This window comes from Actinomadura meyerae (assembly GCF_900188445.1).
Classification (GTDB): Bacteria; Actinomycetota; Actinomycetes; order Streptosporangiales; family Streptosporangiaceae; genus Spirillospora; species Spirillospora meyerae.
This window is the reverse complement of record NZ_FZOR01000001.1, coordinates 395,308-452,978: the sequence shown is the minus strand read 5'-3', so window position 1 is coordinate 452,978 and position 57,671 is coordinate 395,308. Positions and strand designations below refer to the sequence as shown.

Here is a 57,671-nt window from a genome sequence, read left to right as displayed (position 1 = left end):
CCTCGACGTAGACGCCGAGGCCGATCCCGACCCGGCGGCCCCGGGCCGCGGCGGCGGCGCGCTCCCGCTCGAAGCCGTCCCAGCCGATCAGCTCGCGGGCCTTGCGGAGCAGCTCCGGGTAGTCGCCCGAGTCGTAGATCAGCGGGCGCCCGTCCTGGAACGTCAGGCCCTGGTCGTAGGGGAACTCATCGGGCTGGATGACGTTCGCCGCGCGCACGTCGGCGCGGTCGCGGCCGAGGTGGCGGGCGATGCGGTCCATCGTCCGCTCCATGCAGAACACGCCCTGCGGGCGGCCCGCGCCCCGGTACGGGGTGACGATCAGCGTGTTGGTGTAGAGGCTGACGACCTCCGCCCGGTACGCGCCGATCTTGTACGGGCCGAGGAGCTGGGTGGAGGTGACGATCGGGATGATGATCCCGTACGGGGTGTAGGCGCCGTGGTCGTGCCGGATCCGCACGTCCAGGCCGAGGACGCGGCCCTCGCCGTCGAACCCGACCCGCACGTCCTGGAGCTGGCCGCGCTCGTGCGCGGCGGAGACGAAGTGCTCGCGCCGGTCCTCGGTCCACTTGACCTCGCGGTCCAGCAGCCGCGCCGCCCACGGGACGAGGACCTCCTCCGGCCACGGGTGGACGATCTTCACGCCGAACCCGCCGCCGACGTCCGGCGCGACCACCTCGACCTTGCCGTTCGGCAGCCCGAGCCGCGCGGCGATCGCGGCGCGCACGCTGGTGGACGCCTGCGTGGAGGAGTACACCCGCAGCGAGCCGTCGTCGGCGTCCCACCGCGCGTAGACGCCGCGGCCCTCCAGCGGCATGGACGCGCTGCGCTCGATGGCGAGGCTGAACTCCAGCACGTGCGGGGCGGCGTCGATCGCGGCGCGGGCGTCCCCGTTCTCCTGGACGAGGACGGCCCCGACGTTGCCCGGCACGTCGTCGTGCACGAGGTGGGCGGCGCGGGTCGCGGCCTCGATGCCGACGACGGCGGGCAGCGGCTCGTAGTCGACGCGGATGCGCTCGGCGGCGTCCTCGGCCAGGTACCGGTCGCGGGCGACGACCATCGCGACGGGCTCGCCGACGTGCCGGACGACCTCGCGCGCGAGCGGGTACGCGGTGCGGCCGTGCGTCAGCGCGGGGTGCGGGATGAGCAGCGGCAGCGGCTCCCCGACCCGCCCCGGCAGGTCCTCCCAGGTGTAGACGGCGACGAGGCCGTCCACGTCGAGCGCGCCGGACACGTCGATGTCGGTGATGCGGGCGTGCGCGTGCGGCGACCGGACGAACGCCGCCGCGAGCGCGCCGCGCCCGAGGTCGTCGAGGTAGCGGCCCCGCCCGGTGGTGAGCCTGGCGTCCTCGCGCCGCTCGACCCGCTCACCGAACACGCGCGTGCCCATTCAGGACTCCCCTTCCTCGGCGGACGCGGCGAGCAGCTCGGCGGCGCGGTGCACCGACCTCACGATGTTCTGGTAGCCGGTGCAGCGGCACAGGTTCCCGGAGATCCCTTCGAGGACCTGCTCCTCGGTCGGGCGCGGCGTCTCCCGCAGCAGCGCCGTCACCGTGCAGAGGAACCCGGGCGTGCAGAAGCCGCACTGAAGTCCGTGGCATTCGCGGAAGGCGCGCTGCACCGGCGACGGCGTGCCGTCCTCGGCGGCGAGCCCCTCGACGGTGGTGACCTCGTGGCCCGCCGCGGTGACGGCGAACATCAGGCACGACCGCACCGGCTCGCCGTCCAGCAGGACGGTGCAGCAGCCGCAGACGCCGTGCTCGCAGCCGACGTGCGTGCCGGTGAGCCCGAGGTCGTGCCGCAGCAGGTCCGACAGCAGCCGCCTGGCCGGGACCGCGGCCGTGCGGTGCGTGCCGTTGACGGTCAGCGCGACCTCGAAGCACTCCTCCATCAGCTCCCCGCCCTCCGCCGCTCCTCCACCCGCAGTGATGCCCGGGACGCCGCCTCCCGCAACGCGCGCTCGGTGAGCACGCCGGTCAGGTGCCGCCGGTAGTCGGCGCCTGCGTGGATGTCGGGCTCCGGGTCGATCCGGTCGCGGACGTGCGCGGCGGCGGCCGACCAGTCGCCGTCCGGCCCGGCCGCGCCGGTCAGGTCGAACACCAGCGGTGTCGCCGCGACGCCGAGGTACCCGGCGCGGGCCGCGGCGACCCGCCCGTCCCCGCCGAGGGTGACGACGGCGGCGACCCCGGCGAGCGCGTAGTCGCCGTGCCGGCGCGCCGTCTCGGTGAACGCGGTGCCGGTGCGGGGCGGCGCCGCCGGGAAGAACGCGGCGACGGCCAGCTCCCCGGGCGCCAGCGCCGGCTCCAGCGGGCCGGCGAAGAACGCGGCGGCCGGGATGGTGCGGCGGCCCGCCGCCGACACCGCCTCGACCGTCCCGCCGAGGACGGCGAGCACGGCGGGCAGCTCGGCGGCCGGGTCGGCGTGCGCGAGGCTGCCGACGACCGTGCCCCGGTTGCGGATCACGGGGTGCGCGACGTGCCGGAGCGCCTGCCCGAGCAGCGGCTGCGCGGCCGCCGCCTCCGCCGACCGCTCCACCCGGGCGTGCCGGGCGAGCGCGCCGACCCGGACCCCGCCGTCCTCGACGCGCAGGGTGTCGAGCCCGGCGATCCGGTTGATGTCGACCAGGTCGGACGGCGCGGCGAGCCGCATGTTCAGCAGCGGGATGAGGCTCTGCCCGCCCGCGAGGACCTTGCCGCCCGGCGCGGCGGCCAGCGCGTCGAGCGCCTCGGCGAGCGTGCCGGGGGCGTGGTAGCCGAACGGGGGCGGCTTCACGTGTCGGCCGCCGGGCGGACCGGGCCGCCGATCTCCTTCTCCGCGGGCGCGATGACGCCGCCGCCCGAGTCGTCCGGCCGGCGCAGCACGTTGAGGACGTGGTAGCCGGCGAGGACGGCGATCGTGCCGAGCGCGATGCCCTGCAGCGGGAAGTCGTCGGTGATCTGCAGCGTCACGTTCCCGATCGCCAGGATGATCGCGGCGGCGACCGGGACGAGGTTGACCGGGTCGGCGAAGTCGACCCGGTTCTCGATCCAGATCTTCGCGCCGAGCAGCCCGATCATCCCGTACAGCACGACGGTGATGCCGCCGAGGACGCCGCCCGGCGTCGCGGCGACGAGCGCGCCGAACTTGGGGCACAGCCCGAACAGCACCGCCACCACCGCGGCGACGTAGTAGGCGGCGGTCGAGTAGATCCGGGTCGCGGCCATCACGCCGATGTTCTCGGCGTAGGTGGTGGTGGGCGAGCCGCCGACCGCGCTGGCGAGGGTGGTGCCGATGCCGTCGGCGGTGATGGCGCGGCCGAGGACGGGGTTCAGGTCGTCGCCGGTCATCGCCGACACCGCCTTGACGTGCCCGGTGTTCTCCGCGATCAGCGCGATGACCGCGGGCAGCGCCAGCAGGATCGCGGACGTCTTGAAGTCGGGGCCGTGCAGGTCGGGGAACCCGAACCAGTCGGCGGCCTTCACGCCGGAGAAGTCGACCCGGTCGTGCGGGAAGGCGGTCGCGACGCAGTACGGGCCCTCCGCGGCGCACGCCTTGCCCGATCCGTCCAGCAGGTTCTGGCCGGGAAGGACTGACGTCACCATGCCCGCGGTCTTGTCGAGAATCCACGAGAGGGCGTACCCGAACACCAGCGCCAGCAGGATCGTGATGCGCGCCCAGAACCCGCGCAGCAGCACCGCGGCCAGGACGGCGAAGCCCAGCGTCGCGAGCGCGACCCACTGGTCCTGCGGCCAGTAGACGGTGGCGACCACCGGGGCGAGGTTGAAGCCGATCAGCATGACCACGGCGCCCGTCACCACCGGCGGGAACACCCGGTGGATGACCTCGCCGCCGGCGAAGTGGATCAGCACGCCGATCAGCGCGAGCACCGCGCCGGCGACCAGGATGGCGCCGGTCACCGTCGCGCTGTCGCCGCCCGCCGCGCGGATCGCCGCGACCGCGCCGACGAACGACGCGCTCGTCCCGAGGTAGCTCGGCACGCGGCCGCCGACGATCAGCAGGAACAGCACCGTCGCGACCCCGGACATCATGATCGCGAGGTTCGGGTCCAGCCCCATCACCACGGGGAACACGAACGTCGCCCCGAACATCGCCACCACGTGCTGCGCGCCGATGCCGGCGGTGCGCGGCCACGACAGCCGCTCGTCCGGCCGGACGACCTCCCCGGGCGGCGGCGTGCGTCCGTCGCCGTGCAGCTTCCAGCCGATCACCATGCGGGGTTCCTCCTGCTCAGCCGAGCGCGTTCATGCGGGCAAGGTAGATCTACCCTGGCAGGCGGGCATCGGCGACTTGTGCCAAACCCCCGCCGCGCCGCTTGAGAGGACCGGCCGGTGTGCGCGCACATGCACTACGCTCAGATACCGCGCATGCGCAGAACGTGCAGAGCGAGGGTGAGGTTGAGCCGCAGATGCGCGTCCTCCGTGAACGCCCCGAGCATCCGCTCCAGCTTCCCGATGCGGTACCGCAGCGTGTTGTAGTGGAAGTGCAGCCGGCGCGCCGTCTCGGCGACGTTCAGGTTGGTCTCCAGCAGCACCTGCAGCGTCCTGCGCAGGTCCACCAGCTCCGGTTCGTCGTCGGTGGCGAGGTCGCCGAGCGTCTCGCGGACGAACGCGTGCAGCTCGCCCGGGTCCGACACGAGGCTGAGCAGCCGGTACACGCCGAGCTGGTCGAAGTGCGCCCGCGCGCCCGCGCCGTTCAGCTGGCGCCCGACCCGCACCGCCTTCACCGCCTGCTCGTACGCCTCCGGCAGCTCCGCCGGGGACGCCACCGTCCGGCTGATGCCGGTGGAGAACGTCCGCCGCACCGGCAGGTGCTCGGCGAAGATCGACGACGCCTCCTTGACCATCGCCTGCACCGGCCCGGCCGCCCATTCGGCGGGGTCGGCGCCGTCCGCGCCGACGACCGCGACGACCTCGTGCGCGAAGCTCGCGACCGCGGCGCCCCGGTCGTGCCGGCGGACGGCCGTCGTCCACGCGGCGGCGAGCCGCTCCTGCGCCGTGCGCTCCTCGGCGCCGCGGCCCCGGCCGTCCGGCTCGGCGGCCTTCGCGCGGCCCCGGCCCTCGGGCTCGGCGCCGCGCGGGCGGCCGTCCAGCTCGGCGACGACCACCACCACCGGGCGGTCGAGGTCCCAGCCGAACCCGCCGCAGTGCGCGACGACGCGGCCGTCGTCGCCGGCCCGCCCGGCGAGGATGTCGCGCAGGAAGTCGGCGCGGTACTTGCTCTCCACCGCCGCGACGGCCTGCTGCTTGGTCACCACCAGCGCGGCGACCGTCGCGGCGCGCTCCAGGATGCCGAGGTCGGTGCCGCGCAGCGTGCCGCCGGGGCTGAACGCGACGATCCGGCCGTGGTCGAAGCCGCCCGCCATCACCGGCACCACCAGGTGGTCGCCGGTGCCGTGGGCGCCGATGACGCCGCAGCCGCCGCGCCCGCAGGCGGCGTGCCGGCCGGCGTCGAACGCGCGCATCGCCTCGACGTGCTCGTCGGGCCCGGCGCCGGCGAGGACCCGCTGGTCGCCGTCCAGCACCACGACCGCCACGTCCAGCAGGGTCGCGACCTCGTCCACGACCTCCTGGAGGCCGCCGCCGCACAGCACGATCTGCACCAGCGCCCGGTGGACCTCCTCGGTGCGGGCGAGGACGGCCGCCTGCCGGTTCAGGATGTCGGTCAGGACCTGGTTGAGGATGTCGTCGAAGCCGACGTCGTTCGGGAGCAGGATCAGGGGGAAGCCGCGCCGGTCCGCCTGCGCGATCATCTCGGCGGGGAGGGAGTCGAGGTAGCGGCCCAGTTTGATGGCCAGGGCCGCGAGGCCGCGCTCGTCGAGGTCGGCGACCAGGTTGTCGAGCGACTGGGGGGTGTTGCGGAGGGGGTAGCCGGTGGTGAGGAGCAGCTCGTTCGGTTTGACCCACGACAGGATGTCGGGGACCTCCATCACGTTGAGCCGCTGGACGACGCGGTCGAGTCCGGCCCGGCCGGCGATGAGGCGGGCGCCGTTGAGGGTGCTGACGCCGAGGACCTCGCCCACCGACAGGCCGTAGGTCAGTGTTCCGGTACTCGCGAGCCGCAGGGCCGGTGGGCCCGGGTCCGCAGTGGTGTAGCTCATGCCAGGGGTCACCTCGCTTTTGGTGCGTTCATCGCCAGTGACGATGTGATCGCTACCGGTTCCTGATCAAAAATGACAACAAAGACGAACGATGACAACCATCCTTGGCAGCTTTCTCCATACGACCGGTGGGGGGGCCGTTCTACCGTCGTCGCGAGGCCGGGCCGCCCGCGAACCGGACGGCCGCCGACACCGGCCTCGGGAGGATCCGTGACCGCGCTCGTCCGCGACCCCGTCCCGCTCCCGGCCCGGGCCCGGCGGCGGCCGCCCGCCGCCGGGGCGGCGAGCCTCGCGCTGCGGCCGCTGCTGGACCCGCCGCGCCGCCCGGCCCGCGTCATCGCCGTGTTCCCGTCGGCGGTGTACCTGGAGGCGCGGGGCGGCCCCGAGCCGCGCGTGCTCGCCGTCGTCACCTCCGACGCCGGGCGGCCGCCGAACGCGGTGGTCGTCGTCGCGACGCGCCGCGAGCACCCGTTCCGGCCGGTCCGCGAGGGCGGGGACGCCCTCGTCGGCGAGGGCCGGGTGGAGGCGGACGGGCTGAGCGTGCGCGTCCGCCGCTGGTGGGATCCCTCGCCCGCGCTCGGGACGCCGCACCCGGCCGCGCTCGCCCGCGGCGTCCGCGCCCTGGAGGCCGAGCTCGCCGCCGCCGGCGTCCTCACCGAGGGCGGGCCTGCGCGCGGCGGCCTCGACGGGCATCCCGACCCCGGCGCGCTGGCGGCCGCGTGCGCGGCGGGCGACCTCGCGGGCGCGGTGGAGGCGGCCGAGCGGATCGTCGGCCTCGGGCCGGGGCTGACGCCGTCCGGCGACGATATCCTGTGCGGCCTGCTGGTGACTCTGCGGCTGGTCGGCGGCGCCGTCCGGCGCGGCGAGGCGGCCGTGCGGCTGGCCGACTGGCTCGGCGCCGCCGTGACCGCCGACGCCGGCACCCGCACCACCGCGCTGTCGGCGACGCTGCTGCACTGCGCCGCCTCGGGCGGTGCCGGCGCCGAGGTCGCGGCCGTGCTGCGCTTCGTCGCGGGCCATGAGCCGCCGGGCGGCGCGGGCCAGGGCGCCGTCCGCCGGCTGCTGTCGATCGGGCACACCTCCGGCACCGACCTCGCCCACGGCGTCCTCGCGGGCTGCCGCGCCGCGCTCGCCCTGGCCTCCCCCGGCGTCCTGGACCTCCCGAGGGTCCCTGCATGAGCGCAGCGGACCGGGGGGCGCGGGGGGAAGGTCCCGCGCAGGGCGCGCCCATGAACGACTGGGTCGAGGTGCGGCGGGGCGCCTACCACGATTCGGTCACGCTGATGCGGGTCAGCCGGAACCTGGCGGAGCGCCCGGAGGTCACCGCGGCGATGGTGGCGATGGGCACCGAGCCGAACCGCGAGATGATCGCGCGGATGGGGTTCGCCGTGCCGGACGGGACGGGCCCGGACGACCTGGTCGTCGCGATCCGCGCCGAGGGCGGCCCCGACGAGGCGCGGGAGGCGCTCGACGCGCTGCTGGCCGCGGCGTCCCGCCCGCCGGCCGGCGGCGGAGTGCTGGGCGCGCCCGAGCCGCCGCGCACGACCCGGTCGGCGGCGGCGCGGTCGGACGCGACGATCGCGCTGCTGTCGGTGCCGGGCCCGCACGTGTTCCCCGAGGCGATGGACGCGCTCGACGCGGGCCTCAATGTGATGGTCTTCAGTGACAACGTGCCGCTCGCCCAGGAGATCGCGCTGAAGGAGGCGGCGGCGCGGCGCGGCCTGATCGTGATGGGCCCCGACTGCGGGACGGCGGTGGTCGGCGGCGCGGGCCTGGGGTTCGCGAACGCGGTCCGGCCGGGGCCGGTGGGCGTCGTCGCCGCGTCCGGGACGGGCGCGCAGCAGCTGATGTGCCTGCTGGACGCGGCGGGCACCGGGGTGAGCCACGTGCTCGGCGTCGGCGGCCGCGACCTGTCGCCCGAGGTGAGCGGCCGGTCGGCGCTGGCGGCGCTCGCCGCGCTGGACGCCGACCCCGGCACCGAGCTGATCGTGCTGGTGTCCAAACCGCCCGCGCCGCAGGTCCTCGACCTGATCCGGGAGGCGGCCCGCCGGCTGGACACGCCGGTGGTGTTCGCGCTGCCGGTGCCCGGCGAGGACGACCTGACCCGGGCGGCGGAGAAGGTGCTGGCGGCCCTCGGCCGGGCCGTCCCGGAGTGGCCGCGCTGGACCGCGGCACCGCGCGGGGCCCCTGAGGCCGGCGGGGCGCGCGGGCGGGCGCTGCGCGGGCTGTTCGCGGGCGGCACCCTGCGGGACGAGGCCGCGATGATCGCCGCGGCGGCGCTCGGCCGCGACCTGGAGGCGCGCGGCCACCGGTTCACCGACTTCGGCGACGACGCCTACACCCGGGGCCGCGCGCACCCGATGATCGACCCGGCGCTGCGGCTGGAGGCGCTGGCGGCCGAGGCCGCCGACCCGGCGTGCGGCGCCCTGCTGCTGGACGTGGTGCTCGGGTACGGCGCCGAGCCCGACCCGGCGGCCGCGCTCGCCCCGGCGATCGCCACCGCCGTCCGCGACCGCCCCGGCCTCGCGGTCGTGGTGTCGCTGTGCGGGACGCCGGCCGACCCGCAGGGCCGCGACCGGCAGGCCGCGGCGCTGTGCGAGGCGGGCGCCGACGTGTTCGCCTCCAACGCGGCCGCGACACGGCACGCGCTGCGCGCCGTCGAGGGGGTACCGGCATGACCGAACAGCGGCTGGGCGGGCTGCTGGCCCGCGAGCCACGCGTCGTCACCGCAGGCGTGGAGGTGCTGGCGGAGGCGCTCGCCGAGCAGGCCGTCCCGGTGCGGCAGGTCGACTGGCGGCCGCCGCCCGCCGGGACGGAGGCGGCGCTCGCCGCCGTGCTCGGCGACCCGCGGCACGCCGACGCGAACGCCCGCGCCGTGCGGCGCATGGTGACGGCCCGCCCGCACCTGGTGGACGTCCGCCCGGCGCGCGAGGTCCTCGGCCTGGAGCCGGGCACGTTCCTGCACGCGGGCCCGCCGCTGGAGTGGGAGCGCGCGTCCGGCCCGATGCGCGGGGCGCTGATCGGCGCGATGCTCCTGGAGGGGCTCGCCGAGACGCCGCTCGGCGCGCGCCACGCGCTGGAGCGCGGCGCGGCCGTCCTCGAACCGTGCCACCACCACGCGACCGTCGGGCCGATGGCCGGGGTCGTCAGCCCGTCGATGTGGATGTTCGTGGTGGAGGACGCCGAGCACGGCGGCACCGCCTACTGCTCCCTCAACGAGGGCCTCGGGAAGGTGCTGCGGTACGGGGCGTACGGGCCGGAGGTGATCGAGCGGCTGGCGTGGATGGGCGAGGTGCTCGGCCCGGCGCTGCGGGCCGCCGTCCGGCGGCACGGCCCGCTCGACCTGGTGTCGGTCATCGCGCAGGCGCTGCAGATGGGCGACGAGCTGCACAACCGCAACCGCGCGGCGACGTCGCTGCTGCTGCGGGAGCTGGCGCCCGACCTCATCGACGCCGAGGAGGTCCCCCGCGGCCGGGCCGCCGAGGCGCTGCGGTTCGCGGCGGGCAACGACCACTTCTTCCTGAACGCCGGGATGGCGGCGGCGAAGGCGTGCGCGGACGCGGCCCGCGGCGTCCCCGGGTCGAGCCTGGTCGTGGCGATGGCCCGCAACGGCACCGACTTCGGCATCCAGCTGTCGGGCACCGGCGACCGCTGGTTCACCGGCCCCGCGGGCGTCCCCGACGGGCTGTACCTCGGCGACTACGGCCCGGACGACGCCAATCCCGACATCGGCGACTCGGCGATCACCGAGACGGCCGGGACGGGCGGGTTCGCGCTCGCCGCCGCGCCCGCGATCGTCCGGTTCGTGGGCGGCGAGGTCCCGGACGCGGTCGCCGCCACCCAGCGCATGTACGAGATCACGATGGCCGAGCACCCGGCGCTGCAGATCCCGCTGCTGTCGTTCCGCGGCACCCCCGCCGGGATCGACGCCGCCCGGGTCGTCCGCACCGGCATCCTGCCCGTCATCGACACCGGCATCGCGGGCCGCGAGGCCGGCACCGGGCAGGTCGGCGCCGGGCTCGTCGAGCCCCCGCCGAACGTGTTCGCCGACGCCCTGCACGCCCTCGCGGAGATCGCGTAGCGGGGGGCGCAGGGGGTAGCGTCCGGGGCATGAGCGAGTCGATCACCGGGGAGCAGTACGCCCTGAGCGCCGGGCCGTACCAGGCCGTCGTCACCGAGTCGGGCGCGAGCCTGCGGGAGCTGACCTGCGGCGGTCTCCCGCTGGTGCTGTCGCACGGCGCCGACGAGCCCGCCCCGGCCGCGTTCGGGCACCTGCTCGTCCCGTGGCCGAACCGGATCGACCGCGGCCGCTACCGCTACGGCGGCGCCGAGCACCAGCTCGACGTGTCCGAGCCCGAGCGCGACTGCGCGATCCACGGCCTGGTCCGGTGGGCGTCCTGGCGGGTCGCCGAGCACGAGCCGCACCGGGTGCGGCTGACCCACCGGCTGCTCGCCACGGGCGGCTACCCGTTCCGCCTCGACCTGGAGGCCGAGTACACCCTGGACGCCGAGGCCGGGCTGCGCGTGCGGATGTCCGCCCGCAACGCCGGGACGAAGACCGCGCCGTACGGGCACGGCGCCCACCCCTACCTGACGGTCGGCGAGCCCATCGACGCCTGCACCGTCCACCTGCTCGCCGACCGGTACCTGCCGGTGGACGACCGGATGATCCCCTCCGGGCCGTCCGAGGACGTCACCGGCACCCGGTACGACCTGCGGACCGGTCCGCTGCTCGGCGACCGCCCGATCGACAACGCGTTCACCGGGCTGAACCGCGACGGCGGCGGCCGCGTCTGGGTGGTGCTGTCGGGCGGCGGCCGGACGGTGCGGCTGTGGGCGGACGCGGCGCACCCGTGGATGGAGATCTACACCGCCGACAACGCCCCGACTCCGCGCGCCGGTCTCGGCGTGGAGCCGATGACGTGCCCGCCGAACGCGTTCGCGTCCGGGGAGGACCTGCTCCACCTGGAGCCGGGCGCGGAGTTCCACGGCACCTGGGGCATCGTCGTCGGCGGCTGACCCGGGCGGGGCCGCTCCGGACACCGCCGCTCCGGACACCGCCGCTCCGGACACCGCCGCTCCGGACGCCGCCGATTCCGCCGCGACCGGTTCCCCGGCGGGCGGCGGTTGGGGGATCATGGCGGGGTGAACTTCAGTGTGTCCTCGTTCGACGACCTGTCCGCGCGCATCGCCGCCGCCCGCGACGCGCACGGCGAGCGCTTCCCCGGCGGCGCGGAGGGCCGGCAGCCGGTGCACACCGTGTACGTGCCCGCCGACCGGTTCTCCCGCTCGACGCCCGCCGACTTCGGCGCGGAGGCCCTGCGGCTGCTGAACACGCACACGCCCGGCGCCGGGTCGTTCGGCGCCGCGTTCGGCCTCGACCCGGAGCTGGCCGGGCCTGTGCGGGAGCGGGTCGCCGCCAAGCTCGCCGCCGAGCCGGTCGAGGACCTGCGGATCGACTTCGAGGACGGCTACGGCGTGCGCGAGGACGCCGAGGAGGACGCGCACGTCGCGCAGGTCGTGGAGGCCGTCGCCGCCGCGTACCAGGTGAAGGGCCTCCCCCACTACTGGGGGCTGCGGGTGAAGTCGTTCGCCGACGGCGGCCACGAGCGGGCGATGCGGACGCTGGACGGGTTCCTCACCGCGCTGCGCGACCGGCTCGGCCGGCTGCCCGGCGGGTTCACGATCACCTTCCCGAAGGTGCTGAGCGTGGAGCACGTCCGGCTGTTCACCGAGTTCCTCGACCGGCTGGAGGGCGCGCTCGGGCTGCCGCAGGGCATCCTGCGGTTCGAGCTCCAGGTCGAGACGCCGCAGTCGCTCATCGACCACGCGGAGGGGCGGGTCGGGCTCGGCCCGCTCGTCGAGGCCGCGCAGGGCCGCGTCACCGCCGCGCACTTCGGCGTGTTCGACTACACCGCCGCGCTGGGGCTGCCGCCGCACGAGCAGCGGCTCGACCACCCGGCGTGCGACTTCGCCCGCCACCTGATGCAGGTGTCGCTCGCCGGGACCGGGGTGCGGCTGTCGGACGGCTCCACCAACGTCGTCCCCCGCAACGACGGGCCCGACGAGGTCAACGCGGCCTGGGCGGCGCACGCGGCGCACGTCCGGCACTCGCTGGCGCACGGCTTCTACCAGGGCTGGGACCTGCACCCCGCGCACCTGCCGAGCCGGTACGCGGCCGTGTACGCGTTCCACCTGACCGGCGCCGACGAGGTCATCGGGCGGGTCCGGGCGTGGCACGAGCAGGCGGCGGGCGGCGCGAGCGGCTTCCTGGACGAGCCCGCCACGATCAAGGCGCTGACGGCCCGGCTGCGCCGCGCGGTCGACTGCGGCGCGCTGGACGAGAGCGTCCTCCCGGCGCCCTGACCCTGGACGGCCGGCCGTGGTTACCGGGCGCGCCCCCAGAACGGGCCGACGGCGTTCATGAGGGTGCGGAGCTGCTCCTCCTCGTAGGCGAAATGGGCGTCGAGTTCGGCGGTGATCCGGTCGAGCTCCGCGCGGACCTCGCCCGGGTCGCGGGAGCCGGCGTCGTCCAGCACGGCCTGGAGCCTCCGCCGGTTCTCGGTGACGGTGACGTGCTCGCGCCGCAGGCGGGTGATCACCGGGGCGAGGCCGGGGAACTCGGTCTCCAGGCGGGGGAAGGCGCGCGCCTCCTCGTTGTCGTGGTGCTCGCCGAGGACGTCGCAGACGGAGACGCAGTGCTCGCGGAGCTGCCGCGCGAGGTCGGAGGCGCCTTCGGAGACGCCGCCGGGGACGCGGTCGGAGCCGGGGCCCGCGTAGAAGGCGTCGACGTCGGCGCGCAGGTCCGCCAGCCGGGCGCGCAGGTCGTCGTGGATCCTGACCAGCTCGTCGCCGATGGCGGCGCCCCGCCCGTCCAGGTGGCCGCGGTGGAGGGCGACGACCGGGATGACGCGGCTCGTCCGCCGCTGGTAGTCGGCGTAGGCGGGGACGCGCTCGCCCTGCCGCGCGTACAGCCGGTCGCGCTCGTCGCCCGCGACGGGGAGGGCGACGCCCTCGAAGGTCTCGGTGCCGACCTCGACGGTGACGCGCGGGTCGGCGCGGACGTTGTGGTACCACGCGGGGTCGTGCGGCAGCCCCGCGTTGGAGGCGAACACGATCAGCCGGTCTCCGTCCGCCATGTAGCCGAGCGGTGTGGTGTGCGGCGCGCCGGTCTTCCTGCCCGTGCTGGTGAGCAGGAGCAGGTCGGCCCCCTCGAAGGGCCCGCCGACCCGCCCCCCGCCGGCCCGGAACTCCTCGATGACCTGCCGGTTCCAGTCGCTCATGGACGCGGCACTCCTATTCTGGACGCGATCAGGGACGCATTTGCTTTGAGAACAAAGCTATTTTGAAAGCAGAGCCAATGTCAACCGAAGAGAGCGCCGGGCCGGACGTCGACGACGGCATCCGGACGATGCTGATGCTGATGCCGCGGCTGGTCTCCGCGGCCAAGAAGATCAAGGTGCCGGCCGAGCTGGCCGCCTTCGACCTCGCGCCCCGGCACCTGTCGCTGCTCGCCTACCTGCTGTTCGACGGCCCGCTCACGGTGAACGCGCTGGCCGCCCGGCTGGAGGTGGCGCCCGCGACGGTGAGCCTGATGGTCGGCGACCTCAGCCGGCAGGGCATCCTGCTGCGCCGCGAGGACCCCGCCGACCGGCGCCGCACCATCGTCAGCGTCGCCGACGAGCACCTGCCCGCGATCAACGGGTGGCTCGGCCGCGGCGCCGGCGCCTGGCGCACCGCCCTGGAGCCGCTCACGCCCGCGCAACGCCGGATGTTCATCGACACGCTGCTGGCCTACGAGCGCGCGGTCAGCGAGGCTCGCGGCGGGTGAACGCCTCCAGGTCGTCCGGCGTGTCGATGTCGTCGGGCGCCGCCACGTCGTCGCACGGGACCTCGGTGACCAGCTCCGGGTGGGCCCGCAGGTAGCCGCGCGCGCCCTGGTCGCCGACCGCCGCCTCCGCGACGCCCGCGAAGTGCTCCGCGCTCAGCAGCGCGGGGTTGCGCGGCGCTCCCCCGTAGGTCGCGACCGCGATGGCGGCGCCCGCCTCGTACGCGGCGACCAGCCGCCGGACCGCGGCCGCGGTGACGAGCGGCTGGTCGACGAGCGCGACCACCACGGCCGGGCAGGCGGGCGGCAGCGCGGCGAGCCCGGTGCGCAGCGAGGAGCCCATGCCGTCGCGCCAGCCCGGGTTCGGGACGACGACGGCGCCGATCACCTCGATCTGCGCCGCGCCCGCCACCACCAGGACCGGGGTGCAGCCCCCGTCCCGCAGCATGCGGACGCCGCGGTCGACCAGGCGCTCGCCGTCCAGTTCCAGGGTCGCCTTGGGCCGCCCGAGCCGGCTGCCCTCCCCGGCCGCGAGCAGCAGGCCCGCCGGGGACACCGCGCGGTGCAACGTCATCCCGCGAGGGTAGTGCCGTCAGGGCGCGTCGGCGTGGATCCGGCCGGTGGTGTCGGTGAGCGGGCGCCCCGAACCGCCCCAGCGGAGCTGGACCAGCTCCGCCGCGATCGACACCGCCGTCTCCTCCGGCGTCCGCGCGCCGAGGTCCAGGCCGATCGGCGAGCGGAGCCGGCCCAGCTCGGCCTCGGTCAGCCCGGCCTCGCGCAGCCGGGCGAGCCGGTCGTCGTGGGTGCGGCGCGACCCCATCGCGCCGATGTAGCCGGCGTCGGTGCGCAGCGCCACCTCCAGCAGCGGCACGTCGAACTTGGGGTCGTGGGTCAGCACGCAGATCGCGGTGCGCCCGTCGATGGTGCCGCGCTCCTCCTCCAGGAACTTGTGCGGCCACTTCACCACCACCTCGTCGGCCTCGGGGAACCGCTTCGGCGTCGCGAACACCGGCCGCGCGTCGCAGACCGTCACCCGGTAGCCGAGGAACGCGCCGACCCGGGCGACGGCCGCGGCGAAGTCGATCGCGCCGAACACCAGCAGCCGCGGCGGCGGCGCGAACGAGTGGACGAACACCGACAGGTCGTCCAGCCGCCGCTCGCCCTCCGGCCCGTAGTGCCGCTGCCCGGTGAGGCCCTGCGCGAGCATGCCGCGCGCGTCGTCGTCGACCGCCGCGTCGAGGCGGGCGGCGTGCGGCTCGCCGGGCGCGAGCGAGCCGGAGGCGCGGTCGGCCCACACGACGCGGCGGGCGCCGATGCGGCCCGGCCCGGCGACCACGGTGGCGACCGCGACCGGCTCGTGCCGCTCGATCGCCGCCGCGACCTTGGGGAACTCGGGGAAGGCGGCGGGGCCGACCGGCTCCACCAGCACGTCCAGGATGCCGCCGCAGGTCAGCCCGACGGCGAACGCGTCGTCGTCGCTCACCCCGTACCGCTGGACGACCGGCGTCCCGGTCTCCAGCACCGACTGCGCCAGCTCGTACACGGCGCCCTCCACGCAGCCGCCGGACACGCTCCCCGCCACCTCGCCGCCCGCCGACACCGCCATCGCGGCGCCCGGCGGGCGCGGCGCGCTGCGGAAGGTGTGCACGACGGTCGCGAGACCGAACGTCTCCCCCGAGGCGTACCAGCCGGTGATGTCGCCGAGCACGTCACGCATGAGCGCTCCCCTTTCCCGCGGTGCCCGCGACGATGCGGGCGAGTTCCTCCAGGGCCGCCAGGCTGTGCCCGGAGGTGAAGTCGTCGACGTGCGGCAGCGCCGCCGCCATCCCCGCCGTCAGCGGCTCGTACCCGGGCCGCGCCTTGTGCGGGTTCGCCCACACGACGCGGTGCGCGAGCCGGCTCAGCCGCGCCATCTGCTCGCCGAGCAGCGCCGCGTCGCCGCGCTCCCAGCCGTCGGAGGCGATCACCACGACCGCGCCGCGGGCCAGGCCGCGCTGCCCGAACCGGTCGAGGAACTCCCTCAGCTCCTCGCCGAGCCGGGTGCCGCCGCTCCAGTCCGGGATGGCGGCCGACGCCGCCGCCATCGCCGCGTCCGCGTCGCGGTGCCGCAGCTCGCGGGTGAGGCGGGTGAGCCGCGTCCCGGCGCTGAACACCTCCACGTCGCGGCCGCCGGACCGGGCGGCGGCGTGCGCGAACCGCAGCAGCGCGTCGGCGTAGGGGCTCATCGACCCGCTGACGTCCACGATCAGCACGACCCGGCGCGGGCGGGTGCGGTGCGCCCGGTGCCGCAGCAGGGACGTCTCGCCGCCGCGCCGCAGCGTCTCGCGGACCGTCCGGGCGGGATCGAGCCGCCCCGCCGGCGCCGGGGCGAACCGGCGCGACCTGCGCCGCTGCCCTCCGGCGTCCAGCAGCGCGATGAGCCGGGCGACCTCGGCGCGCTCGGCTGCGCTCAGCCGCGCCACGTCCCGGTCGCGGAGCACCTCGGTCGCGCTGGCCGTGGCCGCCGTCAGGTCTCCGTCCTCCCGCGCGCCGGGCGGCGCGGCCGCGTCGGGCACGGCCATCCGGCGCACGACCACCGGCGGCGGCGTGCGCCGCCCCGGCCGCGCGGTCGCGCCGGAGAAGTACGCGGCGAAGCACCGGTCGTAGCGGGAGAGGTCGTCGGGGTCGGCGCACAGCGTCAGCCGGCCCGCCCAGTACACGTCCTTCGGGTCGAGGACGTCGAGGTGGTCGAGCGCCGCCAGCATCGCCTGGACGCGCTCGGGGTCGGCCGCGCCGCCCGCCGCGCGCAGCGTCCGGGCGAACCCGACCAGCGTCTCGGTCACGTCCCGCCGCACGGCTCAGCCCCCGTTGAGCAGGGCCCCGAGCCCGCCGCCGAGGACGCGCTGCTGGTCCTCGCGGTACTTGAGCACGGCGCCCAGCGTCACCGCCGCCGACGCCGGGTCGAGCTCGCGGGCGCCGAGCGCCACCAGGGCCTCGGTCCAGTCGAGGGTCTCGGCGACGCCGGGCGGCTTCAGCAGCCCGGCCCCGCGCATCCGCTGCGCGGCGCGGGCGACCTGCCCGGCGAGCCGCTCGGCCGCGTCCGGCAGCCGCCGCCTGATGATCGCGACCTCGCGGTCGAACGAGGGGTGCTCCAGCCAGTGGTACAGGCAGCGCCGCTTGAGCGCGTCGTGCACCTCGCGGGTGCGGTTGGAGGTGACCACGACCACCGGCGGCCGCTCGGCCCGGATCGTGCCGAGCTCCGGGACGGTGATCGTGAAGTCGCTGAGGACCTCCAGCAGGAACGCCTCGAACTCGTCGTCGGCGCGGTCGAGCTCGTCCACCAGCAGGACGCTCGGCGCGGTCTCCAGCGCCCGCAGCAGCGGCCTGGCCAGCAGGAACCGCCGGTCGTACAGCTCGCCCTCCAGCCGCGCCACGTCGTGCACGCCGGCGGCCTCGGCGGCGCGCAGGTGCAGCAGCTGGCGCGGGAAGTCCCAGTCGTAGAGGGCCTGGGAGGCGTCCAGGCCCTCGTAGCACTGGAGCCGGATCAGCGGCGCGCCGAGGGCCCGCGCGAGCGTCTTGGCCAGCTCGGTCTTGCCGACGCCGGCCTCGCCCTCCAGGAACAGCGGCCGGCCCATCCGCAGCGCGAGGAAGCACGCCGTGGCGAGCCCCTCGTCGCACAGGTAGGCGTGCCGGTCGAGCAGGCCCGCGAGCTCCGCGGGCGATCCGACCCGGTCCATGGTCGTCGACGCCGTCTCCCCCACGGCATCGAGGCTACTCGGCGGGAGACGCAAGTCACATGGCCCGCGCTCTTGCGTTTCGGCGGCCTCGTCCGGTTCGCCACAATTCATATGATGCAGGTAGGGAAAGTTGACTTTACGGCTGGTGCCCGCGAGCATCGGACCATGCGATCCGGTAACGGCAAGGAACCCGACCTCACCGACGAGGCCGCCTACGAGAGCGTCCGCGCGCTGTCCCGGCGGGGCATGCTGCGCCTGTCCGCGGGCGCCGGCGCCGCGCTCGCCGTCCCCGCCGCCCTCCCCGCCGCCGCGACGGGCGCCCGCGCGGCCGACGAGGGCCCGGCGATCGTGAAGCCGCTGCCTCCCGAGCTGTTCATCCCGTACGGGACCAACGCCGAGATGCGGTGGGAGGCCATGCGCGGCCAGGGCCTGCTCACCCCCGCCGACCGCTTCTTCGTCCGCAACCACGTCGCCACCCCGCGCATCGACGCGCGCACCTGGCGGCTCAAGCTGTGGGGAACCGGGCTGCACGGCTCCCCCGGCGAGGAGCGTCCCGTCCGGTTCTCCTACGCCGACCTGCTGCGGCTCCCCTCCGAGACCATCACGGCCTTCATCGAATGCACCGGGAACGCCCGGGGGTTCTACACCTCCCAGCAGGGGCAGCAGGTCTCAGGGACGCCCTGGAAGCTCGGCGCCATCGGCGTCGCGCGGTGGCGCGGGGTCCGGCTCTCCACCGTGCTGCGCCTCGCAGGTATTACCCGCGAGGCCGTGGACATCCTGCCGCGCGGGCTGGACGCTGACTATGTGGACAAGGGCGAGAACCTCGGCCGCGTGCGGCGTCCCCTTCCCGTCGCCAAGGCGATGAAGGACGTCCTCCTCGCCTACGAGATGAACGGCGCCCCGCTCCCGCCCGACCACGGGTACCCCGTCCGGCTGGTCGTGCCGTCCTGGACGGGCATCGCCTCCATCAAGTGGCTCGGGGACATCCAGGTCGCCGCCGAGCCGCTGTACTCCCCGTGGAACACCCGCTTCTACCGGCTCTTCGGCCCCGGCTACCCGCCGGAGGGATCGCCGCCGGTGACCCGCGCGAACGTCAAGTCGGCCTTCGAGCTGCCCTGGGAGGCGTCCCTGCCCGCGGCGCCGCAGGTCCTGCGCGGCCGGTCCTGGTCGGGCACCGGCCGGATCCGGCACACCGAGATCAGCGTGGACGGCGGCGCCACCTGGCGGCGCGCCAGGCTGCTCGACCGCCCCGACCCGCGGGGCTGGACGCGCTGGGAGTTCCCCTGGAGGCCGCACAGCCGCGGACCTCACGAGCTGCTGGCGCGGGCCACCGACGAGACCGGCGCGTCCCAGCCCTTCAACGCCCCCTACAACACCCTCGGCTACCTGTTCGGCGCCGTCGTACGCCACCCCGTCGCCGTCTCCTGAACCCCCGACGCCGTCTCCTGAACCCCCGATCCCCCGACAGGCACGCACGAAAGGACGACCATGGCACTGTGGAAGCCGGACCCGACCTTCTACGCCTCCCCCCGCGACGCGGCCTCGGCCCCCGCCGAGAAGCTCGCCTACGTGGTCGCCTTCGACCGTGCCGCCGCGAAGCCCGACGCGCTCGCCGTCCTGGACGTCGACCCCGGCTCGCCGTCCTACGGGGACGTGGTGGGCTGGACGGAACTGCCCTACCTCGGTGACGAGCTGCACCACTTCGGGTGGAACGCGTGCAGCAGCGCGCTGTGCCCGGGGTCGCCGCATCCGCACGTGGAGCGCCGGTACCTCATCGTCCCCGGGCTGCGCTCGTCCCGGGTGTACGTGATCGACACCAAGGACGACCCCACGGCCCCCAAGATCGTCAAGGTGCTGGAGGCCGACGAGCTGGCCAAGCGCGCCGGGTACTCGCGGCCCCACACCGTCCACTGCGGGCCCGAGGGGCTCTACCTGACGGCGCTCGGCGGCGCCAACGGCGAGGACGGGCCGGGCGGCATCGCGCTGCTCGACCACACCTCGTTCGACGTCCTCGGCCGGTGGGAGGTCGACCGGGGCCCGCAGTACCTCGCCTACGACGCGTGGTGGCACATCGCGCACGACGTCCTCGTCACGTCCGAGTGGGGCACCCCCTCCATGGTGGAGGACGGCGTCGTCGGCGAACTGCTGCTCGGCCGCAAGTACGGGCACGCGCTGAACTTCTTCGACCTGCGCAAGCGCAAGCACGTCCAGACCGTCGACCTCGGCGACGAGCACCAGATGGTCCTGGAGCTGCGCCCCGCGCACGACCCGACCAAGCTGTACGGGTTCGCGGGCGTGGTCGTCAACGTCGAGGACCTGTCGGCGTCCGTCTGGGTCTGGCACCGCGACGGCGACGCCTGGACCGCCACCAAGGTCATCACCATCCCCGCCGAACCGGCCGACCCCGCCGGCCTCCCGCCGGTCATCCAGCCGTTCGGCGCGGTGCCGCCGCTCGTCACCGACATCGACCTGTCCGTGGACGACCAGTGGCTGTACGTGTCGTGCTGGGGCACCGGCGAGCTGAAGCGCTACGACGTCAGCGACCCGTTCAACCCCGTCGAGGCGGGCTCGGTCCGCATCGGCGGCATCGTCAACCGGACACCGCATCCCGCCGAGCCGGACCGCCCCCTCGCCGGCGGTCCGCAGATGGTCGAGATCAGCCGCGACGGCAAGCGCGTCTACGTCACCAACTCGCTCTACGGCTCGTGGGACGACCAGTTCTACCCCGACGGCGTCGGCGCCTGGATGGCCAAGCTCGACTCCACCCCGGACGGGTTCGCCTTCGACGAGCGCTTCTTCCCCAACGGCGACGCCTTCCGCGGCCGCCGCCCCCACCAGACCCGCCTCCAGGGCGGCGACGCCTCCTCGGACTCCTACTGCTACCCGTGAGCGACGGGTCGCTGGCCGCGCTGGTGGCGCTCGGCGCGTTCCACGGGATCAATCCGGCGATGGGCTGGCTGTTCGCGGTGGCCCGCGGCCTCCAGGAGCGCAGCAGGGCGCTGGTCCTCCAGGCGCTCCCGGCGATCGCCGCGGGCCACGCGGCGTCCGTCGGCGCCGTCGCGGTACTGATCGCGCTGACCCGGTCGGTCGTCGCGACCCAGGCGGTCGCGATCGGCGGGGGCGCGCTGCTGGCCGGCTTCGGGCTGTGGCGGCTGCTGTCGCGGCGCCACTTCCGCTGGGTCGGGATGCGGATCTCGCTGTGGCAGCTCGCCGGCTGGTCGTTCCTGATGTCGTCGGTGCACGGCGCAGGGCTGATGCTGCTGCCCGTGCTCACCTCGTCCGGGACGGCCCCGGCGGGCCACGACCACGGGCTGGCGTCCTCGTCCGGCAGCGCGGTGTCCACGGGGATCTTCGTGACGGCCGTGCACACGCTGTCGATGTTCGCCGTCGCGGGCGTCATCGCGGTGCTCGTCTACGAGATCGTCGGGCTGGCGGTGCTGCGGCGCGCCTGGTTCAACCTCGACCGCGTCTGGGCCGTCGCGCTGATCGGCGCCGGGGCCGTCACCCTCTTCACCGCCCTGTGACGCCCGGTCCACGGCCCCCTGGCGGCGCCGGCCGACCGAGGGCGAGCACGATCCGCAGGGTCTAGCGGCGCTTGCCGACGGCGGTCAGGTCGATCTCGATGTCGAACGGCACCGTCACCTTGAGCTGGTCGTGGTGGATGCCGGTCAGTGCGTAGGCGTCACTGGCGGGTTCGAGCTCGTAGACGTACACGATGGTCCGGCCCTCGTCCTCCTCGACCCGCCAGTAGTGCTTGATGCCGGCCTGCCGGTACCTGCGCGGCTTGGTCTCCCGATCACGGATCTCGGAATCAGGCGATACCGCCTCGACCGCCAGCAGCACATCCTCGGGTAGGTAGTAGGTCGACGGCTCGTCTCGCACGTACGCCTCAGCCGAGACGATGAGAACATCGGGCTCGGGCGCCTGGCGCCCACCGAGCTTGACGGTCATCTCCCGATCCGCGCACAGATCCTCGGGCGCCTGCCTGGCGAGCTCGTCCCGGAGCAGATCGATCACCCGGACGTGCCACTTGCGCTGCGGGCCCGCGAAGACCAGGCTCCCGTCGATCAGCTCGGTGTGCCGGGGCAGACCGCGCATGCGCAGGAAGTCGTCGGCGGTGAAACCGCCCGGCGGGGGGATCACCCAGTCTGGCACCGGTGCAGCGTCCATGTGACCACTTTCTGCGATCGCCTCGACACTCTGAGCGCTCATGCACTTACCTTGACACACGAGCCCCGCCGTGGTCCTGGCAACGGCCTAGAACAAGGCCTCGGGCCGGGGACGTCAGGCGGGGTCGGGGGCCTCGCCCCTGGCGTGCAGGAGCGTCTGGAGTTCGGCGAGCTGGCGGGCGGAGAGGGCCTTCTCGGCGCCGTTGATGCCCATCGCGCCGATGGAGGTGCCGTCCGCCAGGTCGAGGGTCGGCCACGGGTCGCCGGTGTTCATCGTGACGTCGAGGATCTCCGGCCACTCCAGGCGGCGGGTGTTGAACGCGTTGACGACCGTGACGCCCGACTCGTCGGCGGCGACGCGGCAGCGCGCGAGCATGTGCAGGATCCACGCGACGACCGCGCCGAACCCCACCATCAGGCCGCGGTCGAGCGCCTTGTACTGCTCCGGCACCACCACGGCGAGCACGATCAGGCCGAGCAGGACCACGCCCGCCGTGGTGTAGGCGACGACACGGGTGGTGCGGGGGCGCCACACGGTCGGCAGTGCCGGAGTCTCAGTCAACGATGCCGGACTCTCAGTCGACGATCTTCGCGATGGGGATCTCCAGGATGTCGTGCGCGCCCGCGGCCTTCAGCGCCGGGATCAGCGTGTTGACCCCCCGCTTGGCGACCACGGACTCCACGGCGTTCGACTCGCCGCCGGCGAGCGAGGTGACCGTGGGCGACGACATCGCGGGCATGATGTCGAGGACGTCCTGCAGGTCGGCCTGCGCGACGTTCAGCTTCAGCAGCACCTTGCCGCGCGCGCGGATCACGCCCTGCAGCAGCAGCGCGATGTCCTCCATCGCGGCGCGCTTCTCGGCGTTCTCGTACGCCTCGCGGTTGGCGACCAGCTCGGTGTAGCTCGTCAGCAGCGTGTCGAGGATGCGCAGGCCGTTCTTGCGGAGCGACGAGCCGGTCTCGGTGAGGTCGACGATCGCGTCCACGATGTCGGGCACCTTCGCCTCGGTCGCGCCGTAGGACGGGACGACCGTGGCCTTCACGCCGTGCTCCTCGAGGAACCGCCGGGTCATCGCCGGGAACTCGGTGGAGATCCGGACGCCCTCCGGCAGGTCCGAGACCGACTGCCAGGGCGCGCCGTCCGGCACAGCCATGATCACGCGGACCGGGTTGGCGGTCGCCTTGGAGTACTTGAGCTCGCCGAGGCTGACGACGTCGGCGTCGGTCTCGGTGATCCAGTCGCGGCCGGTGATGCCGAGGTCGAACAGCCCCTGCTCCAGGTAGGTCGGGATCTCCTGCGGGCGCAGGACCCGGACCCGGTCGATGCGGGGGTCGTCGATGGAGGCGCGGTAGTCGCGGTCCGACGTGCGCTGGACGGTGAGGTCGGCGGCGTCGAACAGCTGCATGGTCGCCTTCTCCAGCGACCCCTTCGGCAGGACGAGTGACAGCACGGGTCAGCCTTTCGGATGAGGATGCGTACGGGATACCGGGTGGTTCGGAGCGGAGACGCGCGAGCCTGTCAGGGGACGGGCCCCTGCACTCGCTACGAATGCTCCGGGCCGTGCCCGGCGTGACCGTGATGCCGCAGACCTCGCAGGGTCAGTGCCGTGTCGAGTGCGGCCACAGTCGCCTCCCATCCCTTGTCCTCGGAGCTGCCGGGCAGCCCGCTGCGTTCCAGTGCCTGCTCAATGGTGTCACATGTGAGGACCCCGTTGCCCACCGGAGTCGACTCGTCGAGCGCGACGCGGGTCACACCCGCGGTCACCGAGTCGCAGACGTAGTCGAAATGGGCGGTGGCGCCCCGGATGACCGCGCCGAGGCAGACGACCGCGTCGAAGTCGCGGGCCATCTGCTGCGCGATCACCGGCAGTTCGAGCGCGCCGGCGACGCGGGCGACGACGGGCTGGTCGATCCCGCACTCCTTGGCCGCCGCGAGGGCGCGCTCCAGGAGCTGGTCGGTGATCTGCCCGTGCCAGCGGGTGCAGACGACGCCGAGCGTGAGCCCGGCGGCGTCGACGGTCCTGTCCTCGGGGCGTCCTGCGCCGCTCATCAGAGTCCCTCGATCTGGTGTCCGAGACGGTCCCGCTTGACCGTCAGGTAGCGCCGGTTGTGCTCGGTCACGACGACGGGCATGGCCTCGCGTCCGCGCACCTCGACGCCGAAGCCGTCCAGCCCGGCGAGCTTGTCGGGGTTGTTGGTCAGCACCCGGACGGAGCGGACGCCGAGGTCACGCAGCATATGCGCCGCGTTGGAGTACTCGCGCGCGTCGGCCGGGAGCCCCAGTTCCAGGTTAGCGTCCACGGTGTCGGAGCCGTTGTCCTGCAACGCGTACGCCTGGAGCTTGGCGAGCAGGCCGATGCCGCGCCCCTCGTGCCCGCGCAGGTACAGGACGATGCCGCGCCCCTCCTGCGCGATGCGCTCCATGGCGGCGTCGAGCTGGGTGCCGCAGTCGCAGCGCTCGGAGTGCAGGACGTCGCCGGTGAGGCATTCGGAGTGGGCCCGGATCAGGACGTCCTCGCCGTCGCCGACCTCGCCGAGCACGAGCGCGATGTGCTCGCCGCCGTCCACGGCGCTGGAGAACCCGACGGCGCGCCACGACCCGAACCGGTTGGGCAGGCGGGTCTCCACGACGCGGGTGACCATCGCCTCGGTGCGGCGGCGGTACTCGGCGAGCTGTTCGATGGAGACGAGCTTGAGCCCGTGCTCCTTCGCGAAGATCTGGAGTTCGGGCAGGCGCGCCATGGTGCCGTCCTCGTTCACCACCTCGGCGAGGACGCCGGCGGGGGCGAGGCCGGCGAGCCGGGCGAGGTCGACGGCGGCCTCGGTGTGGCCGCGCCGCCGCAGGACGCCGCCCTCCCGGTAGCGCAGCGGGAAGATGTGGCCGGGCCGGACGAGGTCGCCGGGCTCGGACGCCGAGTCGCACAGGGTTCGGATGGTCTTGGCCCGGTCGGCGGCGGAGATGCCGGTGGTCACGCCGAGGCGGGCGTCCACGCTGACGGTGTAGGCGGTGCGCATCCGCTCGGTGTTCTGCGCCGTCATCAGCGGGATCTGGAGCCGGTCGAGGTCGGCGCCCTCCATCGGGACGCAGATGACGCCGCTGGTGTAGCGGATCGTGAACGTGAGCAGCTCGGGCGTCGCCTTGGCCGCGGCGAAGATGATGTCGCCCTCGTTCTCGCGGTCCTCGTCGTCGACGACCACGACGGGGCGTCCCGCCGCGATGTCGGCGACCGCCGCCTCGATGGAGTCGAAGATGCCGCTGCCGTCGCCGGTCATGTCGTTGCCGCTCATGCGGTCACCGCCTTCTGCCTGGGGATTTGCGTGCTCCGGGACTCCCGGAGCCAGTTCCTGAACCCGACCATCACCATCACGAAGAAGATCCCGTAGACCGCGCCGGAGACGTACAGCCCGGACTTGAGCGCCAGCGGCACCCCGACCAGGTCGACGAGCACCCACACGATCCAGAAGTCGACCAGCGCGCGGCTCTGCGCGAACGTCGCGACGGCGCTGCCGACGAAGATGTAGGCGTTGGCCCACGGCGACCAGGCGACCTTCAGCCAGTCGAGGTGGACGAACAGCTGGGCGACCACGGCCGTGCCGACGACGAGCGCGCCGAGCAGGACGGCGCGTTCCCGGGCGGTGGCCTGCCGGACGACGATGGCGTCGGTCTCGCGCCGCCCGCGCGTCCACATGATCCATCCGTAGAGGGCGAGGCCGCAGAACAGCACCTGCTTGAGGGCGTTGCCGGGGACGCTCGCGTGCAGGGACGCGGCGAGCAGCAGCAGCGCGCCGGTGAGCTGGACCGGCCACGTCCAGAGGGTCTTGCGCATGGCGAGCCAGACGACGGCGAGCGAGAGCACGTTCCCGGTGAGATCGGTCCAGAGGATGTGCTCGCCGAACACCTCGAAGCCCGCGCCGAGCCAGTTCACGACCGGTCGCCCAGCATGCGCTCGACGTACTTGGCGACGACGTCCACCTCGAGGTTCACGGGGTCGCCGGGCTTCTTGTGGCCGAGCGTGGTGAGGGCGAGGGTCGTCGGGATGAGCGCGACGCTGAACCGGTCGGCGCCGGCCTCCACGACGGTGAGGCTGATGCCGTCGACGGTGATGGAGCCCTTGTTCACCAGGTAGCGGCTCAGGTCGGCGGGCAGGGAGACCGTGACGACGTCCCACCGCTCCCCCGGTTCGCGGGAGAGGATCGCGCCGACACCGTCGACGTGGCCCTGCACCAGGTGGCCGCCGAGCCGGTCGGACAGCCGGACAGGGCGTTCCAGATTGACCTTGGACCCGGGTTCCAGCGCGCCGAGGCTGGACTTGTCGAGCGTCTCCTTGATGACGTCGGCGGAGAAGACCCCGTTCTGGACGTCCACCACGGTGAGGCAGACGCCGTTGACGGCGATCGACGCCCCGTGGACGGCGTCCTCGGTGACGAGCGGGCCGCGGATCGCGAGGGTGACCGAGTCCCCCCGGATCTCGATCGCGACGATCTCGCCGAGCTCCTCGACGATGCCGGTGAACATCTCCCGGGCCTCCTAGTTCAGGGCTCCGGGGACACTCGTACATCGTCGTACGCCCCAGGTCAGGGGCGTACCGCGCGCTGCCTCCCATCCGGACTTTAACCGTCGGTCCCGGAATTCCACCGGGTCAACCGGCCGATGGCTTCGGCCGGGTCGCGGACTGTCACCGCCGGTTCGGAATTTCACCGACCCCGGAGCACGCGTTCATGCTTTGCCAACCAGTGTGCCATGCCTTGCATTCCGCGGCCCATGTGACCATCACCACTGACCGCCTGGATTGAACGTTCAACGATCTTGAACCCGGGGTACACCCTGCGCCACAAGTGACGCATGACGGACTTTTCCCCCAGGAGGCAGTCATGGACGTCGTCGCCCTCATCGCCCGCATCGCCTTCACCGCGATCTTCATCGGCGCCGCCGCCGGCCACTTCACCGCGACCGACGCGATGGCCGGCTACGCGGCCGCCAAGAAGCTGCCGATGGCCAAGCTCGCCGTACAGGTCTCCGGCGCCTACATCCTGCTCGCCTCGGTCCTGCTCGTCCTCGGCATCTGGCCGGACCTCGCCGCCATCGCGCTGGTCCCGTTCCTGCTCATCACGGCCTTCGTCTTCCACGACTTCTGGACGCAGGAGTCCCCAGAGGCGCGCCAGATGGAGCAGCAGCAGTTCCTCAAGGACCTCTCCCTGGCCGGCGGCGCCCTGGCTTTGTTCGTCCTGTACGCCTCCGACGACCACCCCGGCCTGAACCTGGTAGGCCCCCTCTTCACCTAACCCGGTCGGCCGCGCCGCCGAGCGGCCCCGGCGGCGCGGCTCCGGTGACTCATCCGCGTCCGCGCGTTGAAGGCATTGCAGCGCGCGGCCCGGAGATGCCGCAGCCACGGCCTGCCTCACGGAATCGGGGAACTGCGGATCGTCCAAGCGCCCCTCTGGAAGAGCCGGGGACGAAGAGCCCGCTCGCCGAAGACCATCGGTTCGCCGCGCAGGTAGCGCCGGTACTGGACGATCAGGTCGGCGTCCGGAAGAAGCGGCCACCGACTCGTCCGGCCACTCTCCTTGTCGAGCACCAGCACAGTCTCCCCATCGGGCACCGGAACCTGCGGCGGCTCGGACAGCACCGCCGACACGCCCCTGGCGACGTAGAAGGCGCCGAGGTCGCTGAGCAGGACGAGCCGACGCGCGCCGCCCGTGGACGGGCGGTTGTAGTGCGCGTCCGCACACGCCCACGCAGCACCGCGGTCGAGCGGTGCGCCCTGGCAGGCCCCGTGCAAGACGAGCGCGGCGGCGACGCGACGCACGGTCGGGCAGGGCACCGCCGTCTCGCACGCCGGACACGCAGCCGTTCCCGTGGGACGGTGCGCGTCCAGGACGTCGGCGAGCACGACCACCGCACCGGCCAGGCTCCGGCTCGCTTCGGCGGCCGAGTCGTCCCGCGCGAGGACGGCGAGGGCCGCGTCCCGTGCTTCTCGGACGAGCGACTCCGCCCGCTCTTCGGGACGAGCCGTCATCGGGCACCGTCTCCGGGAACGACACCGTGCTCGTGGTGGCAGACGACCTCGTCGGCGACATCGTGCAGATCCGCGAACGGCCTGCACGCGTAGGCGTTCCGCGTCCCCGGCCGGACGCGCCACCGGAACACGCCCGGCGGCTCGGACCACACCGTCAGCCCCCGCAGCGCGACCACCGAACGGTCGGACCCGTGGTGGCAGCGTGTGCCGTCCAGTCCCCGAGCGATCAGCAGCCGGCGCAGCACCACGGCCGCCTCCCATGGGAGCGGGCGCGCCGGGGACGCGCACGTCCGGGCGGCCGGGACGCAGAACCAGGTCGCCTTGCCCGGTACCGGCAGCGGCCCCAGCCTGGACCGCGTCCGGTGCCAGCCCCAAGCCGACGAGAGCGCCTCGACGACCGCGATTCCCCGGCCGTTCTCCGCCCACGCGCCGTCCGCCTTGCCGGGACGCGTCCACTCGGGCTTCGGGTCGAACACCTTGAACACGAGCTGGCTCTCCGGCGTGACCCGGTGGTAGGCCCACAGTTCGAGGACGCGCCGCCCCGGCGCCGCCTCCGCGCGGCCCGAAGCGCCGCCGATGCCGTGCCGCAGGCCGTTCGTCACCAGCTCGGACGCCGCGAGCGTGACGTCCTCGACGAGTTCGCCCGACACCTTGGCCGCCGTCAGCGCCACCCGAAGGTGTGCACGGGCCACACCGGCGCAGGTCTCGTCGGCGGGCAGCGGCCAGGCCGAACACCCGCCGAGCACCAGATCGGGGAGATGGCCGTGAACCATGGGGGTCTCCTCTACGCGAGGGATCTATGTCCGAAGCAGCATGATCGTTTCCGTAATCGGCTGCGAACGCTGCGTTACGGACTAGATAATGAACTCATTCGCGCCTAGATCGCAAGGCTAAGCGAGATAGATAATCCAGATTCTTGCGATCATGAATCTAAATACCCACAAAATGGAAGGAATGGACATGGCAGACATTCGCGCTAGCGGGTACAGTCCGACGATCAAGAAACGTGCACTCAGCCGGAAATTGGTTGACCTGCGAAAGCAGTGCGGCATGACGACAGCCCAGGTATGCAGGCAGCTCAACTGGAGTCACACAAAGCTCAACTACATCGAAAAGGCCAAATGGGTCGAACCGAGCAGCGACGCCGTCGCCGACCTCTGCGAGCTGTACGGCGTCGAGGGCAGTGACCGCGAAGCTCTGATCAAGCTCACCCGGGAGGCTCGCCAGCGCGGCTGGTGGCGCAGGTACAACGACGTCTTCCGAGACGACTTCGTGGGGCTGGAGGCAGGCGCCTCAGAGATCTACGCGTTCCAAACCACACTCGTGCCGGGCCTGCTTCAAACGCCTGGATACGTCGAGATGATCAATCGCGATGCGGGCATGGTTGACGACGACGAACTGAAGCGCCACATCGATGCCCGGACGCAACGCCAGATGATCCTCACGAGACGGTCATCCCCCTGCCGCTTCCATGCGCTGATCGATGAGAACGCGTTGCTTCGGATCAGCAACCCCCAGGTACGGTCGGAGCAGATCCGCCATCTCATCAAGGTCTCAGGGAGACCTAACGTTGACGTACAGATCCTCAAGATCGCTGACGGAGTCTACCCAGGCACCAGCGAACCGTTCGTTTATCTGAAGTTCCCCGGAGCTGCTGACCGAGACATCGTCTACCTCGAAACCACGATCGACGACCGCATGATGGAGGAGGAAGATGAGCTAGAGCGCTACATGGCCAGGTTTGATCTGCTACGCGCCAGGGCTACGGATCCTGCCGCAACTAGCGCATACCTCACAAGATTGATTGAGTGACAACCATGGAGCTTTCTAGGACGAACTGGCGCAAGAGCAGCAAGTCCAGCGCTGGCGGTCAAGAGTGCGTCGAGGTCGCTGCGGCCTGGCGCAAGAGCAGCAAGTCTCAAGTAGGCGGCAACGAGTGCGTCGAGGTGGCCAGCACGCCCGATGCTGTACTGATCCGGGACAGCAAGGACGCGACCGGCCCCCGGCACGTGGTCACTTCGGACGTGTTCCGCGACCTGCTCGGCCGGATCAAGAGCGGCAGGCTGGACCTGTAGGGCGTGGCGCGTTGACCTGTGGAGTGTTGCCCTTATCCGCGACTCGTTGAGGGCAACACTCCGCAAGTCATCCCTGGAGGGACAAGGCCGGGGCCGGAGGACGCACGCGATCAGCGCGGGGGCGGGCTCCTCGCGGGGGTCATTGGCATGCTTGAAGTGCCTGGCCAGGTAGTAGCGGTACATCGCCCCCGTGGCCGGCGGGACCTCTCCCCACTGCGGCCGACGTACTGGCCGAGGAACCGCTTGCCGTTCACATCGACGTCCAGGCCGAGTTCGTCCTCGGCGATACGGGCGATGACATCATCGATGCTCTCCGGCTTGAACATGCGCAGGCCGGGGAGCGCCCACTTGTTCTGGTAAGGCGCGATAGGGCGTCGGACAAGCACGACGCCTCCGCCCTCGGGAAGCTCCACGACGAGGTCGAACGTGGGGATCACCGCGTATCGAGGATGCTCTCGAAGATCTCTCTCGGCGCGAACTTCACCTCTGGGCGCTTGCGCGACGTCATGGCAGATTCCTCTCATGGGGCTGCGCAGCCGTGCGCCAGACCTGGCAGCTTTCGGCGTGGAACTTCGGCACCACAACCTTCTCCAGCCGGGCGGCCACGACCGTCTGCGCGATCTGCTGGTACTGGACGGCACGCTGACCGCCTACGACCGACTGCCGGCCGACCGGCCGTACTACTCAGCCAGGTGCCGCCGCGACAGAATGAACGTGCGGGTCATCGCCGGCCCTACGGGACAATTCTTTGGACGTCGGTGCCGCCGCCCGGCCGCACCCACGACCTCACCGCTGCCCGCGTATGGGCTGCTGCGCACGTTGGAGCAGCTCTACCAGGATATTCACGAGTCATCATGCGTCATCGAATTCGTGAGCCCCAAGCCGGGCCAACTTCCTGACTATATCCGACCACGCGGCGCCCTCTACACGTTCGATAGCGACAGTTACAGCTCGCAGGAGCGGCGGAATGCATGGACTACCCACAAGTATCAGTGGATGCCCGAATATAATCCGCTCCCGAACCAGGCGGCGCGCGATATTCTTCGGCGTGCAGACAATAAACTGCAGAGATTCTTCGCCTACGCCATCCGAAGGACCTATGAGAGCCTGCAGAAGAAAGGAAAAATCCGTTTCATCCTCAGGCCAGAATTAATCAAGATCTACATCGGGACTAATGAGAGCCCTCACCTTGACCTTCATGGCATGTGGCGGGTAGTCCGGATGGGCCATGACACGCAAGGCCTCAAGTGCGTCCGCAACGACGATTTCACCATGTTACTTCACACTCTCTCTCCATTTTTCGCATACATCCCTTCACCTCTCTCAAACCGCCCCGCATTAAAGGCTACTCTCGAAGGCTGCCTCAGATCCCCGTACTCTACGAGAACAGACCTCCACCTCCATCACGGCAAAAGACATTCGACTCAATCATCAACGTAAGAGAGAAGAATCACCGCCACCCCCTCTCCAATGCCAACCATTGCACAGTCATAAGTGTGTCCAGTGAGCGGACTTGCAGTAAACTCACCACTAAAGTCCCCATATTCCCAAGACCATGCAGGAAAGTCTACATTGCTCCACCATCCCACGCTGGGACCCAGAATATCCACCATGTCCGAGGCAATCACCTTTGCCTCATCCTCGCCCAAGGGGCCGGCAGAGCCCAAATAGACGAAATCTGTAGCGAGTATCAGCGCCAAAAACGGCACCATCCGCGACGGCGGCACATCGACACGAGACAGCTCGCGTCGAATTTCCGTTATCGTGACAGGGCGAGTTGGAATCACATGCCGATACGGGCCGCGGTCAAAATCTGAAGCGAAGATGACGGGGTACAACAATGTCGCCGGATCGACTTCGCCTGAATCGTCCACGCCTATCCGCAAAAATTGACCAAGTTCTTCGTCCCGCGTAAGCGGCGCAATAAGTTCGCGCATCCGGGTTGCCCGTTCCATACTGAAGCACCCACCACCTCGGCAAACGCAAAAACCTGTTCATCCGGCACCACGCCGGGTCCGCGCCCTGGCGAGCAGGTCGCCGCCGCCCTCGAACGCTGGCACATCCTGCGACAGACCCGTTGCTCCCCGTCCCGCCCGTCCGCCATCGTCGCCCTTCACCACCAGGCCATATGAAGTTGGAAAAGGTTCAAGACCCATCGGAGGCCCGCCGAGCTTTACGGGTAGGCCTCCAACCTTTACTCACGATGCCGGGACAGAAAAAGATAGAGGCGTTGGTGGCGAGTGGTCCAGTGTTTGGTGGCAGTGACCTCTGCGTAGGTGCCGGCGCTGGTGCGGAGCCGCATGCCGGGTTCGAGGTCTGCGGCCTCGACCCAGGCGTTGATGTCGCCGGCAGGACGCGTCCGGGGCCGGAGGACGCATGCGGCCAGCGCGGGGCGGGCTCATGGCGGGTTCGTCGGCGTGGTTGAAGTACTTGGCCAGGTAGCAACGGTTCGGCATCGCAGGCGAGCACGGCCGCCGGCCGCTCAGGTCTCCCGCAGCCGTTTGACGAAGACGATCGCCTGCCGTTCGTAGCCCATCCGGTCCTCATAGAACGGCACCGACACAGTACTCGCCGCGAAGGCCTCCAACGTGAGCAACTCGGCCCCGCGCTCCCGCCCCCACGCCCCCACGCCCCCACAGCCTCCATCAGAGCCGTCCCCGCCCCGCCGCGCCAATGGCTGCGCTGCACCCCCAGCGCGTTCACTCCAGTTCTTGTAGAACGACAGCCGTATTCGCAAGGACATTAAGCTGCACTGGCCCACTAGCGCGGATCCAAATCAGTCGAACATCCTGTTGGCGCACTCGGTCGAAGTTAATGCCTTCCGGCCACGAACCGCCACCCGGACCAATCACGGAAGCGCGTAGCTCACAGAGCGGACCAGCTGAAACATAAGCATCCCTTCCGATCTCGAAATAGACAACACCTCTCAAAGAGATGCTCACATCCCGCTTCTCGGGACCCCATCGGAGCGAGATTTCAAGCGCATCCTCTTCATCCAGCACAGCCATCGAGAGAGCATCAATCGAATAGCCTTCACACTCCTCAATGGCTTGACATACCCGCTCCAAACGACTCATCTGCGTACCATCTCTGTCTTCGGGTCATGCTGTTGCGTGACGTTTCCCTCAGGGTCGAGTCGTGGATGGTAGGACTTGCCCTCGCCCGACGCCGGCCTCACCTTCGGCGCAAGTCTCATCACTTCACCATCCGGCCTGATGTACATCTCGCTCCCGTCGTCGTGGCGATACCTGATATACCCGCCCTTACTCTCACCATGAAAGACGAAACCAGCCCCCTCAATTTCAGTCCGAGCCTCTTCCAGCGTCTTCCCATTGAGATTCGGTACCGTGTTGCACGACGAATTGTGAACAAGAACTGGCGCAACTCCTGCCAGCACATAGTACGTGTGGAAGCCTCGAATGGCGAGGTTGTAGACACGCTGGCTGTGGCTGGTCCAGTGTTTGGTGGCAGTGACCTGGGCGTAGGTGCCAGCGCTGGTGCGGAGCCACATCCCAGGCTCGAGGTCGCCCGCCTCCTTCCATGCGCCGACTTCGCCGGCGACCCAGAAGGGGTGGTTCTCGGTCGCAACGACCACTCCGCGCCCCGTCTGCTCGGATCTAACCAGAATCGGGTTGCGGAGCTTGGAACCCTGGCCGCTCATCCAGCCGAGAGCGGCCCCGTCCGCCTCGATGGTGATCTGGACGAGCTTCTTATCGCCTTCCCCTGCGATGGTGGCGATCACGCGCTTAGCAGTGGTCTTTCCTGTCTTAGGGTCGGTAGCAAAGACTTTGTCTCCAACCTTGATATTTTGGATCTTCTTCCGGCTCCCGTCGGCCATCAGCACGTCGGTTCCCGGCATGAAGCTATTGCCTGCTTTGCAAGCAGCATTAGCCAAATTCTTCCGGATACCCGCCGCCGTCGGCTTTCCGCCGGCTCGAACTCGCGGGGACTTGCGTATGCCGTTCCCCAGCCCGCCCTCGAAGGCAAAGATCCCGCCCTGTGACCCCATCCATTCGAGGTGCAATCGGGCATGCCAGGCAGTGTAAATCCCACTGCAGTCCTTCATTTCACCACAAACAAGGTAGGCGATCCGCAATTCCCAGCTCGCCTGCATCTCAGGAGAGAAGGATGAATAGCCGTACTCCTCGAAGTACAGCTTCCAGAACTTGGCCCGGAAGCGGACAACATCAACCTTCTTCGGCACGACGATGATGTCCGTGGAGCCGACCGTGCGGGCGTTGCGGGAGTCTCTGCCGTAACTGTCACCGCTTCTGGCGACTCTACGACCACTGGGGTTGTAAACGTCGTAGCCGCCCTTGTCGTTGGGGCGGCGGTCCACGCCATCGCCGTTGAAGCACTCCATGCCGTCTCGAGTCCTGCGGCACATTTTGCCGTCCGGGTCGGCGTTGGTAACGGGGCTGTTGTTGGCGTAGGTGTAGCCGTTCATCTGCTGGGGGTCGGCCTGGTCCATGAGGGGGTCGACGGAGATGAAGCGGCCTGTATCGGGGTCGTATTCGCGGGCGCCGAGGTGGGTGAGACCGGTGGGGTCCTGGGTGCCGCCGACGAAGCCCTTGTCGCCCGGCCATGTCGCGTCCTCGTCCATGCCGCGGATGGAACCGAAGGGGGTGAAGCGACGGACGGTGGTCTGCTGGGTGGTGCTGTTGACGGCGATTTGGGCGGTGCCTTGGTGGTCGGCGGCCAGGTAGGTGATGGTGCCATCGGTGGTGCGCATCGCGATGGTCTGGCCAGCGAAGGTGTAGTAGCGGGTTGCGGTGGCGGTGGTGGCGCCGTTGAGTGCACGGAGTTCGGTGCCGTCCGGGAGGTACAACGTCGCGCCGGATGCGTCCTTGCGGATCAGGCGGTTGCCGTCGGCGTCGTAGGCGAAGGTGAGGTCGTTGCCGTTTTCGGTGACCTTGGTCAGTTCGCCTTCGGTGTTCCATTCCAGTGTCTGGCCGGTGTTGGTGGGGCCGGTGTCGATGGCGCGTTTGGTGGTGTTACCGACGGCGTCGTAGGTGTAGGTGTCGGTGCGTTGGCCGGTGGGGCCGGTCTGGGTGACCTGGGTGAGGCGGTTGCCTTGGCCTGCGGGTGCGTAGGTGTAGGTGCGGGTGGTGTCGGTGGTGCCGCCGATGCCGTGCCGGGTCTCGCCTGTGCGGTTTCCGGCCTTGTCGTAGGTGAAGGACTGCCAGTATGGGGCCGGGCCGCCGATCAGCGAGGCAGATGGTTGGGTGGCGCAGGCGTCAGTGGTGCTCTGCGTCCAGGCCTGGGTCAGGCGTTGCAGGTGGTCATAGGTGAAGCACTGGTTGTCGACGCCGTCGCGGGAGACGTCGGTGATCGAGGTGATGGTGCCGGCGTCGGTGTAGTGGTAGGTGGCGTAGCGGTCGTCGCCTTGGACGCCTTCGTGCAGGGTGCGGGCGGTGGCCGGGCGCTGGGTGCCGTACTGGTAGGTGAAGGTCTGCCAGGTGTGTTTGCCGTCGGGCCCGAGTTCGAGCAGGTTGGGCTTGTTGGTGGGGGTGTAGAGGGCGTCGTTGACGTAGGGCGTCTGATCGGTGGGGCTTGTCCCGCCGTTCATGCCCGTGGGGCGCAGAAGGTCGTCGTACTGGTAGGTGACGCTCTCGGCAGAAAGGCCGCCGGCGGCGGGACGCCCCTGGCCCAAAATGGTTTCGTCTAGGCCGTACTGGGTGGAGAACTGGTACTGGCCAGCTAGTGCGCCTTGTGAGGCGGGGATGGTGAGGGTTGTCTTGTCGGCGCGGCCTAGCTGGTCGTAGTGGCGGACGGTGCTGGTGTAGTCGCCGTCGCTGGTGTGTCTGGTGGCGGTGGCCAGCTTGCCCTTGCCGAAGGGTGCGGTGTCGTAAGTCCAGGAGGCCAGGAGCGACCCGTCGGCTGCCCCGTCGTGGGTGGCGGTCTTGCGGCTCAGCCCGTCATAGTCGACGAAAATCTTTTTGCCGCGGGCGTCGGTGGTGGAGACCAGGCGATCCAGGTCGTCGTAGGCGAAGGTCGTGGTCCCCTTGTCGGGGTCGGTGGTCCGGATCTTGCGACCGCGCAGGTCGTAGCTGGTGGTGAAGGTGTTCCCCGACGGGTCGGTGACCGTGGCGACCTGCCCGGCAGGGGTGTAGGTGTAGCGAGTCGCGTCGTACTCGCCGGTCAGAGTCGCGGCTTTGTACTGCCGGCGTTCGATCACCTGCCCGCGGGCGTCGGTGATCTGCGCGTTGGCGATGCCGCCGGACGGCGGGGTGACCGAGACGCGGTTGCCGCCTCCGTAGCTGTAGGTGGTGCGCCACAGTTCGGAGTCGGGCTGGGAGCCGTTGCCAGAAGTGAGTTTCTCGATGGTCTTGCGGCCCAGGCCGTCGTACTCGGTGTGGGCCTGGGTCTCGATGTTGCCGGGGGTGCCGATGCCGAACAGTTCGGTGGTAGGGGCGCCCTCGGCCGCGTAGGCGGCGTAGGTTTTGACGACTTGTCCGCGGTTGTCGTAGAAGGTGTCGCTGATCAGCCGTCCGGTCTGGCCGGGTACTTGGGTTTGGCGGGGCCGGAGCCATCCGTCCAGCAGTTCGATCTCCGCCAGCCGCTGTGCGCCGGTGGCGGTCAGCGTCTGGGTGGTGACTGCGACGATCTGGCCTTCGGTGACGCGGTAGCTGTATTCGTAGTTGGGTTCGCGGCCGTTGGCCTTGGACTGGTTGGGCAGCCACACCTTGGTCAGCCGGCCGAGCGGATCGTAGGCGTAGTCGGTGCGCAGCCCCATGTTGGACTGGTCAATGGTGGTGACCGGGACACCCCATGCCGGATCGAGGTACTTCACCGTGGTCAACGCCGTCGAGGAGACATCAGGCTTCGCCGGCGGTGTCGTGGTGGTGACCTGGGTGTTCAATCCCTGGGTGTCGGTGTAGGACGTCGTCGTGGTCTGGTTCGCCGCGTCCGTGACCTGGGTCGGACGCCCGTAGCCGTCGTAGGCGGACTGAGCTTTCACTACATACGTCGGCGAATTGCCATCGTGAGAAGCGATGGTCTCGACCTTGGTGACGTTTCCCGCAGTCGGGCCTTCACCGAACCCGAGTCCGTCGTAGAAGGTGCGGACGTCGGAGACGACCTGCGCGGATCTGTCGGGGTTGACGCTGCAGGCGACCGAGACCGTCTCGACCCGTGACGGGGAGTCCACTATCCAGGCGCTTGTGTTGTCGGCGTAGTCGGTGCGGGTGCACTTGTCGTCATCGTCGGATTCGACGTCGCCCAGGTCGCTGACCGAGGTGACACGTCCGACGCCGGGGCCCGAGCTCTTATAGGAGTTGTCGGTTCTCGTCTGGAGCCAGCCGCCGCCGTCCTTGACGGTCCAGGTCCGCGTATCGTCGATCGCGGTCACGTTCGCCGTGGTCGTCCCCCAGGGGCGGGTGCGTGAGGCGGTTTGGACGCGCCAGGGGGTGTTGACCGTCTTGGAGTGGATGCTGCCGCCCGGCCCGGTGTATTGGGCGGTCTTGAGCGTGAATCCGGCCAGCGCGTCATGGTCGGTGTAGGTGCCGCCTTCTCCGTCGGAGACGGTCACCGATTTGGTGCCCCCATCACGTGTCTTGCGGTCGCCGTCCATGCCGCGCAGGTAGTAGGTGTCGGACTGCGTGGACGGGGTGTTGTAGGAGCCGGTGAGGGTGCGGACGTGGCCGTAGCCGCGCCACTGCGACCATGTCTTGTTCTTCTCCTTAGTCAGCCCGTCATCGTCGTCGAAGTGCCAGGCGGCGCCGCCCAGGTACTCGTACTTGGTGGCCATGTCCGGGGACAGCCCGGTCCGGTCGGTCTGGATCACACTGGTCACCACGTACTTGTGGAACCAGTCGGTGATGGGGTCTTCCCGGCCTGGCGGTGTCCAGATGACCGGCATGCAGCGGGTGGTATTGGTCTCCGGCGTCGGCAGGTTCGACAGGGTGCAGTCGGGGTCGGAGTAAGTGATGTCGATCTGTCCACCGGACTCGTCATAGATCGTGCCGACCCGGTAGCGGATGTAGGCCAGGATGTCGTCGCCGACCTCATCGAGCCGGTTGGCTGCCTGGACAGATTGGAAGGTGACCTTCGGCAGAGTCGTCTTCGTGCCGTCGGCGGCATGGCCGGTGTGCTGGATCTCCTCCAGCAGCAGGTCGCGTTCGACGTCGGCCAGGCCCCAGTCATGCCTCATCGACCAGGAGTCGACTGGCCGGTAATCCGATCCGTCGGTCTTGAGGATTTGGGTGGTGACCTGGGTGAGTCGGTTGCGGGACCAGAACGTCGGCGACAAGGTGCCGTGGGTGTCCTTGCACTCCTGTCCGGAGTCGCAGTGCAGGTCCCAGGGGACGTCCCACCACTTGTCGGGGTTGTCGGCGATCTTGGACGGGTCGCAGTCGAAGGACGCGGTGGGGATGCAGCGCTCGGAGGTGGTGAAGGTGACCTGCGCGGGTGCCTTGGCGAACAGCGCGTCCTCACGCAGGCCATAGGAGATCGTTTTCAGGTATCCGCCGCGCACGTACGGGGTCTCGTCGGCGGCCTTGAGGTTGCGGCCGTAGTGGTTTGTCTCCTGGCCATAGGTGTAGAGGATCGCGTTGCCGTTGGGATCGACGACGTAGTCCAGGTTCCAGCGGTAGGCCTGCTGACACCAGGACGTGGCGAACGACGACCCGTGGCACGGTTCACCAGAGTCGTCACCGAACACCGGTGAAGTCCATGTCGAACCTGTCTCGGGCTTCCCGCTCACCCAGCCGGGCACCCGGTTGAGGCCGAAGAAGTACCGGGTGCCGTCGGTGGTGGTGACCTTCCAGTACTCCCCGTTGTCGTCACCGTTGTCGATGGAAGAGCTGGTCAACTTCTCGTACTTGGTGCCATCGTCGGACTTGGCCCGCCAGGTCCCGTCCGACGTCTTGATCAGCTCCCCGCCCTTGCCGTTCCAGGTCACGGTCGCGTTGTCATAGCCCCAGCACTGATCACCAGGCGAGTTACCCCACTCGTCCTTGGGCGCGCCGTCGTCCTCACACGACTTGTAACGGCGTTCGATGTATCCCGGCCATAGTTCAAAGCCTTCACCGACCCAGGAGGGCTGCCCGTTGGAGTTGGCCGTCCGGCCGTCCACGCTCCCCGATGAGTAAGAAATCGTGACGTTGGGCGTCAACCCACCCGGAACTGGTGGAACCCGCATCGGATACGACCAAGTGAAGTCACCGGTGCTTCCGCCGCCTCGCCAGGTCGCCGATGCCTCTAGCGAGGTGGCCTTGTAATCGCCTTGTGAGCTGTCAAAGGCGGCAGCGGCGACCAGCAGCGTCCCGTTCTGGCCTGCTTCGGCTGCCGCCTGGGATCCGGAGGTTGCAGCGGGGGCCGCCTCGACCTCGGCGGTCAGTGTCTTTCTCACACCGTTGTTATCGGCTGGCACTGGTTTGGGGGTGCGGCATTGCGGCTGGTCCGGCGTCGTCAGTGCGCACGCCGGCATCTGCATCAGCCGCAGCCTGGGCCCGTAGGCTCCGCCGAACGCCTGCGCGAACGCCGAGTAGTCCAGCCGAAGCTTGACCCGCCCCGGTGCGGCGGCATCGGTGCGGGCGACTGTGAACGCCAATCCGTCCACGCCTGCGGTGCGGGCCGCCTGCCGGTCCAGCACCTGGACCCGTACCCGTTCTGCCGGCGGCGCCGTTCGTGCGGCGGGGCTTCCGCCAGGCCCCAGGATCTCCACGGGGAGTGCGCCCGCCTTGGCGGCGCCCGCGGCGCGTGCAGTGCGGCCTGTGTCCGCGCCGGACGGCACCTTCACTTCCGCGGTGCCGGGCGCGGGCCACGCCGCCTTGGCCGCCGGACCCGGCTTGGCCGTATCGGCCTTGCGGGGCCGCGCCTTCAGGGGCCGGCCGTCCACCACCCGTTCGTGGTCCTCAACCTTGGGCCGGTGGGAGTTCGGCGGCTCGGCCAATGCCGGAGGGACCGACAGCAGCCCTGCGGCCAGCGCCACCGCGGTCACGATCGCAGTGGCCCGCGCCGACCGGCGCGGTTCCAGCACCAGCGTCCGGCGACGGAGCTTCACTCGGCCTGCCTTCACGACATCCTCCACAGGGCGGTCCTCAACGGGCACGCTCGGCATGCATCAAGTTCAAGAGGGGGCTCTTTTCCGGCCGTCGCCCGGCTGGCGGCCGGATGTGGTGGTCAGGGCCCTGATCCGGAAGGGAGTTCCATGTTGACGGCGAGGCTGGCGAGCTGGGGTTGTGTGAGCGCGGCTTGGTAAACCCACAGGTCGTCCATCGCGTCCGGCCAGAACTCGGTGCCATCGGCGGCACCGAACTTGTTGCGGCCCACTTGGAGGCCGCCGTTGTTATTCGCTTCGAAGGGGATCGCGCCGTCCTCCTGCGAGACCCCATCAGAGGTTTCATCGAGTTGCCCGTTGGCGTAAAGGCTGACCCGGTCCCGCAGCGCGTCGTACACCACTGCCAGGTGCACCCAGTCGCCCGGACTGAAATTGGAATGCGAAACCACGATCGGTGCTGCGGCCGCATCGTCCGATCCGCGCAGCGCGACCTGCCAACTGCCTTGATCGACCGGATCCTCGCCGGGCACGTACCGCAACACGAACGCGTTCGCCTGGGTACCGGGCTGGGAGAACACCGTGGCCGCCTGCTGTGGACGCCCCATATTGCGCACCCACCCGGCGATGGTGAAGCTCTCGTTCGTCCACACCGGTGGTGTGAGCGTCTCGGCGAACTTGCCGGCGCCGAGCATCAGTCCTGCCGGTGAGGTCCCCCACCCGAACCCTGCTCCCGAATCGATGGCCGCGCCATTGTGGAGAACCAGGTCAGGTGCTCCGGGTGGATTTGAGCCCTCGCCGGTCGCGTTCAGCATCCACCGAGCCTTGAGAACTGGGTGGTCGGTGACCATCTTCTCGATTTCCCCGTCCCCGACGATGCGGTCGTAGATCCGCACGTCGTCGAGCTGACCGGGCCAGTGGTCGCTTTGGGCATCCTTGTACTTGGAACGCCCGATCTGCAAGCCGCCTGTCGCCTTCCACATCGCCGGTATCACCGGGCTGTCGGTGCCGCGGGCGCCGTTGACATATATCTGCATCCTGTTGGCCAGCGCGTCCCAGACACCCACCAGATGCGTCCATTCTCCGGTCCGGGCCGGCGCCGCGGAGGACGCCTGGTACCACCCGGGCGCGTCAGTGGTGTCGGTAGCTGTCCGGCCGAACACCCACTTGCGGGTGTCCTTGACGTACTTCAGATAGAAGGCGCTCTCGTGGACGCCCTCCATCGACAGTGCTGCGAAGTCGTTGTCGGGGTCGGACGCGTCCACCTTGGCCCAGACCGATACGGCGAAGCTCTGGCTGGTGTCGACCAGCGGGGTGCTGGTCGAGGCATAGCCGGTCGAGCCGTCCAACTGCACGGCCTGGTCGATATGGCCGACCGTGCCCAGGGTGGCGCCGCCGTGCACGGTCGCCGAGACGGCCGGTTCACCGTCACGCGTCACGGCCTGCACCGCCGTGGCACCCGCCGGCTCGTCCAGAGCGAAACCGGCCACCGGAGCCGATCCCTTGTTCGCACGGAACTCATAGGAGACGACCGGGCCGTTCTGATTGGAGGGGGCCAGCGCCTGCACCGTCAGCACGTTGGGACCGGACCGGGTCGGAGCGATCTGCACCTGCTGCGCCGCGCCAGCGGTAGTGGCCACCGTTCGCGGAGGCCCCCCATTCAACGTGATGAAATACCGGTCGGCGACACCAGCGGAATCGGCGATGGTGAATGCGCCGGGCTGGCCGACTCCGCCGTGCTCGGCGCCGTCCTGCGGATAGTCCGTCGAGGTGATGGTCGGTGCACCGGGTTTGGCGGGGTCGTAGTAGAAGTAGCAGGCTATCTGCGCCCCATCCGAGGCCCACGGACCGTATTGCTCACCGTCGTAGGCCCGGACGTTCCATCCGATCAGCTTCCCCGGCGGGATGTTGGAGGGCAGCGGCGTGTCGAACCTGGTGTTCGAGGCCTTCGGAGCCGTCAGATCCGAGAACCATCGGGCGATGAAGCCTTTGCCGTCGCCGGCGTCCCAGTTCAACGCGAACTGGCCCTGCACCTTGTTCTTGTCCTCGGTGTCTGGGTCCTTGAGGTAGGCGTACACCGTAGGGATGCGGTTGACCGTATGCGCCTCCCAACTGGGCAGGCACTTGGTACCGGGGTCGGCGAACATGGTGTCGTTATCGGGCTGCAGCGGTGGGTTGTTGTACTGCACCTTCAGGTAGGCGTCGTCGGCGAACCGCTTCCACCAGTCCATCGTCGTCTCGTTGTAGGCCTTCAACCCGAACGTGATCGTGCCGTAGCCCTTGCCGATCGCGTCCTGCACATGCTCCCGCAGCTTCGCACCGCCGAACTCCACCGGTGCCCTGGAGCAGTACGCCACATCCCGGGTGTCCAGGACCTCACCCCATGCGCCGCCATTGGGCCAGGTCCTCTTGGTGTTGTTCCACGTCGCCGACGAGGAGTACGCCGAGGTCCGCCACAACTCCACCACAGTCGAATTACTGCAGTTGTAGGCGCTGGTCTCATAGGCGATGAACTCCGCGCTCTGGATATAGCGGCCCTTCAGCGGCGGCAGTTCCATCCGGTAGAACAGGCGCTTGGTCTGGTCCTTGACGCAGCGTGAATCCTTGCCGACCTCACACCGCCCCACACCCTCGGTGGACCGGCCATCGAACAGGGGATAGTTCTCATCGGGATACCCCGACGACACCATCCCCCACGACGACGCCAGCAGCGTCCGGTACATCGGATCGATGTACACCGGGAACGTGGTGTCCGGCGCCGTCAGCAGCCCCTGATCCGGCGTCAACGTGAGCGCGCCATCCCCGACAGCGACGTCGACAACAGCCGTCTTGGCCCCGGCTCCCGGCTCCTCGGCCGCGTCCACAGTCGTCTGCGTGCGGGTCTGCGGCACCGGGGCGGCCGGCTGGGAAGAGTCCCACATCAACGGCGACGGCGCCTGGAACACCACCGCGCCCGAACTGGGATCGGTGGCCATCAGAACTCCGCTGCCCTGCTCCTCGGTCACCGTCAGGCGCGTGGCCGACAGTGCCAGCGACAACGAGGCCACCCGCGGATCTTTGGCGGCGTCCGCAGTCTTGATCACCAGGACGTGGGCGAACCCGTCCGGCAGCGCCCGCAGCCGCAGATCCACATCCGGGCCCGCCACCCCCTCATAGACGGCGGTGTCCCCGTCCAGAGCCGGTTCGGACAGCGACTGCGGCCAGGTCAGGGCGAGTTTGCGGCCGGCCCGCGTCATCTCGACCATCGGACCGTTCCCACCGGCGGAGAACCGAAGCCCGACAGTGGTCGCAGCCGGAACGATCGCATCACCCGAACGGCGCAGCGTAGCGTCAATGCCGACCCATTCACCGCCCTGACGTGCGCGAATCGGCTGGAGATGCTGCTCGACCTCGATCCGGCCATTCGGCAGCGCCCTCACCGTGCGCCTTTCCCCACGCCGAGAGGTGACCTCGACTGGTTCACCCGTCCGCTCCGCCGTCGCGACAGCTTCCCGTTCGGTCTCGGCTCCTTGTGCCGGCGTCGCCTTCGGTTCATCGGCGCGACCTGCGGAGTCGAGCGCCATCGCGGCAATCGGCACCTGCAGCAAACCGGCGACCATCAGCAACGCCACCAGGTGGGCCATTCGGCCGGGACTCCGCCACAACAACGAACGGAGAACCGACGCACAACGGCATGCCGCACCGCGAACCATATGTGAACCCCAAGGCGTAAAGGGTTGTTGAAGCCGCCTTAACTTAACTCCCCAGTCAAGCCGAGGGAAGACACTTAGACGATCTTGCTTTGTGATCTAGATCACTGAGAATCTTGTAGACCCGAGCCACGTCCTAGGCGTCCCAACTTTTTCCATCGCCAACCGATACAGTTGGTTATCAAAAGGCGACGAAGTGCCATCTGCGCAGGGTCCGCTCATTGAGGACTCGATAACACAGGCCCCCGCTCCGCCTCCAGCGCCTTTGATCGCCTCTAAGGTCTTCCCGACCCTCAAGCGCTCCGGGTGAGCATGTCCTGGGCGGCCGCCCCTCGGCCGGGCGAAGGCGGCTCCAGTCATCCACCACGAGGTCGAACGTGGGGATCACCGGGTACTCGATCGAGGGTCTGCGCCCGCTGTGCGCCAGGCCTGGTCACCCGCTGGTGCCGAACCATTTCGCGGTGACCCTGGTTATGCCTGGGGCTCTGCCTCGGGGCCGACCTTGGTCGGGTCGGCTTTTGTCTGGTTGCTTTGTTCGTTGGGCTCCCGGTCGGCGCGGGCGCAGGTTAGGGCCAGGAGGGGCATGAGGGTGATGAGGCCGTAGGTGGCTAGCCGTATGCCGTAGTCGTTGACCACGGCGCCGATCGCGCACGTGGTGAGGACGGCCGCGAGGGTGGGGCGCAGGGTCGGCCACTGGCGCAGCGCGGCGTCCAGGCCGGCGGGCGAGAACCGGTGCGGCCAGGCGAGCGCCAGCACCAGGAGCACCAGGACGAAGGCCGTGCCCCAGGCCAGTGGGCCGCCTGTCAGGGAGGACAGCGCGTAGCCCGCCTTGCGGTCGATGAGCTGCCACGCCTCGCCTTCGAGGACGTCCTGGACGAAGCGTCCGGCGTGCGTGCGTGAGGACGCGGGGCGCAGCCAGTCCGCCACCGCTACGGCGGCGACCACCGCCACCGCGGCCGACCCGACGCCGACTAGCCGCATCGGTGTCAGCCGCACCCCGGCGACGGCGAGGGCCAGCACCGCCACCCCGGGGATCAGCGCCAGGCCGCCGCCCACGTCGGCGCCCCAGGCGGGCCAGGTGTCGACGGCCACCGCGACGGCCCCGATCCCGGCGACGGCGGCGCCGGCCGCCCGGCGGCGGCCACGGGCGGTCAGCTCGGCGGCGACGGCACCGGCGAGCACCAGCGCGGCGACGGCGAAGACGGCGAAGGTGGAGTTGCCGAACCCGTAGTAGCGCCCGCCGTACAGCGCCGAGGGCCCGAACGGGCTGCCGCGGTGCAGGAGCGTGCCGGTCGCGGCGTCCACGACCAGCACACTGAACGTCAGCAGGGTCACCGCGAGCGGCACCCGCCACAGCGGACGTGCGGGCAGCAGCCATGCCGGCACGGACGCCAGCACGATGGTGACCGCCAGGGCCGCCCACAGTCCCGCGTCCGGGGACGGTACGTGCCACCAGCGGGTCAGCGACATCAGGTACACCGACACGGGCAGCACCGAGAACGCGAGCGCGGCGTGGATGAAGAGGCGTCTCAGCCGGGGCCCGGCCGGGCCCGCCGGGAGGCGGCGCCGGACGGCCAGCGCAGTGGCGTACAGGGCCAGTTGGGTCGCGGCCACCACGAGCAGCAGCATCGCCGACCAGCGGCGCAGCGTCTGGTCGGTGGTGGTGAGGGCGCCGAGTTCGTGGACGGCCGTCGTCGCGTCGGCGGGACGCGCGCGGCCCAGTGAGACCGGCGCGCCGCTGAACTCGGCGGGCTCGGGGGCGCCGACCGCCGCCAGCAGGGTGCTCGGCACGTCCAGCAGCCGCACGATCCCGCCCCAGCGGGTGGAGGAGACCGTCAGCAGCGCCGGGGCGGTGCGGGCGTCGGTCGCCGGGCCGTCGACCATGCTCACCGCGAGGTACGGCGTGCCGCCCGGCGGTTCGGAGACGCCCTGCACGAGCACGGTGGCCCGGCCCTGGACGCGCTCCAGCACGTCGCCCGCGAACGTGTCGACGCGGGCCAGCGAGTTCAGCCTGCCGGAGCCGGACTCCACGACCTGGCCGCCGTCGATCACCGTGACCGGGCAGCCGAACGCGGAGTCCGTCACGGTCGCGCTGTAGCGGCCGACGGTACCGTCCGGTTTGGCCAGCGCGATCGCGGCGCCGGGGCCGATGGCGGTCTCGCATCCCTCGTGCTCGGCGAGCGCCTTTCCCAGGGCGCCGGGGCGGGGGGAGAACTCCGACCGGCGCTGGGCGTCGACGAGTTCGTCCCACCGCTCCACCCGGGCGCCGCCGCCGGCCGTCCGCACGGGCGGGAGCGGCGCGCACTCGTCGTCATCGGTGCGCGGTCCCACGCTGGACTGCCCCGCCGACAGCGACAGCCAGCCGTCGGACGCGCAGGCCGGGCCGCCGGTGGTGCGGACCGTCGCGGCAGCCGCGGCGGCGCCCCCGGCGAGCACGCGCCACAGGTTCGGGGTCTGATCGGGCCGGATGTCGCCCCAGGCCAGCCCGGCGACGCCGATGACCACGACCGGGGCGCGCACCGGCTGCGGGTCGCCCTGCGAGCGGCCCGCGAACTGCACCGCGGCCGAGCCGATGACCAGGCACAGGAGCACGGCCGACCAGGCGACCGCGATTCGGGCAGAGCCCCGCCGCGCCTCGTTGATCATGCGGCCAGACTCCAGGAGCCCGGCCGCCGCCGCAACCGGAACGCCCCGGTTCGAGCCGAAACGTAACAGTTATTACTGGCGGGCTTCCGCGGGAGCGCAGGTCACCAGTTCGCCTTCGCGGTGGCCTCCTCGGCCTGGGCGCGCAGCGCGCGGATCGCCTCGGCCGGGTCGTCGGCGCCGTAGACGGCGCTGCCCGCGACGAAGACGTCCGCGCCCGCCTCGGCGCAGCGCTCGATCGTCTCGGCGCTGACGCCGCCGTCCACCTGGAGCCAGACGGGCAGGTCGCGGCCCTTGATCAGCTCCCGGGCCCGGCGGACCTTCGGCAGGACGACGTCCAGGAACTTCTGGCCGCCGAAGCCCGGCTCCACGGTCATCAGCAGGAGCATGTCGATCTCGCCGAGGAGGTCTTCGAAGCCGTCCACGGGGGTGGCCGGGTTGACGCCGAGCCCCGCGCGCGCGCCGGCGGAGCGGATGGCGCGCAGGGTGCGGATGGGGGCCTTCGCCGCCTCGGCGTGGATGGTGACGCTCTTCGCGCCCGCCTCGGCGTACTCCGGCGCCCAGCGGTCGGGGTCCTCGATCATCAGGTGGCAGTCCAGCGGCAGCGGGCTGTGCTCCAGCAGCGCCCGGACGACCGGCAGGCCCAGGGTGAGGTTCGGGACGAAGTGGTTGTCCATGACGTCGACGTGGACCCAGTCGGCGGAACCGGAGATGCGCGCGATCTCCTCGGCCAGGCGGGCGAAGTCGGCGGACAGGATGCTGGGTGAGATCTGAGGAGCCATGATGGCCCGAGTCTATTGGCGCAGTTCCGCCCGGCCCTCACCCGCCCGGGTGATGCCGGGGGTGGGGCGGGCGGCCAGGCGCAGCCGGACGAACGCCTCCGGCGCCCCGGCGATGACCCACAGCGTGAGGAGCGCCTGCACGGCGAACGCCCGGAGCGGGTCCTCGGCGCCTGGCAGGGCGTTCAGCGCGGCGATGAGGGCGGCGCCGGCGAACCCCAGCGGCAGGCGGGCCAGCCGCTGCCAAGGCTTCCCCCCGGGGTCGAACCAGCCGCGTGCCGCGAGGATGGACAGGCCCGCGACCACGCCGCCGAGCCCGCCCGCCGCTCGCGCGGGGTCGGTCAGGGTGACGGACTCGGTCCGCCCGCCGGCCGCGATGACGGCGTCCGCCCAGGCTTGGGGCCACTGCCAGTTCTCCAGCGGATGCCACACGACCCAGGCCGCGCCCAGCAGCAGCAGAGCCATCGCCAGTGAGAGCCCCAACTGCACCGCCAGATGCCGCCGGGCCCACCACGGGACGACGATGGGTTCCAGCGCGAGGACGGCCACCAGGAAGGCCAGGCCGATGGCCCATCCGGCAAGGACCTGGCCGGTCGAGTGGACGCCCAGATAGACGCGGGACACGCCGATCAGGACGATGATGACGGCGGCCCCCGCCCAGACGAGCCGGCGCCTGCTCTGCGCGGCGACGAAACCCCACGCCACGATGCCGTTCTGGGCGTGGCCGGACGGCATCCCGAAGGAGGACAGCGCCTGCCTGCCCTTGATGCCGGGGTCCGTCCAGTAGGGGCGCGGCTCGTGGAACACCAGTTTCAAGAGCGTGTTGAGGAGCGCGCCCGATAGCAGGACGACCGCGACCCGCGCCGCCAGGCGCGGCGCGACGCACCAGAAGAGCGCCACCAGCAGCGGAACATAGAAGGCCGAGCTGCCCAGATACGACATGAAGAGCATGAAGCCGGTCAGCACGGGTCCCCCAGGGGTGGGTCAGGTGCGGCGCAGAAGGGCCAGGAACATCGCGTCCGTGCCGTGGCGGTGCGGCCAGAACTGCGCGTAGGGGCCGTCGCCCAGACCGGTGAGGTCCGCGCTGAGCGACGTCAGCACGGCCGGCGCGTCGAGCCGTTCCACGTCCTCGCGCTTGCGTAGGACGTCGTCGACCACGACGCGGGTCTCGGCCAGGTGCGGGGAGCAGGTGACGTAGGCGACCACGCCGCCGGGACGTACCGACTCCAGCGCCGCCGTGAGCAGGCCGCGCTGCAGGTCGCCCAGCTCGGCGACCGCTTCGGGTCCTCTCCGCCAACGGGACTCCGGGCGGCGCCGGAGCGCCCCAAGGCCGGTGCAGGGCGCGTCCACCATGACCCGGTCGAAGACCCCGGGACGCCAGGCGGGTGCGGTGCCGTCGGCCGCGACCACGCCCGCGCGGGCGTCGACCGCGCGCCGGACGAGCCCGGCGCGGTGCGGCTGGACGTCGGCCGCGAGGAGCCGTGCGTCGCGCTGGGTCGCCAGGGCGGACAGCAGCCCCGCCTTGCCTCCCGGACCGGCGCAGAGGTCGGCCCAGCGTGCGTCCCGGCCGTCCAGAGGGGCCTCGGCCAGCGCCAGGGCGACCATCTGGCTCGCCTCGTCCTGAACGGCCGCACGTCCTTCCCGGACGGCGCCGATGCCCGCGGGGTCACCCTCGGGCAGCACGGCCGCGTAGGGCGAGTACGGGGCGGGCTCGGCGCCGGCCTCGTACAGCTCCTGGAGCGCGGCGCGGCCGGGACGGGCGACGAGCGTCACCCTGGGGCGGGCGTTGTCGGCCGCGAGGAGCTCTCCGATCTCGCCGGGGCCGACGGCGTCGCGCAGCGCGGACACGATCCACTTGGGATGGCTGTGCGCGATCGAGAGCCGGGTCGTGGGGTCGGCGCCGGCGGGCGCCACGATCTCCAGCCAGGCGTCCATGTCGCGGGTCGCGACCTTGCGCAGCACCGCGTTGGCGAACTTCGCCTGGCCGGGGCCCGCCACCGAGCGGGCCAGCTCCACGGCCGTCCCCACGGCGGCGTGCGGCGGGATGCGGGTGGCGAGGATCTGGTGCGCGCCGAGGCGCAGGACGTCCAGCAGCGGGGCGTCGATCCGGCGCAGCTCGCGGTCGCTGCACAGCGCGAGGATCGCGTCGTAGGTGCCGCGGCCGCGCAGCGTCCCGTAGGTCAGCTCGGTGGCGAGGGCCGCGTCGCGTCCGGTCAGGGCGCGTTCGTGCAGGCGCTTGGGCAGCAGGAGGTTCGCGTACGCGTCGCGGGTATCGACCGCGCGGATCACGTCGAACGCCGTGCGGCGGACCAGGTCCTGCGGGCGTCCCGTCCTGCGGGGACCGCCGGGCCTGCGGTTCGGGGCGTGGCGGCGGTTGCGGGCGGGTGGCATCAGTTCAGCGCGTCCTTGCCGGTGAGGTCGAGGCCGCGCGCCCAGTCGGCGGCGGCCATGGGCCGCTTGCCCTGCGGCTGGACGTCGCCGAGCCTGACGGGGTGCGTGGCCGTTCCCACCAGTACCTCGTTCTTCCCGGCGCGGATCTCGCCGGGCGCGAGCTTCTCCGCGTCCGGTGCCAGGCGGACCGGCCCCAGCTTGAGGCGCGCGTCGCGAAAGGTCGTCCACGCGCCGGGGGCGGGCGTGCAGGCGCGCACGAGGCGGTCGATGTGCAGGGCGGGGGTCCCCCAGTCGACGCGGGCGTCCTCGGGCGTGAGCTTCGCCGCGTGGGACACGCCCTCGGTCGGCTGCGGGCGGGGTTCGAGGACGCCCGCCTCGATGCCGTTCATGGTGTCCAGCAGCAGGGTCGCCCCGGCGACGGCGAGCCGCTCCAGCAGTTCACCCGAGGTGTCGGTCGGCCGGATCGGCTCGGTGAGCACCCCGTAGACCGGGCCGGTGTCGAGGCCCTCCTCGATCTGGAACGTGGCCGCGCCGGTCACCTCGTCGCCGTGCAGGATCGCGCGCTGGACGGGCGCCGCGCCGCGCCAGGCGGGCAGCAGCGAGAAGTGCAGGTTCACCCAGCCGTACCGCGGGATGTCCAGGGCCTCGCGGGGCAGCAGCGCCCCGTAGGCGACGACGGGGCAGCAGTCGGGCGCGATCTCGCGGAGCCGGTCGAGGAACTCGGGGTCACGGGCCTTGGCGGGCTTGAGCACCTCGATGCCGGCCTCGGCGGCGAGCTCGGCCACCGGGGAGGCGCTGAGCCGCCGCCCGCGGCCCGACGGGCGGTCGGGGCGGGTCACGACCGCGGCCACCTCGTGCGAGGAGCCCAGCAGCGCCGTCAGCGCCGGGAGCGCGGTGTCCGGGGTGCCCGCGAAGACCAGCCGCACCTAGATCGCCTGCCCGAGGGTCCGATGCGGCGACTCCTTGACGACCGGGACCGGGTCGCCGAACCACTCGGCCTCCCGGATCGCCTTCATCGCGGCCTTGCGCTGCTCGGGGTCCATCCGGTCGATGAAGATGATCCCGTCGAGGTGGTCGGTCTCGTGCTGGACGCAGCGGGCCAGCAGGTGCGTGCCCTCCAGCGTGATGGGCTCGCCGTGCATGTTGAAGCCCTTGGCCACCACCCCGACCGAGCGGGGCGTGGGGAACGCGAGGCCGGGCAGGGACAGGCAGCCCTCGTCGTCGGTCTCCTGCTCGTCGGTCAGGTCGAGCGTGGGGTTGACCAGGTGCCCGAGGCGGTCGTCGACGTAGTAGGTGAACACCCGGAGGCCCACGCCGAGCTGCGGTGCCGCCAGGCCCGCGCCGGGAGCGTCGATCATCGTGTCGGTGAGGTCCTTGACGAGCTGGCGCAGCTCCTTGTCGAAGTCCTTCACCGGCTCCGCGGGCGTGCGCAGCACGGGGTCGCCGAAGAGGCGGATGGGCTTGACGGCCAACGGGGACTCCGTTCCCTGCATGTCTGCTGTCGTTCTGGCGATGCGGCAGGCGTCCTGCCGGTGTGCCGTCCAGTCTACGGAGACATCCGGCGGTGATTCACACGCCGCGATGCTCCCCCTGGCGCGCCGAACGCGCCTTGTAGGCGGCGGTACGGGCGGCCTTGGCGGTCGCCTTGTCGGGATGGTGCGCCCCCAGCGCCTCCAGGACGTCGGCCGCGCCCGGGTGCTCCGTGCGCCACAGGTCCTCGACCATGTCCTTCATCTCCGCCTCGGGCGGGGCGTCGATGAGGGCGGCCGCGACCGCCTCCGCCGGTTCGGCGGTCTCCAGCATCCCCGCGACGGTGTCGACGAAGACCCACAGGTACTCCTCGCGGGCCAGCTCCCGCCCGGACGGGTCGCCGACGGCGTTCAGCCAGAGCGCGGCGTAGGGCGAGACCAGCGGGTGCTCACGCGCGGCGCGCACCACCCCGGCGGCCTCCGGCCCGATGCGGTGCAGGACGGCCGCGGCGAGGTTGCGGGCGCCGGGCCCGCCGGTGCGCATGACGTCCAGCAGGTCGGCGGCGGCGTCCTTGGGGTCGTGGGCGGCCAGCCAGCCTTCGATCTCCTCGTCGGCGGCGTCGGGCCGGTACCAGGTGAGCCCGGCGATCAGCTCGGACGCGCGGGCCCCGGCCAGCTCGCCGATGACCGGAGCGGTGAACCCGTCCGCCACCAGCAGCTCCCGGACGGCCCAGACGCCGAGCGGCGTCAGCGCGAGCCCCTCGCCGGACGGCTCGACGATCCCCCATTCCCGCAGGGTCTCCAGCTCCAGCCGCACCGCGTCGCGGACCAGGGCGCCCATGGCCTCGGCGTCGGAGAGGTCGTAGGCCTCCTCGACGTGGCCGAGCAGCGCCCCGGCCAGGATCTCCGGCTCCGTGGGCTGCTCCTGCTCGTACAGGTGGATGAGGACGCCGGTCAGCTCGTTCTGGACGAGCTCCACCGCGTCCAGGCCGTCGGCGTAGTCGTGGCCCGGCACCACCATCGACTCGAACAGCGGCAGCCAGGCGGAGAGGAACTCCTCGTCGTCCTCGGAGCCGAGGCGCGGGTGCGCCGGGCCTGGTCCGGCACTGCCGTTCTCAGCGGTGATGACGTCGGCCTCGACGGCGGCCCACCACAGGCGCTCCAGCTCGCCGTGGTCCTCCACCTGCCCGTGGCGGCGCGGGACCTCCAGTCCGAGGGCGGCCTCGGCCGCGTCGATGTCCTCGTCGCTGAGCGTGTCGTGCTCGGTGAGGGTGCGCTCCCCCGTCCAGCCGGCGAGGGCCAGGACGGCCTCGGTCAGGCGGGACGCGCGCGCGGCGGCGGCCACCACGTCCATCGGCGCCTGCCGGACCGGCGGGACGACCAGCTCGCCCGCCCGCCGCAGGTACTCCTCGGTGCGGGCGTAGCGCTCGGCCTCCGGAAGCTCCTCGAACGCGCGCACCCACGCGTCGACGGCCTCCTTGTCGTCCAGCGAGACCCCGTCGGCCTGCATCAGCCCGCCGATCACCTCGGCGGCGGCCTGCCGCTCCTCGCTGTCGACGGCGGCCACGACCTCGGCGAACTCGGGCCCGGTCCGGTCGATCTCCGCGGCCAGCGCGGCGGCGTCCGGCTCGGCGACCGCGCCGGTGTCGCGCAGATGGCCGACGATCTTGCGGAAGGCGTCCAGGACGGTCGGGACGTCGTCGCTCCCGGCGACCACCGTCTCGGGGAAGACCTCCAGCAGCAGCTCGCGGACCCCTTCCGGGGTCAGCTCGCCCGGCCCCGCGAGGCCCATCTCGTCGTGCGCCAGGCCGAGCAAGATGCGGACCCCTTGCTCGTCCAGCGCCTCGCCGCGTTCGTCCGCCCACCGCCGCAGGTCGCCGGCGGTGCTCTCCACCCAGTTGTCGGCCACCCGAGAACCCTATTGCTCAGATCAGCTCCAGGGGGTCGATCTGCACGCGTACGGTCTCCGTGGCTTTACGCGCGCTGCGCACACCTTGGGCTTCCTTCAGTGCGCGCGCCAAAGCATGGCCCGCCGGACGGGGCACCCGTACCAGCGCACGCTCCTTCTCCTGGGCTCCGGTTCCCGCCTGCCCGGCGGGGACCGGCACCGGGACCGGCCCGAGCACCTCCGCCCCCTCCGGCAGCCGGGCATCGGCCAGCAGCTCCCGGATCGCCGCCGGGGAGCCGGTGAGCGACGCCATCCGCGCGGCGGGCGGGAACCCCGCCTCCCTCCGCTCGGCCAGCTCGCGCTCGGCGTACGTGGCCGCATCCCACCGGACGAGCGCCTGCACGGGCGCGAGCGACCCCTCGGCCGCGACGATGACCGGCCCCTGCGGGCGGACCAGCGACGCCGCGTTCATCCAGCGCCGCAGCGCCTCCTCACCGGCGCGCAGATCGGGGCGGCCCAGCAGGACCCAGCCGTCCAGCAGCAGCGCGGCCCTGTAGCCCTCGTCCGCCGGGGGCTCCGCCCCTGGCGTGGACACCACGAGAGCACGCTCCGGGCCGACCCGGTCGAGAATCGCGTCGCGGCCGGACGTGCGTACGGGGACGCCGGGGAACGCCCTGCCGAGTTCCTCCGCCGTGCGCTTCGCCCCCACGACGACGGCGCGCACCTGGAAGAAGCCGCACTCGGGGCAGTGCCAGTCGCCCGCGATGCGTCCGCACCAGCGGCAGTAGGGAGCCGCATGGGACGAGGCCAGCGACAGCGGCCCCTGGCACGCCTGGCACCGGGCGGGCTCCCGGCAGCGCCCGCACGCGATGCCGGGGACGTAGCCGCGCCTCGGCACCTGCACCAGGACGGGGCCGTCCTGCAGGGCGCTCCTGGCGGCCTCGAAAGCGACGTTCGGCAGGCGTGCCGTACGGGCGGCGGCGTCACGTGCTAGCTGCGCGTCCTCACCCACGTACCGGACGCGGGGCATCGCCGCCCGCACACGCTCACGGCCGGCCGCGAGAGCGTGCGCCCAGCCGGTCTCCACCAGCTGGGTGGCGTCGGTGGTCCGGGTGAAGCCGCCGATGAGCGCGCCTGCGTTCGCCCTGTGCGCGCGCAGCGCGAGGACGTCGCGGGGGTGCGGGTACGGCGCGTGGGGTTCGGCGTGGACGTCGTCACCGTCGTCCCACAGCACGACCAAGCCCAGGTCGGCTACGGGGGCGAACATGGCCGCGCGTGTGCCGACGACCGCCCGCGCCCTGCCGCGCAGCACGGCGAGCCACCTGCGGTAGCGCTCCGCCGGGCCGAGTTCCGCCGTCAGGGCGACGTGCGAGCCCTCCCCCAGCTCCGCCTTCAGGGCGGCGTCGACGCGCGCCACGTCGCGGCCATCGGCCACCACGACGATCGCACCGCGCCCACCGCGCAGAGTGGCGGCGACCGCGCGCGCTATGGCGGCCGTCCACTCGGGCCCCGGCAGCGCCGACCAGACGGCGCGCGGCGCCCTCCCGTCGGCGAGCGCGCTCAAGAAGGACGGCCCGGCCGGATAGTCGCGCCAGGGCCCGGGATCGTCGGAGGCGGCCTCCGCTTCAGCCTCGGAGTCTTCGGGCTCCTCCGGCTCCGGCACGGGTTCGGCCTCCACCCGGGCGTGCCGGGGCGGGACCGCCAGCCGGAGGACGTCCGCGAACGTGCCCGCGTACCGGTCGGCCACCTCCCGGGCCAGGGCGGCGATCTCTGGCGTCAGGACGGCCTCGGAGGACGTCACCCGCTCCAGGAACAGCAGCGTGCCGTCGTGGCCGCTCTCGGCGGCGCGCTCCAGCAGGAACCCATCGACGAGCTGCCCGGCGAAGCGGACCCGCACCCGGCACCCCGGCACCGCCCGGTCGTCCAGCTCGGCGGGCACCAGGTAGTCGAACGGCCGGTCCAGGTGCGGCAGGGACATGTCGACCGCGATCCGCGCCACGGGCAGCTCGCCGGCCGGGCTCCGCGCCCCCTTGCGCCCGCCCGCCTTCTTCGACTTGCCGGGCTTACCAGGCTTGTCCGTCTTGCCCGCCTGGTCGGCTCCGCCGGCAGGAGCCCGGGGAAGGTCGTCCAGCCCCGGGATCAGGTCCGTCCCCCCGCCGTCCTTCGTCACGCTCCCCGTCCTACCAGATGCACCCGACGGCCAGATGCACCCCGACGGCCAGATGCACCCGACCACCGGACGGGCACGCTAGGGTTGATCCGTTTGAACCGGGCGCGTGCCCGCCGGCCCATTGCCCGCCGCCCCCTCCGCGCCCCGCCGTCCGACGAGCCCGTGCAGGCGATGTGACCACAGCGCATACTCCAGAGCGGGCGGACGCCCCGGTCCGGCCTGGATCGCCGCGCCGTCCCGCCCGCCCCTCGCCCGACTGGAAGAAGTGGAAGAGGCGCGCGCGCCACCCGGTGGTGGCCGCCTCGGCGGCGGCGGCCGTCCTCCACCTGGTCTGGGCCCTCGCCCTCGCCACCGAGGGAGGCGACCTCGCGGCCCAGGCCGCGTGGACCGACTTCGCCTGGAAGCACCCCGGCGCCGCCTACAGCTTCGCCTGGTACGGCGGGATGCACCCGGTGTCCTACAGCGTCCTGTCGCCGTACCTGATGGCGCTGTTCGGCATCCGCACGGTCGCGGTGGTGACGGGCACGCTCTCCGCCGCACTGACCGGCCACCTGCTCAAGAAGTTCCGGGCCCCGGTGGCGCTGCCAGCATCGCTGTGGGCCGCGTTCGCACTGTCGTGCAACACCGCCTCGGGGCGCGTGACCTTCGGGCTGGGCCTGACGTTCGCCCTCATGGCGACGATCGCCGCGTTCACACCGCGCGGCACGCCCGGCCTGCGCGCCGCCGGGATGGTCGGCTTCAGCGTGCTCGCCTCGCTCGCCAGTCCGGTCGCCGGCCTGTTCCTGCTGGTGCTGGCCGCCGCGCTGTTCCTGACCGGGCGCCGCCGCGCGGGCGTCTGCCTCGCCGTCGGCCTCCCCCTCGTGGTGGGCACCACCAGCCTGCTGTTCCCCTTCAGCGGGGTGCAGCCGATCTCGCTCACCGCCATCGTGCTGCCCGCCGTCACCAGCGTCATCGCGATGCTGCTGTGCGCGCCCAAGACGTGGACGTTCGTGCGCGTCGGCGCGGGCGTCTACCTGACCGGAATCCTGCTGACCTGGCTGATCCCCTCCCCCGTCGGCAGCAACGTCGAGCGCCTGGCGCTGCTGTTCGGCGGCATGTTCCTGCTGTCGGCGGTGGCGCGCGCGCAGGGCCTGGTCCGGATCGCGGTGCTGTCGCTGGCGTTCATCGTCACCGCGTCCTGGCAGGTCGTGAAGCCCGTGGACGACCTGATCCACACCGAGCCCGCGGCGGCCGCCGCCGCACACGCGCGCGGCCTCGTGGCCGAACTCGACGCCCTCGGCGCCGGCGACGCGCGCATCGAGGTCGTGCCGCTGCGCTCCCACTGGGAGTCGGCCGGCCTCAGCCGCCACTTCGTGCTGGCGCGCGGCTGGAACCGCCAGGTCGACGCCGAGCGGCACGAGCTGTTCTACGAGGACGGCGCGCTGACGGCCGACTCCTACCGAGACTGGCTGCACGAGTGGTCCGTGCAGTACGTCGTCCTGCCCGAGCAGGAGGTCGACTGGTCGGCGCAGGAGGAGGCCGCCCTGGTCGAGCGGGGCCAGCCGTACCTCACGGAGGTCTGGCGGGACGAGCACTGGCGCCTGTTCCGCGTCGCCGACCCGACGCCGCTGGTCGACCGCCCGGCGTCCGTCCAGGAGCTCACCGCGGGCGAACTCGTCGTCGACATGCCGTCCAAGGGGTCCGTCCTCGTGCGGGTCTCCTGGTCGCCGTGGCTGAGCGCCACGGGCGGGGACGGCTGCCTGGCGCGCGCGGGCGACTTCGTCCGGCTCACGGCGCGTGAGCCCGGCCGGTACACCATCGCCGCCCGCTACGGCCTCCACCGCGGCAACCACTGCCCCTCCTGAGCGGAGACGCGAAGAGGGCCCCGGGTTAGCCCCGGGGCCCTCTCTGCGCGGCTGTCAGAGACCGGCGGCGGAGGCCAGGTCCTTGGCGCGGTCGGTCGACTCCCAGGAGAAGTCGGGCTCCGACCGGCCGAAGTGGCCGTACGCGGCGGTCTGCGAGTAGATCGGGCGGAGCAGGTCCAGGTCGCGGACGATCGCGGCCGGGCGCAGGTCGAAGACCTCGTCCACGGCCTTCTCGATCTTCTCGGGGGCGACCTTCTCGGTGCCGAACGTCTCCACGAACACCCCGACCGGGTGCGCCTTGCCGATCGCGTACGCGACCTGGACCTCGGCGCGGTCGGCGAGCTGCGCGGCGACGATGTTCTTGGCGACCCAGCGCATCGCGTACGCGGCGGACCGGTCGACCTTGGACGGGTCCTTGCCGGAGAACGCGCCGCCGCCGTGCCGGGCCATGCCGCCGTAGGTGTCGACGATGATCTTGCGGCCGGTGAGGCCCGCGTCGCCCATCGGGCCGCCGATCTCGAAGCGGCCCGTCGGGTTGACCAGCAGCCGGTACCCGTCGGTGTCGAGGTCGAACTGCGCGAGCACCGGGTCGACCACGTGCTCCTTCACGTCCGGGGCGAGCAGCTCCTTCAGGTCGATGTCGGGAGCGTGCTGGCTGGACACCACGACGGTGTCGAGGCGGACGCCGCGGTCGCCGTCGTACTCGATGGTGACCTGGGTCTTGCCGTCCGGGCGCAGGTAGGGGACGTCGCCGCTCTTGCGGACCGCCGACAGCCGCTGCGCGAGCCGGTGCGCCAGCGTGATCGGCAGCGGCATCAGCTCGGGCGTCTCGCTGGTGGCGTAGCCGAACATCAGGCCCTGGTCGCCGGCGCCCTGCCGGTCGAGCTCGTCGACGCCCT

General features: G+C 71.6%; 47 protein-coding genes and 1 riboswitch (2 of these 48 only partly in view). Of the genes, 14 read left to right on the top strand and 33 right to left on the bottom strand.

The annotated features are described in order from the left end of the window. The 5 genes from cutA to CHF16_RS02025 all read right to left on the bottom strand — a co-directional run. On the bottom strand, positions 1-1,387 hold the 5' portion of the coding sequence (gene cutA / locus CHF16_RS02045; RefSeq protein ID WP_089324128.1) for an aerobic carbon-monoxide dehydrogenase large subunit. Its footprint begins 1,118 nt before the window's first position; 1,387 of the gene's 2,505 nt are visible here — the first part of the coding sequence; its start codon is at positions 1,385-1,387; its stop codon lies beyond the left edge, outside the window. After that, entirely contained in the window at positions 1,388-1,888 is a 501-nt protein-coding gene (locus CHF16_RS02040; RefSeq protein WP_089324127.1) for a (2Fe-2S)-binding protein, read from the bottom strand. Beyond that, positions 1,888-2,769 carry an FAD binding domain-containing protein gene (locus tag CHF16_RS02035; RefSeq protein ID WP_089324126.1) on the bottom strand — a complete coding sequence of 294 codons (882 nt, stop codon included), beginning with the start codon at positions 2,767-2,769 and terminating at the stop codon, positions 1,888-1,890. The genes CHF16_RS02040 and CHF16_RS02035 overlap by 1 nt, the downstream gene beginning before the upstream one ends. Continuing rightward, complete coding sequence (locus CHF16_RS02030) at positions 2,766-4,208, bottom strand: uracil-xanthine permease family protein (RefSeq protein WP_089324125.1); 1,443 nt, start codon at positions 4,206-4,208, stop codon at positions 2,766-2,768. The genes CHF16_RS02035 and CHF16_RS02030 overlap by 4 nt, the downstream gene beginning before the upstream one ends. A 140-nt stretch (positions 4,209-4,348) precedes the next feature. Continuing rightward, the gene (locus CHF16_RS02025; protein WP_089324124.1) at positions 4,349-6,094 is read right to left on the bottom strand and encodes a PucR family transcriptional regulator; all 1,746 of its coding nucleotides are present in this window, start codon (positions 6,092-6,094) and stop codon (positions 4,349-4,351) included. Between the two features lie 210 nt (positions 6,095-6,304). On the opposite strand from CHF16_RS02025, the gene CHF16_RS02020 reads away from it, so the two are divergent. From CHF16_RS02020 to CHF16_RS02000, 5 genes are all read left to right on the top strand, one after another. After that, positions 6,305-7,273 carry an oxamate carbamoyltransferase subunit AllH family protein gene (locus CHF16_RS02020; RefSeq protein WP_245868149.1) on the top strand — a complete coding sequence of 323 codons (969 nt, stop codon included), beginning with the start codon at positions 6,305-6,307 and terminating at the stop codon, positions 7,271-7,273. 50 nt (positions 7,274-7,323) lie between these two features. Beyond that, positions 7,324-8,772 carry an AllF/FdrA family protein gene (locus CHF16_RS02015; protein WP_089324122.1) on the top strand — a complete coding sequence of 483 codons (1,449 nt, stop codon included), beginning with the start codon at positions 7,324-7,326 and terminating at the stop codon, positions 8,770-8,772. Next, on the top strand, positions 8,769-10,175 hold the full coding sequence (locus CHF16_RS02010) for a YlbE family protein (protein ID WP_089324121.1): 1,407 nt from the start codon (positions 8,769-8,771) through the stop codon (positions 10,173-10,175). The genes CHF16_RS02015 and CHF16_RS02010 overlap by 4 nt, the downstream gene beginning before the upstream one ends. Positions 10,176-10,204: 29 nt before the next feature. After that, positions 10,205-11,113: an aldose 1-epimerase family protein gene (locus CHF16_RS02005; RefSeq protein ID WP_089324120.1), complete on the top strand. Its 909-nt coding sequence runs from the start codon at positions 10,205-10,207 to the stop codon at positions 11,111-11,113. 126 nt (positions 11,114-11,239) lie between these two features. Further along, complete coding sequence (locus tag CHF16_RS02000) at positions 11,240-12,460, top strand: DUF6986 family protein (protein WP_089324119.1); 1,221 nt, start codon at positions 11,240-11,242, stop codon at positions 12,458-12,460. 20 nt (positions 12,461-12,480) lie between these two features. Here CHF16_RS02000 and CHF16_RS01995 read toward each other — a convergent pair whose 3' ends face one another. After that, positions 12,481-13,377 (bottom strand): nitroreductase/quinone reductase family protein, encoded by an 897-nt coding sequence (locus CHF16_RS01995; RefSeq protein WP_089324118.1) that lies wholly within the window; start codon positions 13,375-13,377, stop codon positions 12,481-12,483. A gap of 77 nt (positions 13,378-13,454) precedes the next feature. Here CHF16_RS01995 and CHF16_RS01990 point away from each other — a divergent pair, with 77 nt between their 5' ends. Further along, positions 13,455-13,925: a MarR family winged helix-turn-helix transcriptional regulator gene (locus CHF16_RS01990; RefSeq protein ID WP_089324117.1), complete on the top strand. Its 471-nt coding sequence runs from the start codon at positions 13,455-13,457 to the stop codon at positions 13,923-13,925. On the opposite strand, the gene CHF16_RS01985 is transcribed toward CHF16_RS01990, so the two are convergent. From CHF16_RS01985 to CHF16_RS01970, 4 genes are read right to left on the bottom strand one after another with little or no spacing between them, the layout of a single operon-like run. Continuing rightward, positions 13,903-14,496: a nucleotidyltransferase family protein gene (locus CHF16_RS01985; RefSeq protein ID WP_089324116.1), complete on the bottom strand. Its 594-nt coding sequence runs from the start codon at positions 14,494-14,496 to the stop codon at positions 13,903-13,905. The two genes, CHF16_RS01990 and CHF16_RS01985, sit on opposite strands and share 23 nt — an antisense overlap. A gap of 18 nt (positions 14,497-14,514) precedes the next feature. Further along, the gene (locus CHF16_RS01980) at positions 14,515-15,639 is read right to left on the bottom strand and encodes an XdhC family protein (protein WP_089324115.1); all 1,125 of its coding nucleotides are present in this window, start codon (positions 15,637-15,639) and stop codon (positions 14,515-14,517) included. After that, the gene (locus tag CHF16_RS01975; protein WP_245868148.1) at positions 15,632-16,756 is read right to left on the bottom strand and encodes a vWA domain-containing protein; all 1,125 of its coding nucleotides are present in this window, start codon (positions 16,754-16,756) and stop codon (positions 15,632-15,634) included. The genes CHF16_RS01980 and CHF16_RS01975 overlap by 8 nt, the downstream gene beginning before the upstream one ends. A gap of 3 nt (positions 16,757-16,759) precedes the next feature. Then, a complete protein-coding gene (locus CHF16_RS01970) occupies positions 16,760-17,638 on the bottom strand; it encodes an AAA family ATPase (protein ID WP_179271358.1) in 879 nt (292 codons plus the stop codon). Between the two features lie 165 nt (positions 17,639-17,803). Between CHF16_RS01970 and CHF16_RS01965 the strand changes: the two genes are divergently transcribed. From CHF16_RS01965 to CHF16_RS01955, 3 genes are read left to right on the top strand one after another with little or no spacing between them, the layout of a single operon-like run. Beyond that, entirely contained in the window at positions 17,804-19,066 is a 1,263-nt protein-coding gene (locus tag CHF16_RS01965; protein WP_089324113.1) for a sulfite oxidase, read from the top strand. Between the two features lie 60 nt (positions 19,067-19,126). Beyond that, positions 19,127-20,527: a selenium-binding protein SBP56-related protein gene (locus tag CHF16_RS01960; protein ID WP_089324112.1), complete on the top strand. Its 1,401-nt coding sequence runs from the start codon at positions 19,127-19,129 to the stop codon at positions 20,525-20,527. Further along, positions 20,524-21,162 carry a hypothetical protein gene (locus CHF16_RS01955; protein WP_089324111.1) on the top strand — a complete coding sequence of 213 codons (639 nt, stop codon included), beginning with the start codon at positions 20,524-20,526 and terminating at the stop codon, positions 21,160-21,162. Before CHF16_RS01960 ends, CHF16_RS01955 begins: the two co-directional genes overlap by 4 nt. 61 nt (positions 21,163-21,223) lie before the next feature. Here the strand turns inward: CHF16_RS01955 and CHF16_RS01950 are convergent, their stop codons facing one another. The 7 genes from CHF16_RS01950 to CHF16_RS01920 form a co-directional block, all read right to left on the bottom strand. Beyond that, positions 21,224-21,808, bottom strand: coding sequence for a Uma2 family endonuclease (locus tag CHF16_RS01950; RefSeq protein ID WP_089324110.1), 585 nt, complete (start codon positions 21,806-21,808; stop codon positions 21,224-21,226). 114 nt (positions 21,809-21,922) lie between these two features. Further along, positions 21,923-22,369, bottom strand: a complete 447-nt coding sequence (locus CHF16_RS01945) for a PH domain-containing protein (RefSeq protein ID WP_245868144.1) — start codon at positions 22,367-22,369, stop codon at positions 21,923-21,925. Between the two features lie 13 nt (positions 22,370-22,382). Then, the gene (hisG, locus tag CHF16_RS01940; RefSeq protein ID WP_089324108.1) at positions 22,383-23,258 is read right to left on the bottom strand and encodes an ATP phosphoribosyltransferase; all 876 of its coding nucleotides are present in this window, start codon (positions 23,256-23,258) and stop codon (positions 22,383-22,385) included. 92 nt (positions 23,259-23,350) lie between these two features. Next, positions 23,351-23,857: a 6,7-dimethyl-8-ribityllumazine synthase gene (ribH, locus tag CHF16_RS01935; protein WP_089324107.1), complete on the bottom strand. Its 507-nt coding sequence runs from the start codon at positions 23,855-23,857 to the stop codon at positions 23,351-23,353. Continuing rightward, on the bottom strand, positions 23,857-25,095 hold the full coding sequence (locus CHF16_RS01930; protein WP_281259307.1) for a bifunctional 3,4-dihydroxy-2-butanone-4-phosphate synthase/GTP cyclohydrolase II: 1,239 nt from the start codon (positions 25,093-25,095) through the stop codon (positions 23,857-23,859). Before CHF16_RS01930 ends, ribH begins: the two co-directional genes overlap by 1 nt. Beyond that, positions 25,092-25,733, bottom strand: a complete 642-nt coding sequence (pnuC, locus tag CHF16_RS01925; protein ID WP_089324106.1) for a nicotinamide riboside transporter PnuC — start codon at positions 25,731-25,733, stop codon at positions 25,092-25,094. Before pnuC ends, CHF16_RS01930 begins: the two co-directional genes overlap by 4 nt. Continuing rightward, positions 25,730-26,323, bottom strand: a complete 594-nt coding sequence (locus tag CHF16_RS01920) for a riboflavin synthase (RefSeq protein ID WP_089324105.1) — start codon at positions 26,321-26,323, stop codon at positions 25,730-25,732. The genes pnuC and CHF16_RS01920 overlap by 4 nt, the downstream gene beginning before the upstream one ends. Before the next feature lie 70 nt (positions 26,324-26,393). Then, positions 26,394-26,524: riboswitch (FMN riboswitch) on the bottom strand. Positions 26,525-26,679: 155 nt separating this feature from the next. Between CHF16_RS01920 and CHF16_RS01915 the strand changes: the two genes are divergently transcribed. Further along, the gene (locus CHF16_RS01915; RefSeq protein ID WP_089324104.1) at positions 26,680-27,090 is read left to right on the top strand and encodes a DoxX family protein; all 411 of its coding nucleotides are present in this window, start codon (positions 26,680-26,682) and stop codon (positions 27,088-27,090) included. A 116-nt stretch (positions 27,091-27,206) separates the two neighbouring features. Here the strand turns inward: CHF16_RS01915 and CHF16_RS01910 are convergent, their stop codons facing one another. Both CHF16_RS01910 and CHF16_RS01905 read right to left on the bottom strand, forming a co-directional pair. After that, positions 27,207-27,824 carry a hypothetical protein gene (locus CHF16_RS01910; RefSeq protein ID WP_089324103.1) on the bottom strand — a complete coding sequence of 206 codons (618 nt, stop codon included), beginning with the start codon at positions 27,822-27,824 and terminating at the stop codon, positions 27,207-27,209. Next, the gene (locus tag CHF16_RS01905; protein ID WP_138639866.1) at positions 27,821-28,597 is read right to left on the bottom strand and encodes an ATP-binding protein; all 777 of its coding nucleotides are present in this window, start codon (positions 28,595-28,597) and stop codon (positions 27,821-27,823) included. The genes CHF16_RS01910 and CHF16_RS01905 overlap by 4 nt, the downstream gene beginning before the upstream one ends. 151 nt (positions 28,598-28,748) lie before the next feature. Between CHF16_RS01905 and CHF16_RS01900 the strand changes: the two genes are divergently transcribed. Beyond that, complete coding sequence (locus CHF16_RS01900) at positions 28,749-29,636, top strand: helix-turn-helix domain-containing protein (RefSeq protein WP_089324101.1); 888 nt, start codon at positions 28,749-28,751, stop codon at positions 29,634-29,636. Between the two features lie 5 nt (positions 29,637-29,641). Beyond that, the gene (locus tag CHF16_RS01895; RefSeq protein WP_089324285.1) at positions 29,642-29,899 is read left to right on the top strand and encodes a DUF397 domain-containing protein; all 258 of its coding nucleotides are present in this window, start codon (positions 29,642-29,644) and stop codon (positions 29,897-29,899) included. 110 nt (positions 29,900-30,009) lie between these two features. Here the strand turns inward: CHF16_RS01895 and CHF16_RS42120 are convergent, their stop codons facing one another. Further along, positions 30,010-30,423: an NUDIX domain-containing protein gene (locus CHF16_RS42120; RefSeq protein ID WP_420884796.1), complete on the bottom strand. Its 414-nt coding sequence runs from the start codon at positions 30,421-30,423 to the stop codon at positions 30,010-30,012. Between CHF16_RS42120 and CHF16_RS41165 the strand changes: the two genes are divergently transcribed. After that, positions 30,422-31,339: a hypothetical protein gene (locus CHF16_RS41165; protein WP_240808324.1), complete on the top strand. Its 918-nt coding sequence runs from the start codon at positions 30,422-30,424 to the stop codon at positions 31,337-31,339. The genes CHF16_RS42120 and CHF16_RS41165 overlap by 2 nt on opposite strands. On the opposite strand, the gene CHF16_RS39210 is transcribed toward CHF16_RS41165, so the two are convergent. From CHF16_RS39210 to CHF16_RS01835, 12 genes are all read right to left on the bottom strand, one after another. After that, complete coding sequence (locus CHF16_RS39210; RefSeq protein WP_138639865.1) at positions 31,324-31,854, bottom strand: hypothetical protein; 531 nt, start codon at positions 31,852-31,854, stop codon at positions 31,324-31,326. The genes CHF16_RS41165 and CHF16_RS39210 overlap by 16 nt on opposite strands. 744 nt (positions 31,855-32,598) lie before the next feature. Further along, on the bottom strand, positions 32,599-32,976 hold the full coding sequence (locus CHF16_RS39205) for a hypothetical protein (RefSeq protein ID WP_138636903.1): 378 nt from the start codon (positions 32,974-32,976) through the stop codon (positions 32,599-32,601). Beyond that, positions 32,973-39,932 carry an RHS repeat-associated core domain-containing protein gene (locus CHF16_RS01880; protein WP_143227847.1) on the bottom strand — a complete coding sequence of 2,320 codons (6,960 nt, stop codon included), beginning with the start codon at positions 39,930-39,932 and terminating at the stop codon, positions 32,973-32,975. Before CHF16_RS01880 ends, CHF16_RS39205 begins: the two co-directional genes overlap by 4 nt. A gap of 92 nt (positions 39,933-40,024) precedes the next feature. Next, positions 40,025-43,522 (bottom strand): LamG-like jellyroll fold domain-containing protein, encoded by a 3,498-nt coding sequence (locus CHF16_RS01875; protein ID WP_179271343.1) that lies wholly within the window; start codon positions 43,520-43,522, stop codon positions 40,025-40,027. 537 nt (positions 43,523-44,059) lie between these two features. Next, complete coding sequence (locus tag CHF16_RS01870) at positions 44,060-46,234, bottom strand: hypothetical protein (protein WP_089324096.1); 2,175 nt, start codon at positions 46,232-46,234, stop codon at positions 44,060-44,062. A 101-nt stretch (positions 46,235-46,335) separates the two neighbouring features. Next, on the bottom strand, positions 46,336-47,013 hold the full coding sequence (gene rpe, locus CHF16_RS01865; protein ID WP_089324095.1) for a ribulose-phosphate 3-epimerase: 678 nt from the start codon (positions 47,011-47,013) through the stop codon (positions 46,336-46,338). A 12-nt stretch (positions 47,014-47,025) separates the two neighbouring features. Next, a complete protein-coding gene (locus CHF16_RS01860) occupies positions 47,026-47,976 on the bottom strand; it encodes a phosphatase PAP2 family protein (RefSeq protein ID WP_089324094.1) in 951 nt (316 codons plus the stop codon). 18 nt (positions 47,977-47,994) lie between these two features. After that, the gene (locus tag CHF16_RS01855) at positions 47,995-49,401 is read right to left on the bottom strand and encodes an RsmB/NOP family class I SAM-dependent RNA methyltransferase (RefSeq protein WP_089324093.1); all 1,407 of its coding nucleotides are present in this window, start codon (positions 49,399-49,401) and stop codon (positions 47,995-47,997) included. Further along, positions 49,401-50,327, bottom strand: a complete 927-nt coding sequence (gene fmt, locus CHF16_RS01850; RefSeq protein WP_089324092.1) for a methionyl-tRNA formyltransferase — start codon at positions 50,325-50,327, stop codon at positions 49,401-49,403. Before fmt ends, CHF16_RS01855 begins: the two co-directional genes overlap by 1 nt. Next, positions 50,328-50,873, bottom strand: a complete 546-nt coding sequence (def, locus tag CHF16_RS01845) for a peptide deformylase (RefSeq protein ID WP_089324284.1) — start codon at positions 50,871-50,873, stop codon at positions 50,328-50,330. It abuts the gene before it with no gap. Between the two features lie 97 nt (positions 50,874-50,970). Next, positions 50,971-52,779, bottom strand: coding sequence for a hypothetical protein (locus CHF16_RS01840; protein ID WP_143227846.1), 1,809 nt, complete (start codon positions 52,777-52,779; stop codon positions 50,971-50,973). A gap of 16 nt (positions 52,780-52,795) precedes the next feature. Next, a complete protein-coding gene (locus tag CHF16_RS01835; RefSeq protein ID WP_089324090.1) occupies positions 52,796-54,928 on the bottom strand; it encodes a primosomal protein N' in 2,133 nt (710 codons plus the stop codon). A 173-nt stretch (positions 54,929-55,101) separates the two neighbouring features. On the opposite strand from CHF16_RS01835, the gene CHF16_RS01830 reads away from it, so the two are divergent. Further along, on the top strand, positions 55,102-56,772 hold the full coding sequence (locus tag CHF16_RS01830; RefSeq protein ID WP_245868143.1) for an MFS transporter: 1,671 nt from the start codon (positions 55,102-55,104) through the stop codon (positions 56,770-56,772). 54 nt (positions 56,773-56,826) lie between these two features. Here the strand turns inward: CHF16_RS01830 and metK are convergent, their stop codons facing one another. Continuing rightward, positions 56,827-57,671, bottom strand: partial view of a methionine adenosyltransferase gene (metK, locus tag CHF16_RS01825; protein WP_089324088.1) — the 3' portion only. 349 nt of this gene lie beyond the right edge of the window; only the last 845 of its 1,194 coding nucleotides appear in the window; the start codon falls outside the window, past its right edge; the stop codon is at positions 56,827-56,829.

Coding starts and splice junctions, on each gene's coding strand:
- CHF16_RS01965 (WP_089324113.1), top strand. CDS start 17,804: ATGCGATCCGGTAACGGCAAGGAACCCGACCTCACCGACGAGGCCGCC.
- CHF16_RS41165 (WP_240808324.1), top strand. CDS start 30,422: ATGGGGCTGCGCAGCCGTGCGCCAGACCTGGCAGCTTTCGGCGTGGAA.
- CHF16_RS01960 (WP_089324112.1), top strand. CDS start 19,127: ATGGCACTGTGGAAGCCGGACCCGACCTTCTACGCCTCCCCCCGCGAC.
- ribH (WP_089324107.1), bottom strand. CDS start 23,857: ATGAGCGGCGCAGGACGCCCCGAGGACAGGACCGTCGACGCCGCCGGG.
- CHF16_RS01990 (WP_089324117.1), top strand. CDS start 13,455: ATGTCAACCGAAGAGAGCGCCGGGCCGGACGTCGACGACGGCATCCGG.
- CHF16_RS02040 (WP_089324127.1), bottom strand. CDS start 1,888: ATGGAGGAGTGCTTCGAGGTCGCGCTGACCGTCAACGGCACGCACCGC.
- CHF16_RS01930 (WP_281259307.1), bottom strand. CDS start 25,095: ATGAGCGGCAACGACATGACCGGCGACGGCAGCGGCATCTTCGACTCC.
- CHF16_RS01900 (WP_089324101.1), top strand. CDS start 28,749: ATGAATCTAAATACCCACAAAATGGAAGGAATGGACATGGCAGACATT.
- CHF16_RS01985 (WP_089324116.1), bottom strand. CDS start 14,496: ATGACGTTGCACCGCGCGGTGTCCCCGGCGGGCCTGCTGCTCGCGGCC.
- CHF16_RS01870 (WP_089324096.1), bottom strand. CDS start 46,234: ATGATCAACGAGGCGCGGCGGGGCTCTGCCCGAATCGCGGTCGCCTGG.
- CHF16_RS01950 (WP_089324110.1), bottom strand. CDS start 21,808: ATGGACGCTGCACCGGTGCCAGACTGGGTGATCCCCCCGCCGGGCGGT.
- CHF16_RS02005 (WP_089324120.1), top strand. CDS start 10,205: ATGAGCGAGTCGATCACCGGGGAGCAGTACGCCCTGAGCGCCGGGCCG.
- CHF16_RS01855 (WP_089324093.1), bottom strand. CDS start 49,401: ATGCCACCCGCCCGCAACCGCCGCCACGCCCCGAACCGCAGGCCCGGC.
- CHF16_RS02015 (WP_089324122.1), top strand. CDS start 7,324: ATGAACGACTGGGTCGAGGTGCGGCGGGGCGCCTACCACGATTCGGTC.
- CHF16_RS01915 (WP_089324104.1), top strand. CDS start 26,680: ATGGACGTCGTCGCCCTCATCGCCCGCATCGCCTTCACCGCGATCTTC.
- CHF16_RS39210 (WP_138639865.1), bottom strand. CDS start 31,854: ATGGAACGGGCAACCCGGATGCGCGAACTTATTGCGCCGCTTACGCGG.
- CHF16_RS02010 (WP_089324121.1), top strand. CDS start 8,769: ATGACCGAACAGCGGCTGGGCGGGCTGCTGGCCCGCGAGCCACGCGTC.
- CHF16_RS01980 (WP_089324115.1), bottom strand. CDS start 15,639: ATGCGTGACGTGCTCGGCGACATCACCGGCTGGTACGCCTCGGGGGAG.
- CHF16_RS02025 (WP_089324124.1), bottom strand. CDS start 6,094: ATGAGCTACACCACTGCGGACCCGGGCCCACCGGCCCTGCGGCTCGCG.
- CHF16_RS39205 (WP_138636903.1), bottom strand. CDS start 32,976: ATGAGTCGTTTGGAGCGGGTATGTCAAGCCATTGAGGAGTGTGAAGGC.
- CHF16_RS01905 (WP_138639866.1), bottom strand. CDS start 28,597: ATGGTTCACGGCCATCTCCCCGATCTGGTGCTCGGCGGGTGTTCGGCC.
- CHF16_RS01910 (WP_089324103.1), bottom strand. CDS start 27,824: ATGACGGCTCGTCCCGAAGAGCGGGCGGAGTCGCTCGTCCGAGAAGCA.
- CHF16_RS01920 (WP_089324105.1), bottom strand. CDS start 26,323: ATGTTCACCGGCATCGTCGAGGAGCTCGGCGAGATCGTCGCGATCGAG.
- CHF16_RS02030 (WP_089324125.1), bottom strand. CDS start 4,208: ATGGTGATCGGCTGGAAGCTGCACGGCGACGGACGCACGCCGCCGCCC.
- CHF16_RS42120 (WP_420884796.1), bottom strand. CDS start 30,423: ATGAGAGGAATCTGCCATGACGTCGCGCAAGCGCCCAGAGGTGAAGTT.
- CHF16_RS01895 (WP_089324285.1), top strand. CDS start 29,642: ATGGAGCTTTCTAGGACGAACTGGCGCAAGAGCAGCAAGTCCAGCGCT.
- CHF16_RS01970 (WP_179271358.1), bottom strand. CDS start 17,638: ATGGACCGGGTCGGATCGCCCGCGGAGCTCGCGGGCCTGCTCGACCGG.
- CHF16_RS01995 (WP_089324118.1), bottom strand. CDS start 13,377: ATGAGCGACTGGAACCGGCAGGTCATCGAGGAGTTCCGGGCCGGCGGG.
- rpe (WP_089324095.1), bottom strand. CDS start 47,013: ATGGCTCCTCAGATCTCACCCAGCATCCTGTCCGCCGACTTCGCCCGC.
- CHF16_RS01875 (WP_179271343.1), bottom strand. CDS start 43,522: ATGGCCCACCTGGTGGCGTTGCTGATGGTCGCCGGTTTGCTGCAGGTG.